This is a genomic window from Paraburkholderia sp. CNPSo 3272 (assembly GCF_024206495.1).
Lineage (GTDB): Bacteria > Pseudomonadota > Gammaproteobacteria > Burkholderiales > Burkholderiaceae > Paraburkholderia.
Map to the genome: position 1 here is coordinate 114,007 of NZ_JAMBPQ010000009.1, position 56,817 is coordinate 170,823.

At 63.6% G+C, this 56,817-nt stretch carries 56 protein-coding genes and 2 pseudogenes (2 of these 58 cut by a window edge); 32 read left to right on the forward strand and 26 right to left on the reverse strand.

The window, feature by feature from the left end; translation table 11 throughout:
* From M3I53_RS13990 to M3I53_RS14020, 7 genes are all read left to right on the forward strand, one after another.
* Positions 1-148 carry the final stretch of an SDR family oxidoreductase gene (locus M3I53_RS13990; protein WP_254316512.1) on the forward strand. Its footprint begins 554 nt before the window's first position, so only the last 148 of its 702 coding nucleotides appear in the window; its start codon lies beyond the left edge, outside the window; it ends in the stop codon at positions 146-148.
* 2 nt (positions 149-150) lie between these two features.
* Positions 151-1,131 (forward strand): 3-hydroxyacyl-CoA dehydrogenase, encoded by a 981-nt coding sequence (locus M3I53_RS13995; protein ID WP_254316513.1) that lies wholly within the window; start codon positions 151-153, stop codon positions 1,129-1,131.
* Positions 1,132-1,201: 70 nt separating this feature from the next.
* Positions 1,202-2,533, forward strand: coding sequence for a short-chain fatty acid transporter (locus M3I53_RS14000; RefSeq protein WP_254316514.1), 1,332 nt, complete (start codon positions 1,202-1,204; stop codon positions 2,531-2,533).
* 52 nt (positions 2,534-2,585) lie between these two features.
* The gene (gene catC, locus M3I53_RS14005; RefSeq protein ID WP_069266126.1) at positions 2,586-2,870 is read left to right on the forward strand and encodes a muconolactone Delta-isomerase; all 285 of its coding nucleotides are present in this window, start codon (positions 2,586-2,588) and stop codon (positions 2,868-2,870) included.
* A gap of 12 nt (positions 2,871-2,882) precedes the next feature.
* Positions 2,883-3,179, forward strand: a complete 297-nt coding sequence (locus M3I53_RS14010; RefSeq protein WP_254316515.1) for a YciI family protein — start codon at positions 2,883-2,885, stop codon at positions 3,177-3,179.
* Between the two features lie 236 nt (positions 3,180-3,415).
* Positions 3,416-3,592: a DUF1328 domain-containing protein gene (locus M3I53_RS14015; RefSeq protein ID WP_254316516.1), complete on the forward strand. Its 177-nt coding sequence runs from the start codon at positions 3,416-3,418 to the stop codon at positions 3,590-3,592.
* A 463-nt stretch (positions 3,593-4,055) separates the two neighbouring features.
* On the forward strand, positions 4,056-5,735 hold the full coding sequence (locus M3I53_RS14020) for a metallophosphoesterase family protein (RefSeq protein WP_254316517.1): 1,680 nt from the start codon (positions 4,056-4,058) through the stop codon (positions 5,733-5,735).
* Positions 5,736-5,771: 36 nt separating this feature from the next.
* Here the strand turns inward: M3I53_RS14020 and shc are convergent, their stop codons facing one another.
* Positions 5,772-7,808: a squalene--hopene cyclase gene (gene shc / locus M3I53_RS14025; protein WP_254316518.1), complete on the reverse strand. Its 2,037-nt coding sequence runs from the start codon at positions 7,806-7,808 to the stop codon at positions 5,772-5,774.
* A gap of 64 nt (positions 7,809-7,872) precedes the next feature.
* On the opposite strand from shc, the gene M3I53_RS14030 reads away from it, so the two are divergent.
* The 9 genes from M3I53_RS14030 to M3I53_RS14070 all read left to right on the forward strand — a co-directional run bounded on the left by M3I53_RS14030 (position 7,873) and on the right by M3I53_RS14070 (position 16,575).
* The gene (locus tag M3I53_RS14030; RefSeq protein ID WP_254316519.1) at positions 7,873-8,589 is read left to right on the forward strand and encodes a TetR/AcrR family transcriptional regulator; all 717 of its coding nucleotides are present in this window, start codon (positions 7,873-7,875) and stop codon (positions 8,587-8,589) included.
* A 117-nt stretch (positions 8,590-8,706) separates the two neighbouring features.
* Entirely contained in the window at positions 8,707-9,666 is a 960-nt protein-coding gene (locus M3I53_RS14035; protein WP_309249523.1) for a 4-hydroxyproline epimerase, read from the forward strand.
* Entirely contained in the window at positions 9,666-10,823 is a 1,158-nt protein-coding gene (locus M3I53_RS14040) for an FAD-binding oxidoreductase (RefSeq protein WP_254316613.1), read from the forward strand. The genes M3I53_RS14035 and M3I53_RS14040 overlap by 1 nt, the downstream gene beginning before the upstream one ends.
* Entirely contained in the window at positions 10,816-11,091 is a 276-nt protein-coding gene (locus tag M3I53_RS14045; protein ID WP_254316520.1) for a 2Fe-2S iron-sulfur cluster-binding protein, read from the forward strand. Before M3I53_RS14040 ends, M3I53_RS14045 begins: the two co-directional genes overlap by 8 nt.
* A complete protein-coding gene (locus M3I53_RS14050; protein WP_254316521.1) occupies positions 11,088-12,356 on the forward strand; it encodes an FAD-dependent oxidoreductase in 1,269 nt (422 codons plus the stop codon). Before M3I53_RS14045 ends, M3I53_RS14050 begins: the two co-directional genes overlap by 4 nt.
* A gap of 89 nt (positions 12,357-12,445) precedes the next feature.
* Positions 12,446-13,228 (forward strand): AraC family transcriptional regulator, encoded by a 783-nt coding sequence (locus tag M3I53_RS14055; RefSeq protein ID WP_254316522.1) that lies wholly within the window; start codon positions 12,446-12,448, stop codon positions 13,226-13,228.
* Positions 13,229-13,407: 179 nt separating this feature from the next.
* Positions 13,408-14,322 carry a dihydrodipicolinate synthase family protein gene (locus M3I53_RS14060; protein WP_254316523.1) on the forward strand — a complete coding sequence of 305 codons (915 nt, stop codon included), beginning with the start codon at positions 13,408-13,410 and terminating at the stop codon, positions 14,320-14,322.
* A 193-nt stretch (positions 14,323-14,515) separates the two neighbouring features.
* On the forward strand, positions 14,516-15,178 hold the full coding sequence (locus tag M3I53_RS14065; protein ID WP_254316524.1) for a response regulator: 663 nt from the start codon (positions 14,516-14,518) through the stop codon (positions 15,176-15,178).
* The gene (locus M3I53_RS14070) at positions 15,175-16,575 is read left to right on the forward strand and encodes an ATP-binding protein (protein WP_254316525.1); all 1,401 of its coding nucleotides are present in this window, start codon (positions 15,175-15,177) and stop codon (positions 16,573-16,575) included. The genes M3I53_RS14065 and M3I53_RS14070 overlap by 4 nt, the downstream gene beginning before the upstream one ends.
* On the opposite strand, the gene ampC is transcribed toward M3I53_RS14070, so the two are convergent.
* From ampC to M3I53_RS14095, 5 genes are all read right to left on the reverse strand, one after another.
* A complete protein-coding gene (gene ampC, locus M3I53_RS14075) occupies positions 16,572-17,744 on the reverse strand; it encodes a class C beta-lactamase (protein WP_254316526.1) in 1,173 nt (390 codons plus the stop codon). The genes M3I53_RS14070 and ampC overlap by 4 nt on opposite strands.
* An 88-nt stretch (positions 17,745-17,832) precedes the next feature.
* Positions 17,833-19,359 carry a cytosine permease gene (locus M3I53_RS14080; RefSeq protein WP_254316527.1) on the reverse strand — a complete coding sequence of 509 codons (1,527 nt, stop codon included), beginning with the start codon at positions 19,357-19,359 and terminating at the stop codon, positions 17,833-17,835.
* 160 nt (positions 19,360-19,519) lie between these two features.
* Positions 19,520-20,449, reverse strand: a complete 930-nt coding sequence (locus M3I53_RS14085) for a LysR family transcriptional regulator (RefSeq protein WP_254316528.1) — start codon at positions 20,447-20,449, stop codon at positions 19,520-19,522.
* A gap of 12 nt (positions 20,450-20,461) precedes the next feature.
* Complete coding sequence (locus tag M3I53_RS14090; RefSeq protein ID WP_254316529.1) at positions 20,462-21,898, reverse strand: FAD-binding oxidoreductase; 1,437 nt, start codon at positions 21,896-21,898, stop codon at positions 20,462-20,464.
* A gap of 65 nt (positions 21,899-21,963) precedes the next feature.
* Positions 21,964-22,308, reverse strand: a complete 345-nt coding sequence (locus M3I53_RS14095) for a cupin domain-containing protein (RefSeq protein ID WP_254316530.1) — start codon at positions 22,306-22,308, stop codon at positions 21,964-21,966.
* A 166-nt stretch (positions 22,309-22,474) separates the two neighbouring features.
* Here M3I53_RS14095 and M3I53_RS14100 point away from each other — a divergent pair, with 166 nt between their 5' ends.
* The 6 genes from M3I53_RS14100 to M3I53_RS14125 all read left to right on the forward strand — a co-directional run bounded on the left by M3I53_RS14100 (position 22,475) and on the right by M3I53_RS14125 (position 27,844).
* Positions 22,475-23,305, forward strand: coding sequence for a helix-turn-helix transcriptional regulator (locus tag M3I53_RS14100; RefSeq protein WP_254316531.1), 831 nt, complete (start codon positions 22,475-22,477; stop codon positions 23,303-23,305).
* 151 nt (positions 23,306-23,456) lie between these two features.
* A complete protein-coding gene (gene speB / locus M3I53_RS14105) occupies positions 23,457-24,407 on the forward strand; it encodes an agmatinase (protein ID WP_254316532.1) in 951 nt (316 codons plus the stop codon).
* Between the two features lie 18 nt (positions 24,408-24,425).
* The gene (locus tag M3I53_RS14110; protein WP_254316533.1) at positions 24,426-25,910 is read left to right on the forward strand and encodes an aldehyde dehydrogenase family protein; all 1,485 of its coding nucleotides are present in this window, start codon (positions 24,426-24,428) and stop codon (positions 25,908-25,910) included.
* 129 nt (positions 25,911-26,039) lie between these two features.
* Complete coding sequence (locus tag M3I53_RS14115; protein ID WP_309249521.1) at positions 26,040-26,438, forward strand: DUF2946 family protein; 399 nt, start codon at positions 26,040-26,042, stop codon at positions 26,436-26,438.
* Between the two features lie 133 nt (positions 26,439-26,571).
* The gene (locus tag M3I53_RS14120) at positions 26,572-27,453 is read left to right on the forward strand and encodes a hypothetical protein (RefSeq protein WP_254316614.1); all 882 of its coding nucleotides are present in this window, start codon (positions 26,572-26,574) and stop codon (positions 27,451-27,453) included.
* A gap of 28 nt (positions 27,454-27,481) precedes the next feature.
* Positions 27,482-27,844 (forward strand): copper resistance protein CopC, encoded by a 363-nt coding sequence (locus M3I53_RS14125; RefSeq protein ID WP_254316535.1) that lies wholly within the window; start codon positions 27,482-27,484, stop codon positions 27,842-27,844.
* Positions 27,845-27,930: 86 nt separating this feature from the next.
* Here the strand turns inward: M3I53_RS14125 and M3I53_RS14130 are convergent, their stop codons facing one another.
* The 4 genes from M3I53_RS14130 to M3I53_RS14145 all read right to left on the reverse strand — a co-directional run bounded on the left by M3I53_RS14130 (position 27,931) and on the right by M3I53_RS14145 (position 31,669).
* Positions 27,931-28,155, reverse strand: a complete 225-nt coding sequence (locus M3I53_RS14130) for a hypothetical protein (RefSeq protein ID WP_254316536.1) — start codon at positions 28,153-28,155, stop codon at positions 27,931-27,933.
* 219 nt (positions 28,156-28,374) lie between these two features.
* Positions 28,375-29,565 carry a porin gene (locus M3I53_RS14135; RefSeq protein ID WP_254316537.1) on the reverse strand — a complete coding sequence of 397 codons (1,191 nt, stop codon included), beginning with the start codon at positions 29,563-29,565 and terminating at the stop codon, positions 28,375-28,377.
* Positions 29,566-29,684: 119 nt separating this feature from the next.
* On the reverse strand, positions 29,685-30,479 hold the full coding sequence (locus tag M3I53_RS14140; RefSeq protein WP_254316538.1) for an ABC transporter substrate-binding protein: 795 nt from the start codon (positions 30,477-30,479) through the stop codon (positions 29,685-29,687).
* Positions 30,480-30,547: 68 nt separating this feature from the next.
* Positions 30,548-31,669 carry a M20 aminoacylase family protein gene (locus M3I53_RS14145; RefSeq protein ID WP_375542527.1) on the reverse strand — a complete coding sequence of 374 codons (1,122 nt, stop codon included), beginning with the start codon at positions 31,667-31,669 and terminating at the stop codon, positions 30,548-30,550.
* 176 nt (positions 31,670-31,845) lie between these two features.
* On the opposite strand from M3I53_RS14145, the gene M3I53_RS14150 reads away from it, so the two are divergent.
* Positions 31,846-32,799, forward strand: coding sequence for a LysR substrate-binding domain-containing protein (locus tag M3I53_RS14150; RefSeq protein WP_254316540.1), 954 nt, complete (start codon positions 31,846-31,848; stop codon positions 32,797-32,799).
* A 44-nt stretch (positions 32,800-32,843) separates the two neighbouring features.
* Here the strand turns inward: M3I53_RS14150 and M3I53_RS14155 are convergent, their stop codons facing one another.
* Positions 32,844-33,314: a ribonuclease gene (locus M3I53_RS14155; RefSeq protein ID WP_254316541.1), complete on the reverse strand. Its 471-nt coding sequence runs from the start codon at positions 33,312-33,314 to the stop codon at positions 32,844-32,846.
* 760 nt (positions 33,315-34,074) lie between these two features.
* A complete protein-coding gene (locus M3I53_RS14160) occupies positions 34,075-34,611 on the reverse strand; it encodes a Uma2 family endonuclease (RefSeq protein ID WP_254316542.1) in 537 nt (178 codons plus the stop codon).
* A 348-nt stretch (positions 34,612-34,959) separates the two neighbouring features.
* Between M3I53_RS14160 and M3I53_RS14165 the strand changes: the two genes are divergently transcribed.
* A complete protein-coding gene (locus M3I53_RS14165) occupies positions 34,960-35,172 on the forward strand; it encodes a hypothetical protein (protein WP_254316543.1) in 213 nt (70 codons plus the stop codon).
* 18 nt (positions 35,173-35,190) lie between these two features.
* On the opposite strand, the gene M3I53_RS38180 is transcribed toward M3I53_RS14165, so the two are convergent.
* On the reverse strand, positions 35,191-35,313 hold the full coding sequence (locus M3I53_RS38180) for a hypothetical protein (protein WP_302057673.1): 123 nt from the start codon (positions 35,311-35,313) through the stop codon (positions 35,191-35,193).
* 56 nt (positions 35,314-35,369) lie between these two features.
* Positions 35,370-35,546, reverse strand: a complete 177-nt coding sequence (locus M3I53_RS14170; RefSeq protein WP_254316544.1) for a hypothetical protein — start codon at positions 35,544-35,546, stop codon at positions 35,370-35,372.
* Between the two features lie 235 nt (positions 35,547-35,781).
* Here M3I53_RS14170 and M3I53_RS14175 point away from each other — a divergent pair, with 235 nt between their 5' ends.
* Entirely contained in the window at positions 35,782-36,000 is a 219-nt protein-coding gene (locus M3I53_RS14175) for a hypothetical protein (protein ID WP_254316545.1), read from the forward strand.
* Positions 36,001-36,299: 299 nt separating this feature from the next.
* Here M3I53_RS14175 and M3I53_RS14180 read toward each other — a convergent pair whose 3' ends face one another.
* From M3I53_RS14180 to M3I53_RS14210, 7 genes are all read right to left on the reverse strand, one after another.
* Complete coding sequence (locus tag M3I53_RS14180; RefSeq protein ID WP_375542523.1) at positions 36,300-36,476, reverse strand: L-rhamnose mutarotase; 177 nt, start codon at positions 36,474-36,476, stop codon at positions 36,300-36,302.
* Between the two features lie 97 nt (positions 36,477-36,573).
* Positions 36,574-36,771 (reverse strand): UxaA family hydrolase, encoded by a 198-nt coding sequence (locus M3I53_RS38185; RefSeq protein ID WP_375542524.1) that lies wholly within the window; start codon positions 36,769-36,771, stop codon positions 36,574-36,576.
* The gene (locus tag M3I53_RS14190; RefSeq protein ID WP_254316546.1) at positions 36,743-37,273 is read right to left on the reverse strand and encodes a prolyl-tRNA synthetase associated domain-containing protein; all 531 of its coding nucleotides are present in this window, start codon (positions 37,271-37,273) and stop codon (positions 36,743-36,745) included. The genes M3I53_RS38185 and M3I53_RS14190 overlap by 29 nt, the downstream gene beginning before the upstream one ends.
* A gap of 36 nt (positions 37,274-37,309) precedes the next feature.
* On the reverse strand, positions 37,310-38,725 hold the full coding sequence (locus M3I53_RS14195; RefSeq protein WP_254316547.1) for an aspartate ammonia-lyase: 1,416 nt from the start codon (positions 38,723-38,725) through the stop codon (positions 37,310-37,312).
* Positions 38,703-39,704, reverse strand: a complete 1,002-nt coding sequence (locus tag M3I53_RS14200; RefSeq protein ID WP_254316548.1) for a LysR family transcriptional regulator — start codon at positions 39,702-39,704, stop codon at positions 38,703-38,705. The genes M3I53_RS14195 and M3I53_RS14200 overlap by 23 nt, the downstream gene beginning before the upstream one ends.
* A gap of 76 nt (positions 39,705-39,780) precedes the next feature.
* Positions 39,781-41,160, reverse strand: coding sequence for an MFS transporter (locus tag M3I53_RS14205; RefSeq protein ID WP_254316549.1), 1,380 nt, complete (start codon positions 41,158-41,160; stop codon positions 39,781-39,783).
* Between the two features lie 268 nt (positions 41,161-41,428).
* A complete protein-coding gene (locus M3I53_RS14210) occupies positions 41,429-42,496 on the reverse strand; it encodes an asparaginase (protein ID WP_302057674.1) in 1,068 nt (355 codons plus the stop codon).
* A gap of 573 nt (positions 42,497-43,069) precedes the next feature.
* Here M3I53_RS14210 and M3I53_RS14215 point away from each other — a divergent pair.
* The 4 genes and pseudogenes from M3I53_RS14215 to M3I53_RS14230 form a co-directional block, all read left to right on the forward strand.
* A complete protein-coding gene (locus M3I53_RS14215; protein ID WP_254316550.1) occupies positions 43,070-43,678 on the forward strand; it encodes a TetR/AcrR family transcriptional regulator in 609 nt (202 codons plus the stop codon).
* A gap of 106 nt (positions 43,679-43,784) precedes the next feature.
* The gene (locus M3I53_RS14220; RefSeq protein WP_254316615.1) at positions 43,785-44,594 is read left to right on the forward strand and encodes an oxidoreductase; all 810 of its coding nucleotides are present in this window, start codon (positions 43,785-43,787) and stop codon (positions 44,592-44,594) included.
* Between the two features lie 49 nt (positions 44,595-44,643).
* Positions 44,644-45,645: an NADP-dependent oxidoreductase gene (locus tag M3I53_RS14225; RefSeq protein ID WP_254316616.1), complete on the forward strand. Its 1,002-nt coding sequence runs from the start codon at positions 44,644-44,646 to the stop codon at positions 45,643-45,645.
* Between the two features lie 220 nt (positions 45,646-45,865).
* Positions 45,866-46,106 (forward strand): annotated as a pseudogene (locus M3I53_RS14230) (tyrosine-type recombinase/integrase); the annotation flags it as partial.
* Between the two features lie 454 nt (positions 46,107-46,560).
* Here the strand turns inward: M3I53_RS14230 and M3I53_RS14235 are convergent.
* Positions 46,561-47,253 (reverse strand): alpha/beta family hydrolase, encoded by a 693-nt coding sequence (locus M3I53_RS14235; RefSeq protein ID WP_254316551.1) that lies wholly within the window; start codon positions 47,251-47,253, stop codon positions 46,561-46,563.
* A gap of 538 nt (positions 47,254-47,791) precedes the next feature.
* Between M3I53_RS14235 and M3I53_RS14240 the strand changes: the two genes are divergently transcribed.
* From M3I53_RS14240 to M3I53_RS14250, 3 genes are all read left to right on the forward strand, one after another.
* Positions 47,792-51,664, forward strand: a complete 3,873-nt coding sequence (locus tag M3I53_RS14240; RefSeq protein ID WP_254316552.1) for an autotransporter outer membrane beta-barrel domain-containing protein — start codon at positions 47,792-47,794, stop codon at positions 51,662-51,664.
* 369 nt (positions 51,665-52,033) lie between these two features.
* Positions 52,034-53,218: an endo-1,4-beta-xylanase gene (locus M3I53_RS14245; RefSeq protein WP_254316553.1), complete on the forward strand. Its 1,185-nt coding sequence runs from the start codon at positions 52,034-52,036 to the stop codon at positions 53,216-53,218.
* 892 nt (positions 53,219-54,110) lie between these two features.
* Entirely contained in the window at positions 54,111-54,509 is a 399-nt protein-coding gene (locus M3I53_RS14250) for a helix-turn-helix transcriptional regulator (protein WP_254316554.1), read from the forward strand.
* A 13-nt stretch (positions 54,510-54,522) separates the two neighbouring features.
* On the opposite strand, the pseudogene M3I53_RS14255 reads toward M3I53_RS14250, so the two are convergent.
* The 4 genes and pseudogenes from M3I53_RS14255 to M3I53_RS14270 all read right to left on the reverse strand — a co-directional run.
* A pseudogene (locus M3I53_RS14255) lies at positions 54,523-54,687 on the reverse strand (IS110 family transposase); the annotation flags it as partial.
* 60 nt (positions 54,688-54,747) lie between these two features.
* The gene (locus M3I53_RS14260; protein ID WP_254316555.1) at positions 54,748-55,152 is read right to left on the reverse strand and encodes an AraC family transcriptional regulator; all 405 of its coding nucleotides are present in this window, start codon (positions 55,150-55,152) and stop codon (positions 54,748-54,750) included.
* Complete coding sequence (locus tag M3I53_RS14265) at positions 55,152-55,463, reverse strand: hypothetical protein (protein ID WP_254316556.1); 312 nt, start codon at positions 55,461-55,463, stop codon at positions 55,152-55,154. Before M3I53_RS14265 ends, M3I53_RS14260 begins: the two co-directional genes overlap by 1 nt.
* A 24-nt stretch (positions 55,464-55,487) precedes the next feature.
* A protein-coding gene (locus M3I53_RS14270; protein ID WP_375542528.1) for an alginate export family protein crosses the window boundary here: on the reverse strand, positions 55,488-56,817 show its 3' portion. It continues 53 nt past the right edge of the window; the window shows 1,330 of its 1,383 coding nt (coding positions 54-1,383); its start codon lies off the right edge, out of view; it ends in the stop codon at positions 55,488-55,490.

Consider the following 56,817-nt stretch of genomic DNA (forward strand, 5'->3'; position numbering starts at 1 on the left):
CATCAACGCCGTGCCGGTCAAGCGCGTAGGCACGCCCGACGATGTCGCGCACGCGGCCTCGTATCTGCTCGACGCGCGCAGCGGTTTCGTGACCGGCCAGGTGCTCTACGTATGCGGCGGCATGACCGTTGGCGTCGCGGGAGTTTGACGATGGCGGCCCCCGAAACACCTGCGCAAGCATGCGAAACGCGCCGCGCCGGCATCGTCGGCGCGGGCAGCATCGGCGTGGCGTTCGCGATCTGTTTTGCGCGGGCCGGCTGGCGCGTGCGCCTCTACGATCCCGACGCGGCACGCCGCGCCGCCGCGCCTGAAGAGATTGCGCTGCGCCTCGACGCGCTCACGCAATACGCCCTGCTCGACGAAAGCGCGCAGTCAATCGCCGCGCGCGTCGCGATCGTCGACACGCTCGAAGCCGCGGTGGCGCAAGCCGATCTCGTGCAGGAATGCGCCCCCGAGCGCGCCGAACTCAAGCGCGAAATCTTCGCGCAGCTCGACCGCGCCTCGCCGCCCGAAGCGATCCTCGCAAGTGCTTCGTCGTTTCTCGCGGCTTCGAAGTTCGTCGACGCTGCGCTGCCGGGCCGCGCGCGCTGCCTCGTCGCCCATCCCGGCAACCCGCCCTACCTCGTGCCCCTGATCGAGGTCGTGCCCGCACCGTTCACGTCCGAAGCGGCGGCCGCGCGCGCGATCGCGCTCTACGCCGAAGCGGGCATGAAGCCCGTGCGGGTGAAGCACGAAGTGGAAGGCTTCATCTTCAACCGTCTGCAAGGCGCCGTGCTGCGCGAAGCGTATTGCCTCGTGCGCGACGGCGTGGCGTCGGTGGAAGACATCGACACCGTGATGCGCGAAGGCCTCGGCCCGCGCTGGTCGGTGATCGGCCCGTTCGAGACCGTCGATCTGAACACGCGCGGCGGCATCGCCTCGCATGCGCAGAAGATGGGCCCCTCGTACGCACGCATGGGCGCCGAACGCGGCCAGCACGACCCCTGGACGCCCGAACTCGTCGCCCAGGTCGAGGCGGCGAGACGCGCGGCGCTGCCGCTCGATCAATGGGACCAACGTGTGGGCTGGCGCGACCGCCGGCTCATGCATCTCGCCCGCCATCGCAAGACCCAAAGCCACGACGACTCGTGAGCGCGTCGAACGCGCGTGCCAAGAGCCGAAGAGACCCGACAACTATTACGATTCAGATAGAGACACTTCCATGCAGAAAGTCACCGCTTTCTTTACCGAGCTGATGCGCCGGTATTTACCCGATCCGTTCGTGTTCGCGATCGGCCTCACCTTGCTGACGATGGCCCTTGCCGTGATCGTGCAGGGACAAGCCGTCACGGCCCTCACCACGAGCTGGGGCAAGGGCTTCTGGGCGCTGCTCGCGTTCACCACCCAAATGGCGGTGATTCTCGCGATGGGCTACGTGCTCGCGACCGCTCCGCTGACCGACCGCTTTCTGAACCGCGTGGTGGCGCGCGTGAACGATCCACGCATGGCGATCATCGTCGCCACGCTGGTGGGCGGCATCGGCAGCTATCTGAACTGGGGCTTCGGCCTCGTGGTGGGCGGGATCGTCGCGCGCAAGCTCGCGCTGCGTGTGAAAGGCGTGCACTACCCGCTCATCATCGCTTCGGCGTATAGCGGCTTTACGCTCTATGGCCTCGGGCTTTCGGCCAGCATACCCGTGCTGATTTCCACGAAGGGACATCCGCTCGAAGCGCAGATGGGCGTCATTCCGCTTTCCGAAACGATTTTCTCGCCCACCATGCTCATCACGAGCCTCGTGACCATCATCACGCTGCCTCTCCTGAACGCATGGCTGCACCCCAGGCCCGGTCAGCCGATCAAGGAAATCGATCGCGACCAGGAGGAAAAGCAGCGGAAGGCCGCCGCGCTCGGCGTCGATCTCGACGAAGGCAACACGCTCGCCAACCGCCTGAACAACAGCCGCCTTCTGAGCTACGTGATCGGCCTGATCGGCATGGGCTATGTCGCGCTGCACTTCGTGCAGGGCGGCTCGATCGATCTGAACCTGATCAACTTCTTCATTCTGTTCCTCGGCATCCTGCTGCTCGGCACGCCGATCCGCTACGTCGAGAAACTCAACGAAGGCATTCGCACGATCAGCGGCATCATTCTGCAGTACCCGTTCTACGCCGGCATCATGGCGATCATGGCGTCTTCGGGTCTCGTCAATACGTTTTCCGAAGCGTTCGTGAAGGTCGCGACGCCGGGCACGCTGCCGTTCTGGGGCTTGATCAGTTCATTCGTCATCAACTTCTTCGCGCCTTCGGGCGGCGGCCACTGGGTGATCCAGGGACCGTTCATGATCGAAGCGGCGAAGACCATCGGCGCTTCCGTGGGCCATACCTCGACGGCCGTCATGCTCGGCAACGCATGGAACGACCTCGTGCAGCCGTTCTGGATCTTGCCCGCGCTCGCGCTTTCGAAGCTCAAGCTCAAGGACATCATGGGCTACACGGTCATCATGATGTTCTGGATCGGCATCGTGTATTCGGTTGCGATTCTCGCCTGGGGCTGATTGGCTCTTATCGGCGCCCCTTTCTGAACCCCACCCTCACCGGAGACTATTCATGCTGTTTCTCGTGCACATGCAGGTGCAGATTCCGCACGGCACCGACGCCGCCTTCGCCGACGCCCTGAAGGCCGAGGAGAAAGCGTTTTCGCAGAAGCTGCAACGAGAAGGCAAGTGGCGCCACCTGTGGCGCGTGGCCGGCGAATACGCGAACTACAGCGTGTTCGACGTCGAGTCGAACGACGAACTCCATACGCTGCTTACCGCGCTGCCGCTCTTCCCGTTCCTGAAGATCAGCGTGACGCCGCTCGCCCAGCATCCGTCGGCCATCGTGCCCAACTGAGAGGAACGCCCTATGCCTTTTCTTATCGAGACGTTCGACAAGCCCGGTCACGCCGAGGTGCGGGCACGCGAGCGCGATGCGCATCTGGCGTTTCTCGCGCAAAACAAGGCCCTGTTGCTGGCCTGCGGCGCGAAGCTCAATGACGACGGCAGCAGCGCAGGCGGTGGCATCTATATCGTCGACCTCGAAACCCGCGAGCAAGCCGAGCGCTTCATCGCACAGGATCCGTTCACGCATGTCGGCCTGTTCGAGAGCGCGAAGATCGTGCGCTGGCGCAAGGCCTATATCGACGGAACCTCCTACCTGTAAGCGCAAGGGGCCCGCAGTCCCGCGACCCTTCAGTCTGTTTTCGACCTCGACGGCGCCGTGCTCCCCTGTACGCCGCCGTTTCGGCCCGGCGTGTGCCTGCGCACGCCGGGCCGTTTTTCATTCCCGCGCTGTCAGGCGCCCGGGCTGGGCACATGGATTGCTTGGCAGGTGCGCTGTCAGTCCATCAAATAGCGCGGCCCATGTGGCGGCGCCTTCACGCGAGGAGGAAACCGGTCATGCTAAAAATGGCCCTGTTCTTTGCCGTGATCGCAGTGATCGCGGCCCTGTTCGGCTTCACGGGTATTGCGGCCGGCGCGGCCGCGATTGCGAAGATCCTGTTTTTTATCTTTGTGGTGCTGTGCGTGATATTCCTTGTGATCGCACTCGTGGTCACGAAGAAGATCGTCGATTGACCGAAGCGCGAAGAACGACCGGGGCGCGGCGCCGCCCCGAGCCCCACAAGGCCGCGCATGCGTGCTGAAAGTCGCGGGGATCCTGTGGTTGACTTGTCAACCACATATCACAACCCGATTTTCTCACGAACAGAACGTATCAATGACCTGAACGAAGTTTCATTTCAGGGCCACTTTCGACGCGTTTGGTAATCGCCCTCGCCTAAGTTTCCGGTTGTTGAACCTCCTCGCGCTCGCGGCGGCTGCCGGCTGCACGAGCGTTAACCCCATGCTTAACGGGTGAGAGCGGGCCGCGATGCAAGCGCGGCCCGTCGTGCTGCGTAAAATGAGCAGTGTCATCGCCAAGTCATGCAAGCGCGCCATCGTTGCGCAGACACTCACCCTGCGATGCTTGCGCCCGCGCGCGTCAGTCATGCAAGTCCGCCAGCGCAGGCTTCGCCTTCTGCTCCCGAGGCGAGACGACATGACGAATAAAGACATCCCCGAGAATGCATCCACCGAAAGCGGCGCCAGTGTCTCGCGCCGCGGCTTCCTCAAGCTTGCCGGCGCGTCCGGCTTCGCGAGCGCGGCCGGCGCTTTCGCGGGCAGCGCGAAAGCCGACGCCGCCACACCGGACGGCACGCCAGAGCAGATCCACCTCACCTGGGGCGAAGACCCGACGCGCGAAGTCGTCGTTTCGTGGGCGTCGCTCGCCTCCTCCACGAATCCGCGCGTGATCTACGGCGCCGATCGCGGCAAGCGCGAGACGGTGCACGCCCTTCAGCGCACCTATACCGACGGGCTCACCGGCGTCGTCGTCTTCACGTATCACGCGCGGCTGCGCGGGCTGGACCCGGCCACGACCTACCGCTACGAAGTCACCGCCGACAACGACAGCCACGCGAGCAGCCCGTTTTCGTCGAGCTTCACCACGGCGCCGCGCGGGCGCGCCAAGTTCCGCTTCACGAGCTACGGCGACCTCGCCACGCCGAACACGGGCTGGGTGCTGTCGTCGCCGCAAAGCCGCTTCGCCGTCGAAGCCGTGGAGCGCTTCCAGCCGCTCTTTCATCTGCTCAATGGCGACCTCTGCTATGCGAACCTGAATCCCGCACACCAGACCGACGTGTGGCGCGACTTCGGCAACAACAATCAGACGTCGTCGGCGAATCGTCCGTGGATGCCGTGCCCCGGCAATCACGAGATCGAGTTCTACAACGGCCCGCAGGGGCTGAATTCGTATCTCACGCGCTATACGCTGCCCCATAACGGAACACAGTTTTCGGGGCGCTGGTACAGCTTCCGCGTGAGCAACGTGCTGTTCGTCTCGCTCGACGCCGACGACGTGGTCTACCAGGACGCCGCCGCGTTCGTGGCCGGTCCCGCGCCGCTCGTGCCTGCCGCGAGCACGGGCAACGCGCCGGTTCAGCCGGGCACGTCGTTCTATGTGCGCGGCTACAGCAACGGCGTGCAAACGCGGTGGCTCGAGCAAACCCTGAAGCAGGCAAAAGACGACGACGATATCGACTGGATCGTGGTGCAGATGCACCAGGACGCGCTCAGCTCGTCGAAAACGGGCAACGGCTCGGACAAGGGCATACGCGAAGCATGGCTGCCCCTCTTCGACCGCTATGGCGTGGACCTGGTGGTGTGCGGCCACGATCACGACTACGAGCGCAGCTACCCGGTGCGCGGCTGCAATCATCACGCGGGCGTCGACGCGAAGACCGGCGCGAGCGTCGACACGCTTCAGCCGCGTCCCGTCACGCACGCCGAGGGCGCGGGCAACACCTTCGACACGAGCCACGGCACGATCCACCTGATCCTGGGCGGCGGCGGCACGAGCGCGCCGCTCGACGTGTATGGCGTGGACGCCGGCAACGGCAATCCGCAGGCCCAGGTGTTCACGAAGCCCAACCACCCGGTGGCGGGCACGACCGCGGGCACCTTCGCGCGCCCCACGGCGGATGCGCTCGAAGACGCGATCTGGTCGGCGCAGCGCGACACGGGTACGGGCTATGGCATTGCGGTGTTCGACGTCGATCCCGGCACGCACGGCGGCAAGACGACGATCACGATGAACTACTATCACGCGCCCGGCGCGGATCAAACGCCAACCGGCAATTATGAGTTGTTCGAAACGATTATGCTGGCCAAGTCGCGCTAAGCGAATCACGCGGGGCGCTTGCGCCCCGCTTCGAATTCAGTCTGCGAGCGCGGCTTCTTCCACTTCCCGCGCCACAACCGCACCGCCCGCCAGCCGCCGATAGCGCGACAGCGCCCACAGCGGGAAATAGGCCGTGTACCCGTGATACTTGAGGTAGTAAATACGCGGGAATCCCGGCGCATTATGCGAGCGATGCCACCAGAACCCGTCTTCCTGCTGCACGGCTAGCAGATACGCCACGCCGCGCCGCACCGATTCGGATTCCCAGTCACCGAAGGCCATTTGCGCGAGCAGCGCCCACGCGGTGAAGTTGGACGCGCTTTCGCCGCCATTGGTGCCCGCAAGACGCGGGTCGATATAGCTGTCGTTGGTCTCGCCCCAGCCGCCATCGGCATGCTGGCGTGCGCGCAGCCACGCGAGCGCGCGCGCGATGTACGGCTGCTTCGGGTCCTCGCCCGCGAGCGCAAGACCCGCCAGCACGCTCCACGTGCCGTAGATGTAGTTGGTGCCCCAGCGGCCCCACCAGCTGCCGTCGGCTCGCTGGGTCGCCTTCACGTACTCGATGGCGCGCGCGAGCGCGGCCTTGTCCTCCTCGCGGCCCGTCACGCCGAAGCACAGCAGCACGCGGCCCGAGACGTCCTCGGTAGGCGGGTCGAGCAAGGCGCCGTGATCCGCGAAGGGGATCGCATTCAGATAGAGGCGGTCGCAATCGGCGTCGAAGGCTCCGAAGCCGCCGTTGCGCGATTGCAGGCCGCGCATCCAGTCGAGCGCACGCGCGACACGCGCCGCATACGGGTCCACGCCCGTCTTGCGCGCCTGCCCGCGGCCGCGCCGATGGAGCATGGCCGCGACCACGGCCGTGTCGTCGATGTCGGGGTAGTACGGGTTCTCGTACTGAAACGCCCAGCCGCCAACCGGCGTGCCGGGCTGCGCGTTCTCGATCCAGTCGCCGCGCACGTCGTCCACTTGACGCTGGGCGAGCCAGTCGTACGCGCGCGCGATGCGCTGCTGCAGCTCCTGGTCGCTGATCGCGGCCGACGCCGGATCGGCGGGTGCGACCGTGCGAGCCTGCTCGAGCGCCATCGTGCTCCAGGCCGTGTCCCACACCGGCGAGAGACATGGCTGGCAATACATGCTGCCGTCCGGGCGCTCGACGAGCAGCTTTTCCAGCGCATTCTCGCAATCGCGGCGCAGCGGATGGTCTTCAGGATAACCAAGCACCTGCATCATCTGGTAGCTGTAGACGATAGGCGGAAAAATTCCGCCCATGCCGTCCTCGCCGTTCATGCGCTCGGCACACCAGGCCTCGGCGTGCTTCATGGCGCGCTGGCGCAGCGCGCGCGGCAGCAGCGGCTCGATATGGCGCAGCGCGCGGTCGGCCGCGAGAAAAAGCCGGCGAATGCCTTTGCCGCGCGCAAAGTATTCGCGCTCCTCGCCAGGCGGCGTGACGAACAGTTCGGCAATCGATACGCCATGCGGATTGGCCGCGCGCGCCTTCAGCGAACAGAGCGCGAGCAGCGGCACCATGGTCGTGCGCGCCCAGTAGGCGACCTTGTACATCGATATGGGCACCCACTTCGGGAACAGCACGAATTCGATCGGCATGAACGGCGTGGCGCGCCACGGCACCTGACCGAAGGTGGCGAGCAGAATGCGCGTGAACACGTTGGACTTCGCCGCGCCGCCAAGCTTCAGAATGGTCTCCCGCGCGCGCGCCATATGCGGCGCGTTCCCCGAATCCCCTGCCGCCTTCAGCGCGAAGTACGCCTTCACGCTGCACGAGACATCGGGCGCGCCATCCACGTAGAGGTCCCATGCGCCGTGCGTTTGCAAACGCTGAATGGCGCGCAGATAGCGCGCCATCTTCTCCTGACGCACCGTGTCGATTTTGCCCATGAAATGCATCATGAGGATGTATTCAGCGGTGATCGTGGCGTCCGATTCGAGCTCGAAGCACCAGCTTCCATCGGCGTCCTGCTCTCGCACGAGCGCCTCGCGGCCGCGAACGATCGAGGCGTCGAGCGCCGCGATGGCGGCTGCGGAGGCGGGAAAAGGCGGGTTCGAATTTTTCATCGGCGGATCATACCATCCGTATGGAATGTTTAGCAGCGACGCCTGCAATGGTATGATCGCCGCCATGAAAGACTCCTCCGTCAAGGCGCCCGCGCGCGCGACAAGGCGCAGCGCAAAGGCGGCTGACGCAGCGGGCCCCTCGGCTGCCCCGGCCTCCCCGGCCTCGAAGCCCCGTTCCCCACACAAGGACGCGGCGCCTGCCGCCGGCACGCGCCGCAAGAAAGCCCCTGCCCAGGTGCGCGCGCAGTTGCTGCAAGCGGCTTCCGATATCGCCACCGATCAAGGCGTGCCCGCTGTGACGCTCGACGCCGTCGCCGAACGCGCGGGCGTGACCAAGGGAGCGCTGCAGTACCACTTCGCCAACAAGCAGGGCTTGCTCGATGCCCTCTTCGAGCAGACGCTAACGCGCTTCGAGCAGCAGATGCACACGCGCATCGACGAAGGCGTGGCGCAAGGCGCGCCGAAACACGGCGCCGCCGCGCGCGCCTACCTGCACACCACGATCGACGAAACGAGCCCCGCCGCCAGCACCAACGTGCTGCGTGTGCTGGTGGCCGCGATGATGACCGATCCCGCGATTCGCGAGCGCTACGCCGCGCCCATGCGCAAGTGGACGCGCCCCGACCCGCTGCCGCTCGAAGCCGCCGCCCGCCTCATGATCTGCCGGCTCGCGGCGGACGGTCTGTGGATCTCCGACCTGCTCGGCTACCAGAACATGCCGCCCCGCCTGCGCGCCGAAGTGGTGCGCCAACTGGAGCAACTGGCGCTTGTGAAAGATTAAAGAAAGCACGCGCCAGGGATCCCCGGAGCGCCGCGCATTCATGCCCGGCGCACTATGCCGAAATCGTCACCGCGCATGGGTCGTTCGAGCAAGACGGCCAAAACGGCGCGACCTACGATTGTCGGCATGAAAACCCTGACCGTTATCGACTCCCACACGGGCGGCGAGCCCACGCGGCTCGTGGTCGCCGGCGGCCCCGAACTGGGCCACGGCCCGCTCGCCGAACGCCTCGCCGCTTTCCGTCGCGACTTCGACCGCGTGCGCGCGGGCGTCGTCAACGAGCCGCGCGGCTCGGACGTGATGGTCGGCGCGCTGCTATGCGAACCGCATGATCCGTCCTGCTCCGCCGGTGTGATCTTCTTCAACAACGTCGGCTTTCTCGGCATGTGCGGGCACGGCACCATTGGCCTCATCGCATCGCTCGCGCATCTCGGGCGCATCGCGCCCGGCGTGCATCGCATCGAAACGCCGGTCGGCAACGTCGAAGCCGAACTGCATGCCGACGGCAGCGTCACCGTGCGCAACGTGCCCGCGTATCGCTACCGCCAGGCCGTGCCGCTCGACGTGCCCGGCTATGGCCTCGTGCACGGCGACATCGCGTGGGGCGGCAACTGGTTCTTCCTCGTCGCCGATCACAACCTGACGCTCGAAGCGCGCAACGTCGAAGCGCTCACCGAAGCCACGTGGGCCATGCGCCAGGCGCTCGAGGCGAACGGCATTACCGGCGCGGACGGCGCGCTGATCGACCATATCGAACTGTTCGCGCACTCGGAGGTCGAGGGCATCGACAGCCGCAATTTCGTGCTGTGTCCCGGCAAGGCCTACGACCGTTCGCCGTGCGGCACCGGAACTAGCGCGAAAGTCGCGTGCCTCGCAGCGGACGGCACGCTTGCTCCCGGCGCGCGGTGGCGCCAGGAAAGCATCATCGGCAGCGTGTTCGAAGCCTGCTATGAAATCATGCCCGACCTCCCCGCAGGCCATGTGCGCCCGAGCATACGCGGCAGCGCGCATATTAGCGCGGAGTCCAAACTGATTTTTTCCGACGACGATCCGTTCGCTTGGGGCATTCCCGCGTGATGCAAGGTTTGAACGTTCGACACGATGTCGTCGTGATCGGCGCGGGCATCGTGGGCGCGGCATGCGCGAATGAGCTCGCGGCGCAAGGTCTGAACGTCCTCGTCATCGAGCGGGCCGGCATAGGCGGCGGCGTCACGGCCGCCGGCATGGGCCACCTCGTCGTGATGGACGACACCGCCGCCGAATTCGCGCTGAGCTCCTGGTCGCTGGGGCTGTGGCACGCGCTGGCGCCGTGTCTCGACGAGCGCCATGCGTTCCTGCGCTGCGGCACGCTCTGGGTCGCCGCCGACGAAGAAGAACTGGCGCTCGCGCAGACGCGTCGGCAGGCTCTGCAACGCCAGGGCGTGCCGTGCACGATGCTCGACGCCCGCCAGTTGCGCGAAGCGGAACCTGGACTGCGCAAGGGCCTCGTGGGCGGCATGATCGTCGACAACGACGCCGTGGTTTACGCGCCTGCCGTAGCCGCATGGCTGCTCGAGCAGCCCGTTAGCGGCCGCTTGACCTGCCGCACGCAGACGCAGGTCGCGCGTATCGACCGCGCGGGCGTGCATCTCGCCAATGGCGAGGTCATTGGCGCGGGCGCGATCCTGATCGCGAACGGCCTGGCAGCGCTCGATTTGCTGCCGCGCCTGCCGCTCCAGGCGAAGAAGGGACACCTGCTCATTACCGACCGCTATCCCGGCACGATTCGCCATCAGATTCTCGAACTCGGCTACATCAAGAGCGCGCACAACGCGAGCGGCACCTCGGTGGCGTTCAACGTGCAGCCGCGGCCGACCGGGCAATTGCTGATCGGCTCGTCGCGCCAGTTCGACAGCACGGACCCTGCCGTGGAGCCGGCGATTCTCGCTCGCATGCTGCGCCGCGCCGCCGAATACCTGCCGCAACTGCCCGCGCTCAATGCGATCCGCGCATGGACGGGCTTTCGCCCGGCATCGAGCGACGGCATGCCGCTGATCGGCCCCGCGGCCTCGTTCGCCGACGACGACAGCCATCCGTCCACGTGGCTCGCCACCGGACACGAGGGCCTCGGCGTCACCACTGCGCTCGGCACCGCGAAGCTGATTGCCGCGCAGATGCTCGGACGCGCCGCCGAGATCGACGCGACGCCCTATCTCCCGGCGCGCTTCGCTGCCCAGGGGGCCGTGCATGACTGAGGCCAATACGACGTTGACGATCGATGGGCGCAACGTGGGCGTCGCGCCGGGCAGTTCGGTTGCAGCCGCCATCGCCATTGCCGCGCATGCAGAACACGCGGCGCCCGTCACGCGGCGTTCGATGAGCGGCGCGCTGCGCGGGCCGTTGTGCGGCATGGGCATCTGCCAGGAATGCCGCGTCACCATCGACGGCGTGGCGCATCGGCTCGCTTGCCAGACGGTTTGCGTCGCGGGCATGAAGGTCGTCACCGGCAATGCAGCGCCATGAAGTTCGAGATCCTGATCATTGGCGCCGGACCGGCCGGATTGAATGCCGCGCGCATCGCCGCAGATGCGGGCGCAAGCGTCGGCATCGTCGACGACAATGCGCTGCCCGGCGGCCAGATCTGGCGTCAGGGTCCGGGGCATCGCGCCGCTGGCCCCGCACGCGTCGTGCTCGACGCACTCGCGGCGCGCACCAACGTCACGCTGCTAAGCGCGACCCGCATCGTGCAGGCACTTCCCGGCCGGCAGCTGCTCGCCGAGAGCCCCGACCGCGCGCTCACGCTCGCTTACGGCAAGCTCATCGTCGCCTCGGGCGCGCGTGAGCGCTTCCTGCCCTATCCCGGCTGGACCTTGCCGGGCATCACGGGCGCGGGCGGCTTGCAGGCGCTCATCAAGGGCGGGATGCCCGTGCGCGGCGAACGCATCGTCATCGCGGGCAGCGGGCCGCTGCTCTGGGCCGCCGCGATCACCGCGCGCCAGCATGGCGCAACGATCGCCGCGATCGTGGAGCAGGCGCCGCCGCAGGCGGTGCGCCGCTTCGCGGCAGGCCTCGTCCATACGCCCGCAAAGCTGGCACAGGCGCTGCGCATGCGCTTCGATCTGCGCGCGACGCCCTACTGGTGCGATGCGTACGTTGCCGAGGCCATTGGCACGACGCGCGTGACGCAGGCGCGTGTACGGCTCGGCAACGGCGAAGTGCTGGTCGATTGCGACCGGGTCGCTTGCGCCTATGGCCTCGTGCCGAATACGGGCCTGGGCGCGGCGCTGGGCTGCCGCCTCGAAACCCATGCGGGTTCTCCCGCCATCGCCGTGAACGAATGGCAGCAGACCTGCGCCGAAGCCATTTACGCGGCCGGCGAATGCACGGGCGTGGGCGGCATGGAACTCGCGACAGTGGAAGGACGCATTGCGGCCTACGCCGCGCTCGGCGACCACGCGAACGCCCGGCGCCTGTTCACCGAACGCGACCGTTACCGCCGTTTCGCCATGCGCCTGCACGCAGCGTTCGAACTCGCACCCGCGTTGCGGGCGCTCCCGCAGCCCGACACCGTGTTCTGCCGTTGCGAGGACGTCGCGTATCGCGACGTCGCGCGCCATGCGTCGTGGCGCGACGCCAAGCTGCAGACGCGCTGCGGCATGGGCCCGTGCCAGGGCAAGATTTGCGGCGAGGCGGCGGCGTTCTGCTTCGGCTGGCCGCAAATTGGCCAGCGCCCGCCGTTCTCGCCCGCGCGCATCGACACCTTGCTGCACGCAGAAACGGCGCAATAGCGCCAAAGCCGTTTTTTGTTGCAGATGCGCGCGCGTGCGCAAATCGGCACAATGATATTTTCCGCCGATCCCGCCCCAAGCGCCTCGCGATGCCCGAACTGGTCCTGCCCGCCGCCCTCGAAAACGCCACGTTTGCGCAGATGGTCGCGCATTTCACCATGCTCGAGCCGCTGTTCGACGCCATGCCCGACGTGGTGTTCTTCGTGAAGGATCACGACGCGCGCTACGTAATCGCCAACACCACGCTCGCCGCGCGCTGCGGCTTCAAGGAAAAACGCGCGCTGCTCGGCAAGACGGCCGAGCAGGTCTTTCCCTCGCGTTTCGGCCACAGCTATACCGCGCAGGACCAGGCCGTGGTGAGGCTCGACAGCAGTCTCATCGACCAGCTCGAACTGCATCTGTATCCGGGCCGGCAGCCGGGCTGGTGCCTCACCTCGAAAGTCCCGCTGCACGACGCGCGCGGCCGCGTGCTGGGCGTGGCGGGCATTTCGCGCGACCTGCAGGCCGCCGAAGGCACGCACCCCGCTTATCAGCGGCTCGCGGTCGCCGCGAAGTACATCCAGGACAACTATGCGCAACCGCTCAAGCTCGCGCACCTGGCGAAGCTCATCAACATGTCGGTGGCGCAGATCGAGCGGTACTTCCACAAAATCTTTCACCTCACGCCCCGCCAGATGCTGCTGAAAACGCGTCTGGATGCGGCCTCGGTGCTGCTCGCGAGTGACCAGAGCATCACCGACATCGCCGCGCAGTGCGGCTATAACGATCACAGCGCGTTCACGCGGCAATTCAAGGCCACGGTGGGCGTCACGCCAAGTCAGTATCGCGCGTTGCTGCAAACGCCCGAAAACGCGCAGAGGCCCGGCGCCTGAGCCTCGCGCCAGCGTGCCCAGGGTTGCCCCGGGACCGCTGAAGAAAGCGGCGGACTATGCAGATTTCGTCTTTTTGAGGCGCGAAAGGCCCCAAGCGTCAAACGATCTGGACAGCGATACTTCACTCATATTCAACAGGTACCGGCGTGAGCCGCTACGCATTCAAGGAGTGAGTCACAGTGAGCGCTATCCAGTGGAGCGGGGTGTTTCCCGCCGTCAGCACGCAGTTCAAGGCGGACTTCTCGGTCGATATCGACGCCACGCACCGGGTGGTCAGCAATCTCGTCAAGGACGGCGTGTCGGGCCTCGTGGTGTGCGGCACCGTCGGCGAGAACACCTCGCTCGCGACGAATGAAAAGATCGCGGTGATCGAGGCCGCGCGCGACGCGGCAGGCGGCAAGGTGCCGGTGATCGCGGGCATAGCCGAATTCACCACCGAGTTCGCGCGTCAGACCGTGAAAGAAGCGCAGCGCGTGGGCGTGGACGGCGTGATGGTCATGCCGGCGCTCGTGTATTCCTCGAAGCCGCACGAAACGGCCGCGCATTTCCGCGCCGTGGCGTCGAGCACCGACGTGCCGGTGATGGTCTACAACAATCCGCCGATCTACAAGAACGATGTCACGCCCGACATCCTGATCGCTCTTCAGGATTGCGAAAATATCGTCTGCTTCAAGGATTCGTCGGGCGACACGCGCCGCTTCATCGATCTGCGCAACGCCGTGGGCGACCGCTTCGTGCTGTTCGCGGGCCTCGACGACGTGCTGGTCGAAAGCGTGGCCGTGGGCGCGCAAGGCTGGGTCTCGGGCATGTCGAACGTGTTCCCGAAAGAAGGCGAAACGCTGTTCCGCCTCGCAAAGCAAAAGCGCTTTGACGAAGCGCTGTCGCTCTACCGCTGGTTCATGCCGCTGCTCCATCTCGACGCGCGCCCCGACCTCGTGCAATGCATCAAGCTGTGCGAGGAACTGGTGGGCCGCGGCAGCGCGATTACGCGCCCGCCGCGCCTGGCGCTCGAAGGCGCAGCGCTCGCGCATGTAAAGGCCGTGGTCGAGAAGGCGCTCGCCACGCGCCCCGCCCTGCCGGACGTCGGTCTTTAAACGTTACGGATTCAGCGCGCCTCTCTCCAATCTTCGTTCGAAACACCGAAACCGGGCCACGTTGGCCCGGTTTGTTTTTTTACACGGGCTGCCATGTCCGCCGCCAGCGTGCTGGCCGTGGGAGCGTGCCGCTTAAGCACCGGTTAAGGCGGGATGAGCGACAATGTAAGGCTGGAAATTGGGGGAGCGAGCGATGCGCCTGTTGCTGGTGGAAGACGACGAAATGATTGCCGAAACAGTGCTCGACTCGATGCGCCGCGAGGGTCATGCCGTCGACTGGGCGCGCGACGGGCGGGAAGCGGAGCTTTCGCTCGACAACGACGTGTACGACCTCGTGCTGCTCGACCTCGGGCTGCCGAAGAAGGACGGGATCGAAGTGCTCAACGGCTACCGCCGCAAGGGCGGCGAAGCGGCCGTGCTGATCCTGACCGCGCGCGACTCGGTGACGGATCGCATTGCCGGGCTCGATGCCGGCGCCGACGACTACCTGATCAAGCCCTTCGATCTCGACGAGCTGGCGGCCCGCACGCGCGCCATGCTCCGCCGCCGCACGGGCCAGAAACAGCCCGTCTACACGCACAGCGGCCTCGCGCTCGACCCCGCCGCGCACGAGGTGACGAAAGACGGCGAAAGCGTCCCGCTCGTGCCGCGCGAATTTGCGCTGCTGCGCGTGCTCATCGAGCAACCCGCGCGCGTGTTCACAAAGGCCGAACTCGAAGAGCGCATGTATGGCTGGGGCGAGGAAGTCGGCAGCAACGCGATCGAGGTGCATGTGCACAGCTTGCGCCGCAAGATCGGCACCGACCAGATCGTGACCGTGCGGGGCGTGGGTTACCGGCTCAAGAGATCGGAATGAACTCCATCCGCCGCCGCCTGCTGGGCTGGCTCATCTGCGGATTCGCGGCCGCTTCCGTGGTGGCCGGCTTCGGCATTTTTCACAGCGCGCGTGAAGAAGCGGGCGAGCTGTTCGATTACGAGCTGCATGCTGTAGCGCAATCCATGCCCGCGAACGCCGCGATGGCGCGCGAGGTCGAGCAGTCCGGCCCCGGCTTTGACGAGATCGCTGACGACCGTATTCTCATCCAGATCTGGGACCACGACGGCAAGCTGGTTTACCGCTCGCAGGAAACGCCCGTGCTGCCGCGCCAGGCCACGGGCTTTCGCACGATCGAGAACGACGAAGTGCATTGGCGCGTGTATGGCATCGCGCAAGCAGACCGCTTCGTTCAGGTCGCGCAGCCGATTTCCGTGCGCGACGGGCTGGCGCTGCACCTCGCCCTGCATACGCTGTGGCCGCTCGCACTGCTCGTGCCGGTGGCCATCGTGCTCCTGCTGTTCGTGGTGACGCGCGGGCTCGCGCCGGTGGGCGCGTTGTCGGCGCTGCTCGCTTCGCGCTCGGCGCATGAGCTGGAGCCGTTGCGCCTCGATGGCTCGGTGCCCCTCGAACTGCGCCCGCTCGTCGTCGCGCTCAACGATCTGCTGGACCGGCTCAATACGGCCTCGCAGGCGCAGCGCACCTTCATCGCCGACGCGGCGCACGAGCTACGCTCGCCGCTCGCCGCGCTCAAGCTGCAATGGCAGGCGGCGCTGCACGACGGCACGCTCAACGGCGAGCCGCGCACGCTCGAGCGCATGCAAACGCGCCTGAACCGCACTATTCGCCTCGTGCAGCAATTGCTCACGCTCGCGCGCGAAGATGCGCAAGCGAGCACGCCCGCCACTGTCGTGAGCCTGCGACGCCTGGGCGAGCAGGCCATCGGCGACTTCTCGCTGCTCGCGGAAGAGAAAGGCATCGACCTCGGCCTCGAGTCGCGGCCGCCCATCACGCCCGAGTGCATCTGCAACGTGAACGCCGACGCGCACGGCTTGAACACCTTGCTGAACAACCTGCTCGACAACGCGATCCGCTACACGCCGGCAGGCGGCAAGATCGATCTCGTGCTCACGCGTTCGCAGGACGCGCTCGGCTTCGAAGTCATCGATAACGGGCCCGGGATTCCCGAAGCCGATCTCGAGCGCGTGGTCGACCGCTTCTTTCGCGGCGATCATGCCCAGGGCACGGGCAGCGGGCTCGGTCTTTCGATCGTGGCGCGCATCGCGCAGCGTCATGGCCTGACGTTCACGCTGCGCAACAACCCGGGCGGACGCGGGCTCACGGCGGCGGTGAGCGGGCTGCCTATGCACGACAGCCCGGCGACCAACACGAATGCGCCCGCCAGCCGAACCGCGCGGGCGACGAGCGATTCCGCCTAGGGCGCCGACGCGCCCTGCACCAGTTCCAGCACCCGATACGCGAACCGCACGCGCGACTCGGTGGGGTGATGGCGGTTGGCGAGAATGACGATGGCCGTCTTGCGCGAAGGCTCGAACGCCAGATAGCCGCCAAAGCCATTGGTCGCGCCCGTCTTGTCGAGCAACACGTCGGGCTGCGGCGGCAGCGGCGGGGTCAAAGCCGTGGCCGGGTTGTCCTCCAGCGCCATCACGTTCGCGTTGCCTTTCACCAGATCGTTCAGGCCCACCGGCTGCGCGTACTGCTCCCATACGAGGTCCTGAATGAACGGACCCGTGCGGAAATAGCCCACATGCGTAGCCTCCAGCGCGCGCTGCAGCTCCGGCTCGGCTTCGACCACGCCCAGGTTCGCTTCGAGAAAGCGCAGCATGTCCCGCGTATCCGATTTAACGCCGTAGGCTTCGTCGGCAAGCACGCCGCGATTCAGGCGCACCGGCGCGTTCTTGCTGGTGTAGCCCTGCGCATAGGCCGCGCGCTCCGAGGCAGGCACGCGAATGAACGTGTGCGCGAGCCCCAATTTCGGAAAGAGCAGCGTCTCCGCCGCATCCGCGTAGCTCATGCCGAGCCGCTGCGCCGCGATGCGCGCGAACATGCCGATGCTCGGATTCGCATAGGTGCGCTGCGTGCCCGCCGGATAGCGCGGGCGCCACGCCTTGAGCCACGCCGTCAGCTGTGCATCGTCCGTGACCTCGTTGGGCACCTGCAGCGGGAAGCCGCCGCCCGTATGCGTGCCGAGATTGACGAGCGTAAGCGCGCCAAACGGCGTGCCGCGCATCTCGGGCAGATAACGGCTCACCGGCGCATCGAGCGAGAGCTTGCCGGTCACCTGCGCCAATCCGGCGAGGGTGGCGGCAAACGTCTTGCTCATCGAGCCGAGTTCGAACAGCGTTTCGTTCGTGACCGGCGCGCCCGTTTCCTTCGACGCAACGCCGAAGTTGTAGAAGCGCTCCGTGCCGTTCACGGCGACCCCGATCGCAAGACCCGGGATGCCGTTTTCGCGCATGAACGCGAGCGCGGCGTCGCGGATTTGTGCGTCGCTGCCGGTGGCGGGTCCGGCGGCAAAGGCGGGACTGCTGACGGCGATGGAGAACAGCAGGGCACCGGCAAAGCCCCTCACGAGTGAACGAAGCAAGACCGCCTCCTTACGCGCTGCGCAAAGCCGTGATCTTACCCGGTCTGTGCGCAGCGGCCTCTGGCGAAGCGACCTGGTGCTTGCCGACTTACTCGGCGTACTCCGGGCTGTGTTGCAGCTCAGCCGCCGCGCCAGCGGTTTCCCCGCGCGCACCGCCGCGCACGAAGCGGCGCCCTTCCCGGCCGTACACGGCATCCGGCTCGGGGAAGATCGTCAGCAGTACGACGTAGATCATGCTGCCCACCGCCAGCGAAACCGGCACGCTCAGATCGAGGCCGCCCGCCAGTGACCCAAGCGGGCCGACGAATTGCCCCGGCAGATTCACGAACGAAAGTCCGAGGAACGCCGCCGGCAGCCAGGCACCCATCGCGCGCAGATTCCAGCCGTGCGCGAACCAGTAGTGCCCGCCGCGGCCGCCGCGATTGAAGATCTGGAGGTCGTCGGTGAGATAGTGACCCCGGCGCGTAATGAAGCCGATCACCATGATCGCCATCCACGGGCAGCTGAACGTGCAGATCAGCGTCGAAAACGTCGAGACGCTTTCCACGAGATTGAATGCAAAGCGGCCGACGAAGATGAAGGCGATGGCCAGCGTGCCGATCAGCATCGTCGCACGCACACGGTTCAACAGCCGCGGAAACATGCTCGACATATCGAGGCCGGTGCCATAGAGCGCAGTCGTGCCCGTGGACATGCCGCCGATGATCGCAATGAGGCACGTAGGCAGCAGGAACCAGCGCGGCGACACGGCCAGCAGACCACCCACATAGTCGTTCGAAGCGATATAGCTCGGCGCCTTCGTTGCGATGAGCGTGGCCGTGACGAGGCCGAAGAAGAACGGCACGAAGGTGGCGATCTGCGCGGCGAATACGGCCCCCATCACCCGGCGGCGCGGTGTGTGCTGCGGGATGTAGCGCGCCCAGTCGCCGAGCGTCGAGGCGAACGACACCGGGTTGCTCAACGCGACGAGCACCGCGCTCACGAAGGCCACCCAGAATCCCGCGCCGCCCTCATGCAGCGTACCGGCGTAGCTGGGATCGAACGCGCCCGCGAACGCGAAGGCGCCCACCACGAACATCAGGCTCGCCGCCCACACGGCAATCTTGTTCACCCACAGCATGAAGCGAAAGCCGTAGATGCACACCACCACCACGAGCACGGCGAACACCATGTAGGCCGTGCCGAGCGTCCAGGTATTGACCGGTACGCCGACCATGTCGTGCGCGCCGCCCACGAGTGCATCGCCCGAACTCCAGACGGCAAGCGCGAAGAACGCAATCGACGTGAGCAGCGCGAGAAACGAGCCCACGATCCGCCCGTGAATGCCGAAGTGCGCCCCCGAAGAAACGGGATCGCTCGTGCCGTTGCGCGGCCCGAACAGGCTCATGGGCGCGAGAATGCAGGTACCGGCAAGCACGCCGAGCACGATGGACCACACGCCGGCCTTGAACGAAAGGCCGACCAGCACCGGAAAGCTGCCTAGCACCGAGGTGGAGAAGGTATTGCAGCCGCCGAACAGCAGCCGGAACAGATCGATGGGCCGCGCGTAGCGCGATGCATCGGGAATGCGTTCGAAACCGAATGTTTCGATCTGGGTAATGCTGTTATTGCTCATTGTCTCACTCCGTGCCGCGCTGATCTGGCTGCTTTTGCAACAACCGGCCAACGCACTATCAACGTCTCTCGCCCACTTTAATCGATCACAGTGGGCTAATTATTCTGCATTCCATACGTTTACATCTTGCGCGGCCAATGTATGTCGCGCAGCGCTTCTTTCATTCAACGAGCGCTTCGGGCACGGCGGCATGCTGCCCATAGACGCTGAGCAGATCGTCGCAGAACGCGCGCACGATGGGTTTTTCCGCAGCGCTGCGCTTGATGGCCAGATGCATCGGCACGTCGAAGCCGAACGTCGTGCGTCCGAGCGCCCGGATGAGACCGCGCTGCTCGAACGGCTCGGCGTGATGCGCGGGCAGATAGCCGATATGGCTGCCGGAGAGGATCAGGACCGTGGCGGCGTCGATGCCGTCGGCAATTGCCGTCACCTGACGGTCGCCGATACCGGCAAGCTCCTCCGGAATCGGATAGCTGCGCCAGACCCAGTCGTGCTCGCCCAGGTCATCGACGTTGATGTGCGGCGCACTGTGGAACAGCGCATGGCCGCGCCCGCAGCACAGCACCTGGCGCTCGCTGAACAACTCGGTGTAGTCGAGGCCCGCCACGCGATGCCAGAAGTAGCCGATCGCAATGTCGAGGTGGTTGTTGACGAGGCTTTCTTCGAGTTCCTGCGGCGCCGCGACCTTCATCGTGAAGCGCACAGCCTGATCGCGTTGGCGGAATGCGCCTATCGCCTCCGCGAGCCGCGCGTTCTCGGCGTGCGAAGCCTGGCCGATCAAGCCAATGCCGAGCGTGCCGACGAGTTTGCGGTCGATATCGCGCACGCGCGCAACGAACTCGGTGGTGGCCGCAACGAGCGCACGCGCCGAGGGCACGAAGCGTTCGCCCTTCGACGTGAGACGAAAGCCGCCGCGCCCGCGCTCGCAGAGCTTAAAGCCCACGCGCACCTCGAGCGCAGAGAGCTGCGTGCTGATGGTGGACTGCCGTACGCCTAGCGTCGCTTCGGCTGCCGTGATACCGCGCGCGTCCACCACGGCGAGAAACACGCGGATGAGCCGCAGGTCGAGATCGGAGGTATTGGAGAACATGCCGCTAGTCCCTCACATCGGAAAGCCCATCGCCTTGATACCCCTGATCCAGGCGCGCTTCCAGCCGCCTTCGGCGTCTGCGCCGTCGAACGCATGGAACGTGACCTTGGCGGCCAGCCAGCGCACCGGCTCCGGCGGGATATAAGTGGGGCTCTGGTTGGCGATATCGAGCGCGCGCTCGGGGCTGTTGCGGTCGAACAGGATATTCAGTCCCATGAACGCGCCGAAGCGACTCGCCGCCACGCCAAAGCCCGTGTAACCCGCCACGAAAACGGCCTTGTCGTTCAGATAGCGCTTCGCGAACACGGAGCCGCGCGAGCAATAGTCGATCGGGCCGCCCCATGCATGCGAGAAGCGCACATCGGCAAGCTGCGGGAAGGTGCGGTAAAACGCTTGCGCGAGCCGATAGTAGGTTTCGGCCTTCTGGTCCTGCGGGGGATTCGGATCGCCATCGAAGTGATAGCTCACGAGCCCGCCGAAGATGATGTTGTTGTTCTTCGTGAGGCGGAAGTAATTGAGCTGCGTGCGCGTGTCGTAGATGCCCTGGCGATTCTTCCAGCCGATACGCGCGAGCTGTTCTTCGGTGAGCGGTTCGGTGGCGAGCACGTGGTCGCGCACCTGCAGCACGCGCCGGTTGATATCGGGAATGCCGACCTTCGCCGTACCGCTGCCGAACACCACGCGCGGCGCGCGCACGCTGCCTTCGGGCGTCTTCACATAAACAGTTTGGCCTTCGTCGATGACATCGATGAGCGGCGTGTGCTCGTAGAGCTTCACGCCGAGCGAAAGCGCCGCGCGTTTCAGGCCCCACGCGAGCTTGGCCGGATGCACGATGCCGCTGCGATTGCGCGACCACAGCGCGCCGGCGAACAACGGCGAATCGAGTTGCTCGCGCGTCGCTTTGCTGTCGAGCAGCACGACATCGTGCCCGTAGCGTTTGTGCAGCTCGTAGTCGCCGCGCAAGTGCTCGATATGCTCGGGATCGACTGCCACGGTCATTTCGCCGTTCCATTCGATGTCGGCGTCGATGTTGTAGCGCTTGAGCGTTTCTTCGAAGCCGTCGAGATTGTGATGGCCGAATTCTTCGAGCTGCGCAATATCGTTGGGGAATACCCGTACAGCATTGGGCAATCCATGCATCACCGAAGTCGAGATGATGCCGCCCGCGCGGCCCGACGCGCCGTGCGCGACCTTGCCCGCCTCGATCAGCACGACGTTCAGATGCGGCATCTGCTCCCTGGCCTGCACGGCGGCCCAGAGCCCCGTGAAGCCGCCGCCGACGATCAGCAGGTCGGCCTCGATGTTGGCGGTGAGCTTGGGCTCGGTCGGCGGCTCGGCGGGGTTGTCGAGCCAGTACGGAAAGAACCGTGTGCGCGAAAGCGCCTCTTGCACGCTGGGCGTGACGCGCGGGCGCGATTCGACTTCGACTTCTGCAGGGGTACTCATCATTGGCTTCACTGCGTGGAACGGGAGAAACAGAGCCGCCTCCTGTGGAAGGTGCCTCGCCATAGTTCTTAGGCCTGTTCGAGCACGACGTAGAACTTCTTCGCGTCTTCGAGTGTTTCCCAGCGGCCTGCAAAGCCGGCGGGCAGGAGATAGCCCTGGCCGGCCGTAAATTCCTTGCGCGCGCCGTTCGCGTCGGTCAGCGCAATCTTGCCTTCCACGAGCCACACCGCTTCGTCGGCGGTCGTGGCCGGGAAATCCACCGCCCCGACCTTGCCTTCCCACCAGCCGATCACATAGTGATTGTTCTTGCCGACCGCGGCGCGCCAGTCGCTTTCGTCCATGCCGTATTCCAGCTTGGTGAATTCGCCGATGCCAGCGCCCAGCGGCTTGATGTCCTGAATCACTTTGCTCATTTGCGTCGCTTCCAGTTGATTGAATGACGCTAAAGTTACCGACCGGCGCGGTTGCGGTATGCCCCCCCTCAGGGGGGGCAAGCGATGTTTTGCTGCCCGATTTGGGCATTATTGGCGGCCAATTGCCTTCGGCTATAATCAATCAGCTATTACGAATGGGCGTGCCATGCTGCTCAACGTCCCCCCGCTGAACCGCGATCAACCGAACTTTCCGCTCTCGTTCAAGACCCTCGGCAACGTGATCGAGGCCGTCGGCACGCCCGATTTCGTGCCGCGTCTCACGCTGCTGCTCAACGAGGTCGTGCCGGTCAATGTGGTGCATATCGAACGTTCGCGCGCGGACAATACGATGCCCACGGGCTTTCGTTGCGAATGGATCGGCAGTGGCGGGGTCGGAATGGATTCGGGCGCGATCTCGGATGTGATGACGCTCTACTATGACCGCTTCTACGAAAGCGATCCGCTGTTCGCAGGCATTCGCGGCAAGCTCGGCACGATGCTGGTGGTGCGCGACATCGGCGCGATACCGCCGGGCGAATTCCGCCAGCGGCTCTTCGACGAGGCGCGCATCGCCCACGAATGCGTGCTCGCTCGCGGCACGCGCCACGCGCAAGACTCCATCGCGCTCGAACGCGGGCTGCGCGAACCGCCGTTTACGCTCGTGGAAATGAACCGTTTTCGCAGTGTGAGCGAGTTTCTGTTTCCGCTGCTCGAACTGCACGCCTCCACGAGCGCGGCTCGGCGCATCGCCCATGCGGCTCCGTTCATGCATCCGCTCGCGCAATTCGACGCGCGCATTGCGGCCGACAACGTGCGCCTGTCCAAACGCGAATACGAGACCTGTGCGCACCTCATCACCGGCAAGACCGTGCCCGAAGCCGCGCAAATCCTGGGCGTGCAGGTGGCCACCGCCGAGTCGTATGTGAAGCGCGCTTTCGCGAAGCTGGGCGTGCGCACCAAGCGCGAGCTGATCGCCTGGGGCCACGCCGCGGTTTAACCCGGCCGTTCAGGCACGCGCGCCGGTCTATTCAGGACCCGCATACATCGAATCCCATCGATGTAAACATCTCAACTTCAATATTTGGCCGCGCGGGATCTCCCCTACCATCGCCCGATCGATTTGCCTCTAACGATCGGAGACACACCAGATGGAGCGCCAGTTCAACCAGCCGCAAGGCGGCAACGAGATGCCGCGGTTCGGCGGCATCGCCACCATGATGCGCCTGCCGCAGGCCGAGACCACCGAGGGCCTCGACGTTTGCTTCGTGGGCGTGCCGCTCGATATCGGCACCTCGAACCGCTCCGGCGCGCGCTTCGGGCCGCGCCAGATCCGTTCGGAATCGGTGCTGCTGCGTCCGTACAACATGGCCACGCGCGCGGCGCCGTTCGATTCGCTGCAGGTCGCCGATATCGGGGACGTCGCAACGAATCCGTATGACCTGAAGGATTCGATTCGTCTGATCGAAGCGGCCTACGACCGCATCGTCGAGACGGGCTGCCGCCCGATCACGCTCGGCGGCGACCACACGATCGCATGGCCGATTCTGCGCGCGCTGCACAAGAAGTACGGCAAAGTCGCCGTCGTCCACATCGACGCTCACGCCGACGTGAACGACACCATGTTCGGCGAAAAGATCGCGCATGGCACGCCGTTTCGCCGCGCCGTCGAGGATGGCCTCCTGCAATGCGACAAGGTCACGCAAATCGGCCTGCGCGGCACCGGCTATCACGCCGAAGATTTCGACTGGTGCCGCAAGCAGGGTTTCACCGTCGTGCAAGCCGAGGCCTGCTGGAACCGCTCGCTCGCGCCGCTCATGGAAGAGGTGCGCGCACGCGTAGGCGACACGCCCGTCTACCTGAGCTTCGATATCGACGGGCTCGACCCCGCCTTCGCGCCCGGCACCGGCACACCCGAGGTAGGCGGACTCACCGTGCATCAGGGCCTCGAAATCGTGCGCGGCATGAAGGGGCTCAACGTGGTGGGCGCCGATCTCGTCGAAGTCTCGCCGCCGTATGACCAGGCCGGCACGACCGCGCTCGTGGGCGCGAATCTGGCCTTCGAAATGCTTTGCATCATGCCCGGCGTGGCTTACCGCTAGGGCGCGAGGAGACACATCATGGTTACGAATACCGAACGTCGGATCGACGGCGAAGCCTTCGTGCTGCCCGCCGCAACGATTGCGGGCGAAAGCTATAGCGCCGCGGACAGCGAAGTGTGCACGCGCATCTGCAACGCGGCCACGGGCGAAACGATCGGCTGGCAGGAGCACGCCACGGCCGGGATGGTCGATCGCGCCGTGCACGCCGCGCACGATGCGCTCATCGCGTGGCGGCACACGACGCCCGCCGCGCGCGGCAAGCTGCTGCGCAAGATCGCCGAACTGGTGGAAGCCGACCGCGCACGCCTCGCTGCCATGCAGATGCAGGTGAGCGGCAAGCCGCCGTTCGAAGCGGACCTCGACGTGAGCGACACTATCGCGACGTTCAACTACTACGCCAGCCTGTGCGAAGACGCCTCCGCGTTCGCCGCCGAGCCGGTCGCGGTGCCGGACGATGCGCTGCTGGCCGAGCGCGTGCACGAACCGGTGGGCGTCGCGGCGCTGATCGTGCCGTGGAATTTCCCGATGGTCACAACGGCCTGGAAACTCGCACCCGCACTGGCTGCGGGCTGCACGGTCGTCGTCAAACCCTCGGAACTCACCTCACCCACCGAGCACATGCTCGCCGCAATCGTGAGCGAAGCGGGCGTGCCCGATGGCGTCGTGAACGTGGTCAACGGCGGCGGCGACGTCGGCGCATGGCTTACCACGCACCCGCTCGTCGACAAGATCTCGTTCACCGGCAGCACGCCGTCGGGCCGCAAGGTCATGCAGGCCGCCGCGCAGGACATGAAGCGCCTCACGCTCGAACTGGGCGGCAAATCCGCGCTGATCGTACGCGAAGACGCCGACGTGGCGCAGGCCGTCTCGCTCGCGGTAGGCGGCGCGTTCACCAACGCCGGGCAGATGTGCTCGGCCACCGCGCGCATACTTGTACATGACAACGTGTATCGCAAGTTCATGGCCGCGTTCGAGACCGCGGTGCGAGCCGTAGTGGTCGCGCCGCCTCAGGGTGCCGACGCGTCGATGGGACCGCTGATCAGCGCGGCCCAACACGCGCGCGTGGCCGCGCACGTGGCGCAAGGCGTCGAAGCGGGCGCACAGATCGCGTTCGCGGGCCAGCTCGATCCCGCATGCGCCGATGGCTTCTTCATGGCGCCCGTCGTCATCGCGGAGCCCGCGGCGGACAACGTGCTGTGGACCGACGAGATCTTCGGACCCGTCGCGTGCGTGAAGTCTTTCCGTTCGGATGACGAAGCAATCGCACTCGCCAACGACACACGTTACGGACTGGTCGCCACGGTCGTGACGCGCGACGAAAAGGCCGCGCGACGCTACAAGGCGCAGCTGCGCGCCGGGCTCGTCTGGGTCAATACCCCGCAACTGATCTTCCCGCAAGTGTGCTGGGGCGGTTTCGGCCTGAGCGGCATCGGCCGCGAACTTGGCGTCGCGGGCTTGCGCAGCTACCAGGAATTGCGGCACACGGTCGGCCTGCGCGGCTGAGCGCTTCAAGGCAGTTTCATACCGGCTTCACGCGGGCGATGCTTTGAAGGGCGGCGCTGCCATAAACGGCGCGGCGGGAGTGGCGGCTCGCGTGGCATAATTCCCCCAATATTTCCGCCACTTCACGCCGTGCGCCAATTCCATCTCAGGCTGGGCAGTCTACTGGGGACGCTTGCGCTCCTCATGGCGACGCTCGCGCCCGTGGTTTCGCATCTGCTTGCCGCCCAGGCCATGCAGACGGCGCCCGGCACGGTGGAACGCGCGCCTTGCGGCATGCCTTCGATGGAGCGCCACGTTCACGGCACGACCGGCGCTACGGGAACGCACGCCACGAGCGCGACGCCCGGCGACATGCAGGACTGCGGCTATTGCAGCTTCTTCGCGCACCTGCCCGTCGTGTCCGGCGTACCCGTGGCGCTGTTTGTCGTCGGCCGGCTCGTGCAGGCGCGCATCGCGACGCAGTTCGAAAGCGTTCGCCTCGTCGCGCCCGCGGGCCACATCCACGCACGCGCCCCACCCCTGTCCTGACTGGATCGACCATGCCAATCCCGGCCGACGCGCCCAGCGTGTGGCCGGGCCTGCACGCGCGCCGCCCTGGCTCGCGCGCGTGCCTCGCTCCTCGACAGGACAACTCATGACTGACCAATTGTCGTCCGGCCGCATGGCGCCGGGCGTGCTTGCACCCGTTCGCGCGCTGACCCGGCTCATCGGCTGCGCGCTGCTGCTCGGACCGTGCGCGGCCCATGCTCACGCCATCGCGGGCGACCGCGTGTTCCCCTCCACGCTCTCCGTCGACGACCCCGGCGTAGGCGACGAAGCCAACCTCGAATTCGGGCACCAGCGCGTGCCGGGCGACGCAGGCGACCAAAGCATCAACACCTTCAGCTTCGAGTACGACAAGCTCATCACGCCGCGGCTCGCGTTCTCGGTGGACGGCGGCTACGTCATGCAGAACAACCCCACCGCGCGCGGCTTCGACAACTTTGGCGTGGGGCTGAAGTACCTGCTCTACGTGAACGACGCGCATGAATTCATGACCTCGGTCGGCGTGAACGCCGAACTCGGGGGCACGGGCAGCCGCGCGATCGCCAACAACTTCTCGACGATCTCGCCCACGGTCTTCGCCGGCAAGGGCATGGGCGATCTGCCCGACTCGCTCGCCTGGCTGCGGCCCATCGCCATCACGGGCGAAGCGGGACCGTCGTTCACGACCGGCGGCGGGCAGCCGAACTCATTCGACTATGGCTTCACGTTCCAGTACAGCCTGCCCTACCTGCAGCAGCACGTACACGACGTTGGCTTGCCGCAGCCGTTTTCCAACCTGATCCCGCTGGTCGAAGTGCCCCTCTCGCGCAGCCAGGGGCAAACGACCGGGACCGTCAACCCCGGCTTCATCTGGATGAACCGTTACGGCCAGCTCGGCATCGAAGCGCAGATCCCGATCAACCGGGCAAGCGGCTCGCACGTCGGCATCCTCGCGCAGGTGCATATCTTCTTCGACGATGTCGCACCGCGCACGATCGGCAAGCCGCTGTTCCAGTAAGCCCGCACATTCACAGAGGAATATCGCCATGAAACTCGCTACTTTGCGCACGGCCGTCGCCTCGATTGCGCTGCTCGCCGCCCACCTCGCGTGGGCGCACGCCTACCCGAAGCACCAGGAACCGCCCGCGGGATCGACCGCGCCGGCCACGCTCAACGCGGTCGTGATCGACTTCGACGATGGGCTCGAGCCCGCCTTCAGTTCCATCGACGTGACGGACGCGCAGGGCAAATCCGTCATTCGCGAGAAGGCCAAGGTCGATGCGGGCAACAACAAGCGCATGTCGGTCGCGCTCAACGCGCTGACGCCGGGAAAGTATTCGGTGGTCTGGGTCGCGGTCGCCGCCGATGGGCATCGTACGACCGGACATTACTCGTTCGACGTGAAGTGAACGGGTAACGACGAGATGAGGCCATGCTGCGATTTCTTGCGTTTTCGCAGCGTGGCCCGTTCGGGGTTATCCGGCGGGGCGCCGGCTCAGTGCGGCGTGGTTGCGGTAAAGGCTTCGGGCGAACCGTTCAAGGCGTCGTACAGCTCCCCAACGGGCACGTCGCCGATTTCGTTGTGGATATAGGCGTTAAACGTGCGATCGTACAGCGCACGCCCGGCGTCGGTTTCCATCGTCATGTCGAAGCCGTTGAGAACCAGGCCGGCGATTTCGTCGGCTTCCAGCAGGATGTGTTCAGCTTTCTTTCGTTCCATGGTAGTGCTCCGGTACTGCAGGATCATGCAATTTTAAGCGGAACGGGCCAGAAATGCTGGTGAAAAAAACGGGGGCGATTCGATTTCGTTCATGCAGTGCGGCATGCGCCGTTGGGTATGCTTAGTTGTCCGACTAATTCCGCAAACCTGCTTCCGTCGTAAAGTCACAAAGGGCGGCGGCGCTCAGACCGTGCAGAGCGCCGCGTGCAGGCCGCGAAGTCAGAAGCTGTGACGAATGGCGGCTCGCACCACGACCTGGCGGGAAGTAGACGAGAGATCCTGCGCGCCGGGCACATAAGCCTGGTCGAGCGATGAGCCGGTCTTGTCGCCAGCCACGAGCTGGAATGCACCCTGCAGATATACGTCCGTGCGCTTCGAGAGGTTGTAGTCGGCCATCAGGCCCACGGAGTGGATCGATGGCTTCACGCTGCCTGTCGTCGCGTCGTAGTGTTCGAGCGTGTAGACATAGTCCGCGCCGACGTAGAAAGCCGGCGTAAGCTGATACTTGCCGTTCACCTCGAAGTTCTGATACCTGAGCGACGTCACCCGGCCGCCGGCGAGCGGGCCAGTCACCGGCTGGATCGTCTCGTCCCCGCTGAGATACCCGACGTTCGCCACAGGCTGGCCGATGTAGGTATTGGTGTACGCGAAGCCGACCGTTGCCGATCCAGCCGTGTAGCTCACGCCAGCGCCGAAAATCTGCAAACGCGACGAAGCGAAATTGCCGTCCGCGCCGTTCGTACTGCTCGCGCCCGCAATCGCACCGCCCGAGGTCAGCGCGGGGTTGCTGGCGTTCAGGTAGGCCGCGGCGATGAGCCAGCCGCCCGCCGTGTATTGCGCTCCCACGCTCACCGCGCGGTTGTTCGCGAAGTTCGTGTCGTTGCTGAAGCTATACGTGCCGCCGAACGAGAAGCCGCCGAACGTCGGACTCGCGTATTTGATCGTGTTGTTCAGGCGAAAGGTATTGTCGGTATTGTCGTTGTCGTAGGGGTGCGAAAACAGGTAGCCGCCCCAGTTGCCGTTCGCCGTCGTCTGCGCGAGATAGTCCACCACGGAGTCGTACTGACGCCCGAACGTGAGCGTGCCGTAGCGTTCATTGGCGAGACCCACGTATGCCTGGCGTCCGAAAGCGCGGCCGCCTTCTGCCAGCGCCCCGTTGCTCGCATTGAAGCCACTTTCGATCTGAAAGACCGCGCTGTTGCCGCCGCCCAGGTCTTCGGTGCCCTTCAGGCCCCAGCGGCTGCCTTGGGCGTAGCCGCTCGTCATTTCGTAGACGGCGTGGCCGCCGACGTTGTTCGTATAGTCAATGCCCTCGTCGATCAAACCGTACAGGGTCACGCTGCTTTGCGCAAAGGCTGGCGCCGCCGCACCGCACAGTGCCATGACGCAAACGATCTTCCTCTTTCTCATATGCCTTCCATTTTTATACGTCATGCTAAGTATCGGGCCAATACACAGCCCTCTTATCCTCACCAGGGCGGATCGCATGCCTCGCGCCCGCCCTCGTCAATTGCGCGGCCCGTCGGGCGTTATTTCGAGCCGTAGATATCGAAGTCGAAGTACTTCTTGTTGATACGCGCGTAAGTGCCGTTAGCTAGAATGTCGGCCAGCGCGCCGTTGAAGGCTTCGCGCAGTTCGGTGTCCTGCTTGCGCAGGCCGAGACCGTCGCCCTGACCAAAGAATTTCGGGTCGTCGATGGCCTGGCCCGCGAACGTGAAGTCCTTGCCTTCAGGGCGCTTCAGAAAGCCGTCGCTTGCGGCGATCGACGCCTGAAAAGCGGCATCCAGGCGGCCCGACGTCAAATCGGCATAGACCTGGTCCTGGTTTTGATAGGGGACGATCTCCACGCCCGCGGGCTGCCACTTCGCGCGCGCGTAATCTTCCTGACTCGTGCCCTGCTCCACGCCCACGCGCTTGCCCTTGAGCGAAGCTGCATCGGGAAGGAGCGCCGAGCCGCGACGTACGACGAGCCGCGCGGGCGCATTCGAGATCTTGTTCGTGAAGGCGATCTGCTGCGCGCGCTTGGGCGTGATCGTCATCGACGAAGAGATGACGTCGAACTTGCGCGCAATCAGGCCTGGAATCATGCCGTCAAAGCTCGTCTCCACCCATACGCAATGCGCGTTCAGTTGCGCGCACAACGCATTGGCAATGTCCACGCCGAAGCCCGTAAGCTTGCCGTCCGGCGTTTTGTATTCGAGCGGCGGGTAAGTGGGATCGACCGCGAGCCGGATCTCCCGGCCCTTCAGGTCCACCGCGTGCGCCTGTCCCGCGGTTGCCGCCGCAGCGAGCGCCAGTGAAAGCGCCATCGTCCATTGCTTCATTTGCCTGTCTCCTTCGTGTCGTTTCGGGTGTTTCAACTGCTTCGGTGGTTTCTGCGACTTCTATGGTGCTATTGCAGAATGTGTTCTGCGAGCTTGACCCAGTAGCTCGCGCCAATGGCAAGGCTCGCGTCGTTGAAGTCGTAGCCGGGGCTGTGAAGCGAGCAGTGCTGCGCGCCGTCACCATTGCCGATCGAGAGGTAGCTGCCGGGGCAGCGCTCCAGCATGTACGCGAAGTCCTCGCTCGCCATGAGCGGGCGCAGGCCGTCGATCAGCATCTCCGGGCCGCCCCATTCGAGCGCGACGCGGCGCGCCACCTCCGTCTCGTCGCTGTGGTTGACGAGCACCGGGTAGTCATGGCGGTAGTCGATCTCCACGCGCGCGCCGTAACTCGCGGCCTGCCCCTGCGCCACTTCGCGGATGCGACGCTCCAGCAACTCGCGCACCGGCGACGAAAGCGCACGCACGCTCAGATGCAGATCGGCGTGCGCTGCAATGACATTCGAGGCGCTCCCCGCGTGCAGCGCGCCGACGGTGACGACGGCCTGATCGTGCGGCGCCACGTTGCGCGCCACCACGCTCTGAAGCGCCATGACGATCGAGGCGCCGACCACGACAGGATCGATCGTCTGCTGTGGGGCGGCCGCATGGCCGCCGCGGCCGATCACGCGGATCGTCACCTCGTCCGCGCTGGCCATGAAGGCGCCGCTGTGAAAGCCGATTCGTCCCGCCGGAAAGCCAGGTACGTTATGCATCGCGAACACGGCGTCGCAGGGAAAGCGCTCGAAGAGGCCGTCCTCGATCATCCTGCGCGCGCCGCCCAGGCCCTCTTCAGCCGGCTGAAAAATCAGGTGCAACGTGCCGCGCCACTGCGTGGTTTGCGCGAGGCATCGCGCGGCTGCCAGCAGTATCGCGGTGTGGCCATCATGGCCGCAGGCATGCATCACGCCTTCGTTGCCACTGGCGTAGGGAAGGCCCGTCGCCTCGCTTAGGGGCAGTGCGTCCATGTCGGCGCGCAGCCCGAGACTGAACCCGCTGCCGCGCACGAGCGTGGCGACCACGCCCGTGCCGCCCACGCCTCGCGTCACGCGATAGCCCCATGCTTCGAGCTTTTCGGCGACAAGCGCGCTCGTCACATGTTCTTCGAAGCCCAGTTCGGGCTGCGCGTGCAACTGGCGCCGCAACGCAACCATGTCGGCTTCGATTGCCGCCACCTCGGGCAAAACCCACTGTCTGCTCAATTCGCCTCCTCAGTCCATTCGTGCATCGTGGAGCGAATCGTATGCAGCACAAATTCCGGGGAACAGCCAGCGTTTTGTTATGATGACAACCCCTTGTTGTCACCCCGCCTCTCGGCACGCCCTCTGACATGAAACTGCACCAACTGGAAGCGCTGGTCGCCAGCGCGGACGCCGGCAGTATTCGCGGCGCGGCCCGTTCGCTCGGGCTGTCGCAGGCGGCTGTCACGCGCGCGCTGCGCGAACTGGAGGCAAACGAGCGCCTGCCGCTCCTGATCCGCGCGCCCGAAGGCATTACCTTTACCGAGCACGGCAAGGTGCTGCTAACGCACGCCCGCATCGTCCTCAATCAACTCGAACACGCGCACAGTGAACTGGAGCGACTGAGGGGCCGCGTGGAAGGCAGTCTCACGGTGGGCATCACGCCGTGGATTACGCTGACCTTTCTGGCCGAAGCCGTACGGCTGTTTCGCGAGCGCATGCCCGATATTCGTCTGGAACTGGTCGAAGGATTGACGGCCGTTGCCCAGCCGCTGCTGCGCGACGGCAGCATGGATTTCGCCGTCGGCCAGTTGCAGCCCGGCGCGAGTGAGCAGGAGTTCGCGTGCGAGGCGGTGCTCACTTACGAATCGTCGGTGATGGTGCGGGAAGGACACCGGAAAGTGCGGGCGCGCTCGATCCAGGAACTGCTCGATGAAGACTGGGTGCTGAACTTCGCGCCGGACGGCAAACGTGATCTGGTCGACTATCTGTTCACGCGCCACGGCGCGCAGATCGACGAACGCCGCATTGTGCGCGCGCAGTCGGTAGCGACGCTGCAAACCATGGTGGAGCAGGCCGACATGTGCACGTGGAGCCCGACGATCCTGAGCCACGTGCCGCCGTTCGGAGGCCGCCTGCGCTCGCTTGCGTTGCGCGAAGCGTTCGAACCCCGACAACTGGGCATCGTCACGCGCCGCAACAGCACGCTAAGTCGCGCGGCCGTTGCTTTCATCGAATGCTTGCTTCAGGTGATACGCCGACACGCCCGCTCGGCGAAGAAAGAAGACCTCGCATTGTTCAAAACCCTGGCGCTATTGATTTAGCGCCTGAGCGAGCGCTCAGGCGCGACGAGGATCTGGATCCGCCTCTACTCGGCGATGCGCTTGAAACTGACGTAGTAGTCGTCGGTGTAGTAGCAGTCGCTGGTCTGCTTGCGCGGCCCGCCACATACGACCCGGCGCTGCCCACGATCCGTCATGCCCGGAGTGCGAACCGTGTAAGTGTGATAGTAGCCGCGCGGATGCTTCGGCAGCAATTGCGCGGTGTTACGGAACAAGACACCGTCGTCCGCAAAAGGAAAGGGGCCGCCCGCCTTGATCAGCCGCAGTGTCTCGGCCGCTTCCCCAGGCAACTGCTTCATCGTGACGGTACCCAGCGCGCCCGCAACCTGCGCCCCTGATGCGGCAGGTGCGCCGCTTGCGCCCTGCGCTGGCTGCCCCGGCGCCTGGCTCGCGGATGCGCCCGACGCCTCGGTGACGTTTCGCGAACTGTCCTTGCCGCAGCCGCCAAGGATCGCGCTCAAGGCGACGACGCAAGGGAAAACCCACGCTCTCTTCACGAAACGATTCTCCCCTCGTTGACCAGCACTCGACGAACAGGACAAACGTAAAGGTAGCGCTAATAGCGGAGCGAATCAATGCTCGCCCGGGAACATGCGCCCGGCACACGTGACCCCGACTGACGAACGGCGGCCGCTCACACCCTTTCCGATGTAAGCGGCCTGGACCTGCAATCGCATAATGCCTGGATGACGCGGTACTTCAACTGCGTGTTGCTCCGCACTTCAACTGCGTGCTTCAACTGCGTGCTTCAACTGCGTGCTTTAACTGCGTGCTTCAACTGCGTGATGCCCTGCCCTTCAACTGCATGCCGACTTGCACTTCAACTACGAGTTGTCTTGCACTCCTCATTGATTCAACAGCGATCTGCTTCGACATCAACCGCTCAACTCTGCCACATACAACTACAACTGCCTGACTGCTGTTCTGCAACGGGTACACGGTATGGTCCAACTCGACCGCAGGAGGGGAATCCTGGGATGGGGCCAACGTCTCGCTCCATGAAAGACAGTGTAGGCGCAAAGGCGCCGCACCAATTGCCCGAAGCGAGCCCAATATTGCGCCGAGTTCGCGCAATTGGGCGGCCTCGCTGTTCAGAGTACCGCTTTCACCTCGGACTGCTAGAACGGATAGTCCGTATAACCGATGCGTGTGCCGCCAAAGAACAACGGGCGGTCGTGGGAGGCCCGGCGGATTTCGCGGTGGATTAGTCGGGACTGCTGGTGGAGTGGCAAGCGTCGGCCGACGCTCACCTTACGATCAGTGCGAAGACGGAGCGAACGATTCGAAGTACATCCGCTCGAGTGTGAGCGTGATGCCGAACTGCGAAGTCTGCCGCAGTCCATTGGCGCCGCAGAATTGCAGCTCTCCGCGCTGGCCGACAACGATGACCTCCAGGGCGCCGCCCTCGAGGTACGCCCTGACCCGCGCGCCGATGTCGTGCGCATAATTGCGGTCGAGCAGCACCTCGACGCACAGATCGGGCACAAACGGAACGGGATCGTCCCGGTCAAACCCTTCCCACTTTTCAGGCGGCATCCAGACGACGTCAGGTACGCGGATGCCAAATGACGGTGTCGCCACGGCAACCGACATCGCGGCCACGTGACCAATCTGCTCGGCGATCTGGCAGTACGCATCGGTGAGAACTATCTGCCGCCGTGCCGAGGGCTGAGGATGCGGCACGGCTGCACCCCGGCCATCGAGTTCACAGCATTCCCACGCCCCGGAATCGGCGCTGGGGTGCATCCGACGCCAAGTCGCTATCAGCCCGTCCTGCTCGAGAAGAGTCGACACAACCACAAGCCTCCGATAGGGGAATTCTCTAAGGGTATTCCCTTTGTCGGCACCTGAAAAGCCATTGTTCCTTTGCATTGCACCATAAACTACGGAGCGTGCATGGATTCAATTTTGCACCATTATCGGTGCCATATCTGGAGGTCGTGCGCCAGAGCCCCGGGATGACCTGGGGGCGGAATCTGACTGACAATCGTCTTTATTGTGCGACGCATCAACGCCATCGCAAAGGGTAATATCAGGGTTGGTATTTAGTTCTTCCCGAAGTCGCATTCTGCGCGCGCGTCGGTGAAGTGTTACCGTAAGGGTTTGTCGAGTGCGCCCAGGCGCTTGAACACGAGAAGTGCAATGGAAATCGATGCGGAGACTTTCCGGCGACTGCGCCGTCTCGCCCCCGTCGTTGACGACATACTCAACGCCGGGGAAGTTGAACATGCGGGCCAGGCAGTGAATCTCGCGGCACTCGCGCAACTATGCTCGACCCTCTTCGACGCTTACTGCTCGGAGCATCCCGAGGAGACCGCGCAAGCCAACCTCGATATGCTCGAGTCGCAAAAGTAGCGGCCGGCGCCGCCGGGGTCATTGCGCATCCGGATGCGCGAGGCCCGCTTCCTCGATAATCTGCTCGTATTTTTCCGCGCCGACCACCTCGCGGTACTCATGTTTCAGCCGGATGAGCGCCTGCGCTGTGCTGGAAATCACCCCGTGGCTCAGCGTGCACGAGGGCCTGCCCCAAAGTCATGGCCACGTTAAATTCCTTATTGCAGTTGAACAGCCATCAAGTCGTTGACGAACGTGGGCTGGGCCGAAGCAAACTCCATCAGGTTGATGAAGCCCTCGCTGAGCGCAAACGCTTCCAGCGCATCCTTGCCGCTGTCAGCCTTAATGCGGCCGTAGCTTTCGACCATCTTCAGGTCGGTAATCAGGTACACCATTTCAACCTCTGTGCGTCTATGGATGCCTCGAGTTTTTATCCGCTCAAGGATTCTTTCGAAGAGTACGTAGCGTCACTTAAATTGAGCTTAAACAGTGCCGACAGGGCGAAGGCCTGACTGGCCCGGCGATTCGCAGGCGTACGGCGCCACCACGGCGCCTGGCGGCACGCTCTTGTCTATGAGAGAAGTTAAGATGGGAGATAGGCAATTGCTCCCGTCTTCGGGCACCAGAAAGATGGAACGAGAGACATACAAAGGCTACGATTTGTGGGGTCACGCCATCGCGCAACAGGCAGAACTGCTGACGCCAGAGCGCTACGCGGGTGGCGGGACCATCATCCAGGGAAACAAGCTCATCTGCACTTCCGGAGTCCTGGACCTGTTCGATTCGGAGGAGAGAGCGCAGGACGCGGGAATCGCCTGGGCAAAGGCGTGGGTCGACACGCACGGTTAAGCGCGCACGCTCGAGCATGGCATCGCTGGCCTCAGGCGCAACAGGGGATTGTGTATCGCTTTCATACAATTTCGCGCAAAGCGTCATTGCCCAGCTTCGGCGCGATGGGACCTGCCGCACTCACGACGAGCAGAATCGCAAAACAACGCGGCAAACATAAGCGCAATGCTGAATCGAAAAGTCGAGCCCTTGAACGTACCGTTACCCCGTCGTACGCGGCTCATCGTTTGTCCCATGCATATTCACTATCTTCGATGAGCCTGATTCATTCCTTCGCTGAGCCGCAGTCGCCGGCAATTCTATTGCTGTGCCAGGTCGAATATCCGGCTCATCGCCATCCACTTCTGTCCTGACGGCGTCCACGGTGTGGGCGCCTGAAACTGCCACATCAACGTTTCCCACCGCTGGACCACGGGGTTATTTTGAGCAGCAGTCGCCATCCTGGCAGCGTCATATATTGTGTCGTCTGTTTCCATCAAGAACTTCACCGCCAGGTTTGGCCTGAAGTGATCCGGCACATACGAGACCAAGGCGTTCTGGACATGGAGATTTACCGTCTGGGAACCCGATTGCTCATGGTACCTCGCAACCCAGTCCGACAAACAGCACGGCCGCAAAATTGGGATTGCGCGCATAACCGGCCAGTGTCCGACGCAATAGCGCGAATTCCGTCCCGAATGGCAACCGTGACCCGAATTGCCCTTCCTCGACATCGCGAGCATTGCCAGCATGAGTTGCCGCTTCAAGCCGACCGTCTCTCTCCGAGGGCATGCCACGACGGCGCGTGACCAATGCGCTGCAGAAAGACTTCGAGATCTCGCCTCGACAACGCAACTGTCGCCGTGCTATCGAGCGGATGAAAGAGAAAGACCCGTTCGTGCCCAAGGTCACTATCGATAACAAGGCGAACGTGATGAGCACGGTCATTGACCAGGGCCAGCGGGCTCAACGACCCAGGCCGAACCCCAAGCAGATCGAAGAGACGATCGGCCGAGGCGAACGACAGACGCTTGCTGTTCAGCGTCTTTGCAACTGCCGACAGATCCAGCGATTTATGCGCGGTCGTGACCACGAGGTGCACACCGCCCTGCTTGTCCTGCAGCAGAAGATTCTTGCAGCGCGCGCCGTCAAGCGACAGCTTGAGCGCTCCGGAATCCGCCATGTTGAGCACCCGTTCGTGGAACTCGCATTCAAACGGCACGTCCTGCTGCTCGAGCAGTGCCAGCAATTCGTCCCTGTCTATCATTTCCCGTTCAATCCAGTATGTTGTCATGTCGGCCGCCGCCTCGCGCGGCCGGCCAGCAGCCGATTACCTCGGCTCAAATACCGGGTATGAGGCCGCATCGATCAGCGACAGAGTATCGTCGCGCGACAGCACCCCAGATTCGTCGAGAATCTCCACGAGTGGCCGACCTTCCGCAACCGACTGCCGCGCCAGTTTGCTGACACGCGCATATCCAAGCTTTGGCACGAGCGCTGTGGCCACAGCCATCGAATCCATCAGGTGTCGCTCATTGCTTGCAACGTCGGCGGTGATGCCGGCGACACACTTCTGCGCGAACCGCTCGATGCCGTTGGTCAGCAGCATGACGCTGTCGAACACACGGGAAGCCACGACGGGCTCGAAGTGATTGATTTCCAGTTCGCCATACTGGACGGCCTGAGCCACCGCGACATCATTGCCGATCACGGCAAAACTCAACTGGATCATGGCCATCGGCAACACAGGGTTCACCTTGCCCGGCATGATCGACGAGCCGGCCTGCGCCTCCGGCAGGCGCAGTTCCCCAATTCCCCCCACAGGGCCGGAGGAGAGAACCGTCAGGTCCGATGCAATTTTCGCCATGGACGCCGCACAGGTGCGAAGTTCGCCCGAAACGCGCGAGAACACGTCCATATTCTGCATCGCGTCGAACGAGTTTGCCGGCGCGACATAGTCGACGCCTGCGATATCCGCGAGGTGCCGGTAGACCGCAGTTCGATACCCAGCCGGCGCACCAAATCCCGTACCGATAGCCGTACCACCGAGCGGCAGCGTACGCAGCTTGTCGCGAACCGCCATCAGTTCTTCCGCGAGACGTCGTGCGAGCGACGCGTAACCGCCGAAAAGCTGACCGAGACGCATCGGCTGCGCATCCTGGAGACACGTACGGCCGAGATGAAGGACGTCGGCAAACTCGATCGTCTTGCGATCGAACTGCTCAGCCAGTTGCTCTACTTTCGCAATGAGCGGCCCGAGCATCGCATACGTCGCAATCTTCAGCGCGGCTGGATACACGTCGTTCGTGGACTGTGAGCGGTTGACATGGTCGTTCGGATGGATCACGTCGTACGAACCTGGCTCGTGACCCAAAAGCTGTTGCGCCCGATTGGCGATCACCTCGTTGAAGTTCATGTTCGTCGACGTGCCACCTGAGCCCTCGAGCAGATCGACGATCAGTGAGTCACGAAACTTGCCTTCGATGATTTCCTGACACGCACGGCTGATTGCATCGCATTGCTCGGGCGTGATGACATCGGTGTCCCGGTTCGCGAGCGCGGCCGCCCATTTGCACTGCGCGAAAGCCACTGCAAACGCCGGATAGTGGGCAATGCTGAGAGGAGAAACCGTCAGGTTGTCGACGCCCCTCACCGAGTTGACGCCATACAACTTCTCGACCGGAATATCGACTTCACCAACGTAGTCGCGCTCGATACGCGTTTCAGCTTTGGCTTGACTGTTCATTTGAGTTCCTGTTTCCAATATCAATCAGTTGTTCAATTTCCTGACCGAGAGCTTTTTTCACTCGCGGGAGAAACGATGTTTCGATCACTTTGGATGCCGTATCGCATGCATCTTCGAAGAAGGCGCTGTATTCGTCGCGCCTCGCAACCAGATACAGCGATCGTTCGAGGCCCAGCCTGTCGACGACGTGGCGAGTGACCCCGTCCGCGTAGGCTGCACCTTGAAGCAGACACATCGGCGAGGTCACGGCCCAGCCTATGCCTTCGGCCACCATTGAAGTCAGCGCGTCAGCGTTGTCGAGCTCCAGCCTGGTCGGCGTACGCACCTCAATTCGACGCAGATAGCGCTCGATCTGCATGCCGACCTGTGACTTCCGGTTAAAGCGCACGATAGGCAATGCGTCGGCCAGGGACCGGATGTCCTCCACGGTTCGAACCGACTTGCGGAAATCCCGGGGCGTGATGACAAGGTACTTCTCGGACAGGAGCCGGAACCGCACTACGTCATTGGCGTCGATCAGCGCGTCGCTCGTGACGATGAGGTCCAGATCGCGCCGCAGCAGCGCCTCGCCTTGCTGCGGGCTCAATCCCGTACGGATAGAAAGTTGCGATACCTTCTCCAACAGCCGCTTCGTAAAAGCTGAGCCACACGTGGCCGCGAACGAGTCAACAAATCCGATGCGAAGATCAGGCTTGATTCCGCGCCCCGCTTCGACGACCTGCGCCTTCAGATTGGCGATCTCCTCGCTGAGTACCGCTCCGCGGTTCCTCAATGCGATGCCGTATGGCGTCAACGCGAGGGGACGGGTCGTGCGATTGACCAGCACGACCCCCAGTTCGTCTTCCAGCTGGCGGACGATCTGCGAGACACCCGATTGCGAGATGCCCATGCGCGCGGCCGCCCCGGACATGCTGGCTTCCTCCGCCACGGCGACGAAGACCTGCACCGCATACATATCAATTGGCTTGTTGAGCGACACGATGGGCTCTCTCATGGTTACGATCAGCAGACATTGCCCTGAGTGCGCCAACGTGTGAGCGCCGGACGCAAGGGTTTCAGTGGCGATGTCCCACTGTGTGCAGGCTCACGTTCTGGGCACCGTCCACCGCCGGCTCGTTGCCGCCCTGGCCAGAACCCATATCCGAAAGACTCTCCCTGCCCGTTTCCGGTGCGAACAAATGACAGAACACGCCGCCGAACACCAATACGGCCACGCACACGCCGAGCGCAGCGTGAATGCCAACCTGTTGCACGGCCACGGGCAGGAGAAACGTGCTGATCGCGGAACCGAACCGGCTGGAGGCAACGGCCAGCCCGACGCCTGACGCGCGCAGGTGGGTCGGGAAAAGCTCGGGCGGATAGACGAACTCGAGGTTCGCCGCCGCCGAGAGAATGCAGGCGAAAATGCCGAACGCGAGTATCGTGCCGAGCGGCCCGAACCCGGCGTACGCGAGCACCGCCAGTCCGATAGCTGCGAGATAGAAGCTGCCAATGAGGAACGCGCGACGCGAGAGCCTGTCAACGATCAGCAGTCCAAAGATTGCTCCAGCGAACAGCAGTACGTTATAGACAAGTCCACCGACAAAGCCGTCCTTGACCTGCAAGGCTTGCAGTACCTTCGGAGAGAAGGTACCGAGCGCAAAGTATGGAATGACCTGGCACGTGTAGAACACGCAGCCCACCAGCGTATTTTTTCTCCAGCGGGCCGAGAACAGTTCTGACCAGGCACCACGACGTCGCTGGGGCGCGGCTGCCGGTGCAGGCAGGATGGTTTCCGGACCGAACTTTGCGCGGATGATTTCCAGTGCCTCGTCCTTCCGGCCGCGTTTCATCAGCCACATGGGCGACTCGGGTACGCCGAGACGGAACGGCAGGATCAGCAGTGCCGGCAGTCCACTGGCGGCCAGCATGATCCGCCATGCGTCGGGGCCGACATCGCGAAGGGCAAAGCCAGCCAGGTACGCGCAGACGTAACCCGCCGCCCAGGCTGCCGCGAGCACACTCAGGAGACGGCCACGATAGCGGCGTGGTGAGAACTCTGTGACGAGCGACTTGCTCACGACATAGTCGGCGCCGAGAATGAGACCAAGCAGCAGGCGCAACACCAGCAGCTGGGTCGGCGACGTCACAAAGAATTGCGCTGCGGAAATCGCCGCAAAGAGCAGCATGTCGAAGGCGAAAATGGTGCGCCGGCCGTATCTGTCCGCCACGGGCCCGGCAAACATGCTGCCAAAAAACAGACCGGCAAGGGACGCCGCACCGAGTGCTCCCATCCAGAGCGCGTTCAGGTGAAGAGCCCCTGCAGCCATGCTCACCGCGATGCCGATGATGCCCAGCACGAAACCGTCGCTGAACTGTCCGCCTGTACCGCTGAACGCCACGCGCAAGTGGAAACCGCGCAGCGGAACGTCCTCCAACAATATCTGCTTGCTCACTTTCGTCTCCTGGACTCTGGTCCTCAGCGAGGCGCCTGCCGGCGCCTTCTGAAACCAGTGTAGGGACTCGGATTCAAGAAAACAGCATGTCCGGTGCCAGTATCACCAATACTAATAGTATGTCACGCGGGGGTTGAAGTTCAGCACCTCGACGCACACCAATCGGGTCTAGGCCCGGAGAGGGAACGGCATGCGGCGCGGCGGTGCTTTGACAGCACCGTCGCGCCTGAAGGAATCATCTTCACCGGCGCTCGGCCGGCGGAGCGGCTCAGAACTCGTGAAGCATTGCCTGGATACTTGCCGGATCTTTGGTTGTCGTGAGCGCAAGCATGAGGAGAATGCGGGCCTTTTGAGGGTTCAAATCGTCGCCGAGAAGCCCCACATAGGCCGGATCTTCCGGTACGAATCCGCCCCCTGTACGAGAGGAGCGGACCACAACCACACCTTGTGCGATCGCCTTCTTGATAGATGGAAGGGTGAGAAGCGATTCGCTGCCTGCTCCAACGCCGGCGACCACAATGCCCTTTGCTCCATGTGCGACTGCGGCGTCGTACATGAAGCCGCCGTCATTCTGATAGCCGTAGACGATATCGACTTCCGGGAGAGAATCGAGCTTCGATACGTCAAACGGCGTTGAAGTGGTGTTGCGCTTCAACACGGACGTCTCGAAGTGAGGAACCTCATCAACCAGCGTGCCGAGGTAGCCGGAATCGTTTCCCTTGAACGTATCCAGCGACGTGCCGTTGGTCTTCGTGGTGTAGCGAGCCGAGCCGATCCGGTCGTTGAGCACGATCATGACGCCGTGGCCACGCGCCTCCGGCGAGGCCGCAACCGTGACTGCCTGCAGGAGATTGCTCGGACCATCGGCGCTGATGGCCGTCGACGGCCGCATCGATCCCGTGACCACCACGGGCTTGTCGCTCTTGACGACAAGATCCAGAAAATAGGCCGTTTCCTCGAGGGTATCGGTGCCGTGGGTCACCACGACACCTGCGATGTCCGGTTGAGCGAGAAGCTGATTCACGCGCTTCGCCAGTTTAAGGAGGATATCGTTGGTGATGTTCTCACTCCCGACATTCGAAATCTGTTCGCCGGACACCTGCGCAATCTTGCCCAGTGACGGCACCGATTTGAGAAGCGCGTCAGCCGTCAGGACGCCGGGCTTGTAGCCCGTCGTCTGCGTCTCACTTCCTGCGGTACCTGCGATCGTGCCGCCGGTTGCCAGCACCGCTACGTGGGGCAGCTTCTCGGGGGATGTGGATTGCGCCATGGCCGGGGTCACTGAGAACAGGCAGAGTGCAAGGCCGGCTAAAAGCCAGTCTAAGTAGTTGCTCATATGAGCGCGGTTGTGTCTCACGGGATGTCTCCAGATTGGAAGAGTGGAATCCTGGATAGCCATCAAGATTGGGCGTATCGCTGAAGACGAGTGTAGTGACACATTCAGGAAATCGAATCAGGCGCGGGTCCTCATTAGAAAAACTGATAATGCGCTGTACGGAAGATGAAGGTACCCATTCATAACGCTTGGTCAAACCGCCACGCATGCTCTTTTAGCGGGCTCTCAAACCAGTCAGAGCGGCTACAAGGCGATCGAGGCCAGCGCAGAGGTCCGGTCAATGTTGTCGCACAACTGCGATTACACCCTCACAACCTTAGAACCCGCGTGACCGCGGCGACCCCTCACCTGCCACCGATAGTTCGCCGGTTGCAAGGACGAACCGGCTCGTCAAACGTCTTCGGCCTCAATGGTGACGGCGGCGTAGTGCACCCGCGGTTCATTCCGGAGACCTTGCTTCGTCTAACGGCTTTCGCGAGCCGCCGTCTCAGAGCGGCCGCTACCCTTCTTGAGCGAGCGAGAAGGTGGACGCCTTGAAACCAATCGAGATTGCTTCGTGCAGTAAATTCGTATATGATGACCATCATGCAAAAATCATCATCCAATCGCAAACCCGCTAGCCGCAAGGAAATCACGCACGAGCGCATCGTCGAAGTTGCCGCCCGTGCGATTCGGCGCAGTGGCTACGACGGGACGGGGGTGGCCGACATCATGAAGGAGGCTGGCCTGACACATGGCGGCTTCTACGCACACTTTCCATCGCGGGAGGTGCTGCTTGCCGAAGCGGCCGACCGCGCTGGTGCTGAGGCCGTGGCGTTGTCGGAGCAAATCGCCGCTTCCGTGCCGCAGGAGCAGGCATTGTCGGCGATGGTGCGCGCCTATCTATCGCAAGAGCACCGTGACGCCGTAGCGACGGGCTGCCCGGTCTCTGCCCTTGGCTCGGAGATGCCGCGCCAGGCGCCGGTCGTGCGCCGTGCGGCCACCCGGCGCATCAAGGAAATGATAGATGTCGTCGCCCGGCAATTGCCAGATTGGGGGCAGCCGGGCGCACATGAACAGGCACTTCTGACCGTTGCCACAATGGTCGGCACCATGGTGCTGGCGCGCGCCGTCGACGACCCCAAACTGTCGGACAGTCTTCTCGAAGCCGCACTGAATAAATTCGCGCCCGCTGATGAGTAATCCGTTTGCCAAGCGGCCGCTTTCGTTGGATCAAAAATATGACGCTCATCATATTCAGGCGCTCGCCTAACCATGTAAACACACTTCTCGCTACCGGAAAGACATGATGAAACGCGAAATAGCCCTTGTTACGGGCGCCTCCTCTGGCATCGGTGAAGCCACGGCAAACCTCCTTTCCAAGGCCGGGTACAAGGTCTACGGCACTAGCCGACGTAGCGCACAAGCTGGCCAGCGGACATTCGAAATGCTGTGTCTGGACGTGACCAGCGATGCATCAGTCGAAGCAGCTGTCGAGGAAGTGCTGCGCCTGCACGGCCGCATCGACCTGCTGGTGAACAACGCTGGCTTCGGCGTCGCCCCGGCTGCTGCCGAAGAAAGTTCGCTTGACCAGGCGCGTACGATCTTCGATACGAACTTCTTCGGGATTATTCGCATGACGCGTGCCGTGCTGCCCCATATGCGGCAACAAGGTCGCGGGCGCATCATCAACATCGGCTCTGTGCTGGGTTTCCTGCCCATGCCCTATATGGCGCTGTATACCGCCACCAAGCACGCGGTAGCGGGTTATTCGGAGTCGCTCGACCACGAGTTGCGCACGATGGGCATTCGGGTGTCGGTGATCGAGCCTGCCTACATCAAGACGGCATTCGACACGAACTTCATGCCGCCCGACGCCCCCCTCGACGCGTACCGCGAGGTATGTGTAGCCCTGGATCAGCGAGTCAAGGAGGTAGTCGAAAGCGCTGACGGTCCTGAGGTTGTGGCCGAAACCGTTTTGCAGGCCGCTCTCGCGGCTCGCCCGAAACTCCGCTATGCAGCGGGAGGACTCGCCGGCCGTCTCCGATTGCTACGCAGATTTGCCCCTGTGGGCCTGGTGGACGCCAGCATTCGCAGAGATCTGCGGCTCACAACGTAGATGGCATGACTTCACGCAACGAGAAACTGGCAAGGAACAACGAACCATGATGAAGGCATTCGTCGTCGATCGATATGGGCGCAAGAATGGCATACGAGCCGGCAAAATGCCGGTTCCGGAACTGCGTGAGGACGACGTATTGATCCAGATTCACGCCGCTGGCGTGAACCCACTCGATTCAAAGATCAGGGACGGAGAATTCAAGCTGATTTTGCCCTACCGCTTGCCGTTGATACTGGGCAACGACCTGGCTGGGACCATTGTCCGCGTCGGATCACGCGTGCGGCGATTGAAGCCGGGCGATGAGGTGTATGCGCGACCGCCCAAAGACAGGATCGGCACTTTCGCGGAATTCATCGCGATCACGGAAGACGCCGTGGCAATCAAGCCCAACGTGCTCAGTATGGAAGAAGCGGCTTCAATCCCATTGGCGGGCCTGACTGCATGGCAGGCGCTGGTCGAACGAGCACAACTGAAGCCGGGGCAGAAGGTGCTCATACACGCCGGCTCGGGCGGCGTCGGCACGTTTGCCATTCAACTGGCGAAGCACCTGGGGGCAACCGTCGTCACGACAGCGAGCGCCGCGAATGCCGGATTGATGAAGCAGCTCGGTGCGGACATCGTCATCGATTACAGAAAGGACGACTTTGCCGCTGTATTGAAAGACTGTGACGTGGTGCTGGATACGCAGGGCGGAAAGACCCTCGAAAAATCACTGCAAGTGCTCAAGCCGGGTGGCAAGCTGATCGGAATCGCCGGTCCGCCCGATCCTGAATTTGGCAGACAGATTGGTGCCGCCTGGTTCCTGAGAGCGGCGATGCGCCTTCTAAGCTATCGCATCCGAAAGGCGGCAAGACGTCGGCATGTCGGCTATTCATTCCTCTTTATGCGTGCCGACGGAGACCAGCTAACCGAGATCACCAAGCTCGTCGACGCCGCTGCGATAAAGCCCGTCATCGACCGTATTTTCCCGTTCGAATCAACGCGAGAGGCATTGGCGTATGTCGAAACCGGGCGTGCAAAGGGTAAGGTCGTTATCAAGATCAAGTAGAAGGAGGAATCTCTGTTCGCTTCCACGCGGAGGCAACGGCACTTGCTGGACGGCGAATATCTCCTCGGAACGCAGGAGGTCACCGTCCGCTGTCAGTTGTGAAGCGGCCCTTCAAACGTCCGCAGAACAACGAAGAGGAACGGCGGCTCATGGCCGGTTGCAAGCATCCGGAAAATTGATCGTAAGCGGACGCCTGGCGAGGTAACAAAATCGAACTCCCATCTCGACCCGGCAATGCGCCCGGATGGTACATCAATGGGCAGCAGCAGCGGGGCTTGACCCAACCGCTTATGGCACCCATTCGATGCGACGCACCAAAGTGGACATTGAAATCTAAGCGCACAAAAAATCTCAGGGCAGTCCAACTGTTGCTTGGTCACAGCAGGCTGGAAAGTACAGTGCGCTACCTTGGGATCGAAGTTGACGATGCTCTGGAGATATCCGAACAGACTGAGATCTAACGGGATCGGCGCACGCCACACGGACTGGATTTGAGTCCGTGCGGCTGCTCTTTCGCGCTCCTCCGTCCGCGCGAAACCGGCCAGGAAGCGACGATAGAGCCAAAAACATAGTCGGCTGCTTCTCAAGCCTTAACGGACGTTCACGCCCTCCCAATCGGGCTCTACTCGATCTTCGGTTCAGTTGAAGTCTTTGTAGATTTATCGACTCGCGCCTGATTTCCTGGACTCATCCACCGACACGGTTCGACGCCACGAATTGCGTGAGATACGACTTAGGGTCTCTCCACCAACGAGCGCCAACTACAGCAGCGAAGTTGCCGACACCATCCCTCTGACGCGACAGGCGTCGCTTATGGTGGCTATGCGACAGACAATCTGCGCATAGCGAAGCGATTGAGCGTGCGAGTTCGCCGGCTCGCCGCCCCGACTCTGCTACCGGCATTCCTGCGCTTGCTCAGGTAACTGGCACGAACTCTCCTTCGGCGAAGAACCACGCCGACATCGTCCGTGCCAGTTCGAGCACGACCTGGGCGTCGGTCCGGCCGGAGGACGCGCGCACGTGGAACGAATGATCTGCGTCGTCCACCACATGCAGCGTGGCGCGTGGCCCCAGTGTCTCGACGACCGACCTCAGCAGGTGAAGCTCGGCCAGCTTGTCGCGCGTGCCCTGCAGGAAGAGAATCGGCACCGTGACGTCCGCCAGGTGCCGTGCCCGCTCCACGCCGGGCGCGCCCGCCGGGTGCAGCGGGAATGCGACGAAAGCGAGGCCACGCACGCCGTCGAGCGGTGCGATGGCTTGGGCCTGGGACGTCATGCGGCCGCCGAACGACCTGCCGCCCGCGAAGAGCGGCAGGTCTGGCAGCCGCCGGCGGCCCTCTGCGACTGCTGCCTGCACGGCAGCATGTGCCACGGCCGGCGAGTCCACCCGTTTGGAGCCCCGCTCCATGTACGGAAACTGGTAGCGCAGTGTGGCGACATTGGCCGACGCAAGCGCGTCGGCCAATGACGACATGCCGGCATGCTGCATGCCCGCCCCGGCACCGTGCGCGAAGACATACAGGGCTCGCGCGTCCTCCGGCACTCGCAGGAGCGCAGAGACCTTGGTGCCGTCGGGCAGTGCCAGGGAAAGCGATTCTGGGTCGTCCATGGTATTCAGGTCGTGTCGTTGTGGCCATTGCGCCGATTCTGCATCAAGCGGTGTAATTGCACGCCTGCATCATTGTCAGCGAACTGTTACGACACTGCAATCAGCGTCAAAGGAAGTTGTCGAAGGGCAGTTCATTTAAAGGGCGAAGCGGCCAATCGTCGCCACCGCTAATAATATTTAGGTATCCAATTTACTGAATGCAAACATATTGAATAACATGCATTTTGGTTGCGTTCACGTGTGTTTAGGAGATGGTAGATTCTCAATCGAATCCTTCCGGGTTTCTTCTTGACAATTCGATCTGCCTACCTATTATTAGCGAGGCTTAATTACAACTCAACCGACAGGGCACAACTAGTAGGGCATTGACTGTTCGGGGCCTCGCTGTCCAACATTTATCGTCGATGGGTCGGTCTCCCAAGGTCGAGTTAACTGACCTGGCAAGCTTCCACCGGCGGGTATTGGAGGGGCTGGCATGGCTGCAAGATCGATTCGTCGCGCATCGTTAAACACTTTTGCAGGCGTCGCGCGCAGTCAATTGGCGACATCGCTGACGACGCGGCATCAGCGGCTCAACTCCCTCAGCATCCTCCATGCCATCTGGCTCCTGGGCCAGTCACCCGTGCCGGCGCTGGCACAGCAGATACCCACTGAACTGCCCAATCTCTCCGGGAGCGGAACCATCGACACTCCCCCCAACCACGTCCTGATTGTCGGCACCGATGGCACCGACACCGCTTTCTCCGGCACGATCAACAACGCTGGCGTTGCGAGCGATCCCGTGTCGCTACAAGGCCAGTTTGTCAAAACCGGGGCCGGGACGATTACGATCAACGGCGCGACGATCCAGGGCGGCTCGGCTTTCGTGGTGGGCGGCGGACTGGCGCTCACCAACGGCAGCGCCGCGATCGACTATCTTTCGCTGGGCACCGGATCGACGTCGTCGGGCACGTTGAACGTGGGCGGCGGCACGCTTACGTTCCACTCAGCGCTTCAGGTCGGCGACTTCGGCGGCACAGGCACGGTGACGCAGACCGCGGGCAATGTCGTCTTCGGTACGCCGGGCACGCCGGTGTCGCTGAATATCGGCAATCAGGGCGGAACGGGCACCTACAACCTGTTGGGCGGAACGGTCACGTTCGGCAACAGCGTCACCGACTTCGTGACGCTCGGCCGCAATACGCAAGGCAACCCGAGCAGCGGCACGCTCGACCTGAGGGGCGGCACCTTCAACGTGGCCAACGGATCGCTGTTCCTCGGCTCGAACGTCGCGTCGACGGGTACCGAGGGCACCGGTACGATCGACCAGACCGGCGGCACCCTGGCAATCGGCAGCGGGTCGAGACTGTTCCTCGCGGCGGCCGGCAACGGCACGTACAACCTGGCGGGCGGCACACTGCAGATTGGCGGCAATTCGCTGTTCGGCGACTTCAACAATCTGGGCGGCACGTATGCATTCAACCTCCGCGGTGGAACGATCCAGGTGGTGGGTTCAGCGCTGAACGCAGGCGTCAACGCAACGCTGGTCGGCGGCACGACGTCGACCATCGACACCAACGGCCTCGGCGCGACATGGTCCGGCGTGCTCTCGGGAAGCGGCGCGCTGACCAAGGTCGGCAACGGCGTGCTCACGCTGACCAATGCGAACACCTATACCGGCATGACGACCATCTCGGCCGGCACGCTGGCGCTGACCGGCAACGGCAGCATCAATCTCACCAGCGGGATGTTGAACAACGGCACCTTCGATATTTCGGGCGTCACGACCACGCCGATACCGGGGATCCCGACCGGTGTCGTGCCGCTACCGAACCTGTCGGGCAGCGGCACCGTGATCGACGGCACGAACATCCTGGTGGTTGGCACCGATAACACGAACACCACCTTCTCCGGCACGATCGTCAATACCGGCACGGTGAACGACGCGCTGCACGGCATCTTGGTCAAGACTGGCACAGGGACGTTCACGATCAACGGCGCGCGGATTCAGGGCGGCTCGGCTTTTGTCGTGGGCGGCGGACTGGCGGTCAACAGCGGCAGCGCCGCGATCGACTATCTTTCGCTGGGCCTCGGCAATGCGCTGGCGACGCAGGTGCCCGGATCGACGTCGTCGGGCACGTTGAACGTGGGCGGCGGCACGCTCACGTTCAACTCAGCGCTTCAGGTCGGCGACTTCGGCGGCACAGGCACGGTGACGCAGACCGCGGGCAACGTCGTCTTCGGTACGCCGGGCACGCCGGTGTCGCTGAATATCGGCAATCAGGGCGGAACGGGCACCTACAACCTGTTGGGCGGAACGGTCACGTTCGGCAACAGCGTCACCGACTTCGTGACGCTCGGGCGCAATACGCAAGGCAACCCGAGCAGCGGCACGCTCGACCTGAGCGGCGGCACCTTCAACGTGGCTAACGGATCGCTGTTCCTCGGCTCGAACGTCGCGTCGACGGGTAGCGAGGGCACCGGCACGATCAACCAGACCGGCGGCACCCTGGTAATCGGCAGCGGGTCGAGACTGTTCCTCGCGGCGGCCGGCAACGGTACGTACAACCTGGCGGGCGGCACACTGCAGATTGGCGGCAATTCGCTGTTCGGCGACTTCAACAATCTGGGCGGCACGTATGCATTCAACCTCCGCGGTGGAACGATCCAGGTGGTGGGTTCGGCGCTGAGCGCAGGCGTCAACGCAACGCTGGTCGGCGGCACGACGTCGACCATCGACACCAACGGCCTCGGCGCGACATGGTCCGGCGTGCTTTCCGGAAGCGGCGCGCTGACCAAGGTCGGCAACGGCGTGCTCACATTGTCCGGCCAGAACACCTATACCGGTGTGACCAACGTTCGCGGTGGCGTGCTCAATCTGACCGGCTCGTTGCAGTCGCCGGTCAATGTGGAGGCGAACGGAACCCTGGGCGGTACAGGAACGGACTTGAATACCGTCACCAATGCCGGAACGGTTGAGCCGGGCTTCGGTCTCCCGGCGGGGCAATTCGGTGTGGTGACCGTCAAAAATTATGTGGGGGCCGGCGGCACGCTCGCGCTGCGCACGTTCCTCGGTCTGGACGGCTCGCCGTCGGACAAGCTCGTCATCAACGGCGGCCGCGCCGACCCTTCAGCCGCACGCATCACGAACGCCGGCGGCTCCGGTGGGTTGACAACGGGCAACGGCATTCTCGTCGTCGAGACAACCAACGGTGGGACCACGGCGCCGGATGCCTTTACGCTTGCTGGCGAGGCGCGCGGTGGCGCCGAAGACTATCGTTTGTTTCGCGGTGGCCTCAACAGCAGCAATCCCGAGGACTGGTTTCTGCGCTCCTCGTTCGTCGTGCCGCCTCCACCGGGGGGAGGCGAAGAGGAACTGGAACCGGGAACCGGCACCGGGCCCCCACCGGATCCGCTGCCGCCTGGCATCTACCCGATCATCGGGCCGGAACTCGCCACCTACGGCGTCGTGCAGCCGGTCGCCCGGCAGATGGGTGTCGAGATGCTCGGGACGCTGCATGAGCGCATCGGCGACACGCTCACGACGCAGAGCGGCGCAGCGGGCGGTTCGGGCTGGGCAAGCTCCGCCTGGGCACGCGTGTTCGGCGGCCAGATCGACAACCACTACGAGGCCTACGCCGATCCGCGCGCGAGCGGCGGAGTCGGAGGCTTGCAGACGGGTCTCGACGTATGGCGAGGAAGCTTCCTGCCCGGTCATCGCGATGCGGCAGGCGTCTACTTTGCATACGGCTACGGCAGTGCCGATGTCGATGGCCTCGTCACCAACGCCGCGACAACCGGATACGTGCTGGAGCACACCGGCTCGATGCATCTGAATGCCTACACAGGCGGTGGCTACTGGACGCACTACGGCCCCAGCGGCTGGTATCTCGATGCAGTCGTGCAGGGTACGCACTACGACGGCGCCGCGACCACGCAGTTCGCGAATCTGCCGGTCCAGGGTACGGGATTCGTGACATCCCTCGAGGGTGGCTATCCGATCCCGCTGCCGCTCGGCCCGGGTTTCGAGCTGGAGCCGCAGGCGCAAATCATCTGGCAGCATGTGTCGTTCTCCGACACGAACGACGGTCTGGGCGACGTGTCCCTCGGCTCCACGTCGGGCGCGACTGGCCGTCTCGGCGTGCGCGCGAAGTGGACCATCGAAGGCAGCCATGAAGCGGTGTGGCAGCCGTATGTGCGTGCCAACCTGTGGCGGGATTTCAATGCCCAGGCCACCACGACCTTCGGCAATGAACCGGTGCCGCTGAATGTGCAGGCCACGCGGCTGGAGTTCGCCGGCGGTGTCACCGCCAGGATCAAGGATCGGCTGAACCTTTACGGACAGTGCGGCTACCAGTTCGCGGTAAGTGGAAGTAGCAATGTCCGCCGCAGTGGCGTCGAGGGCGATCTCGGCGTGCGCTTTCTTTGGTAGGTAACGCTGTAGCCAGCGCTGCGACGTGTCGAGCGGTGCAGTCTATGTCGCGCGTACTCGACATCGATGCGCAGTTCTCACCACTTGCGTCTTAATGACTCGACTGCACCGACCAGCTCGAACGAACCGCGGCTCCGGTTTCGCCTCTCACAGCCGGGATGGGATGACTCTTTGGTCTCTCAGCCCGGCCTCTGCCCGCCTCCTCATACGTTCTCTCGTCAAAGCCCGCCGCTGCACCTCGCGTGTGTCAGGTAAACCCCGCATGGCAACCTTGAAGTCCGGTGTTTAATATCCCACGACGTTACCGGTAACGTTGCATGGTACGCAAACATGCTTTCTGGCCAGGCACATCACTATAAGGAGACGGGAATGCGTCCATCGGGGGTCGCCGTGCGTGCACTGTACGCAGGCGTCACATTGCTCACGATTGCGTCGATCTCAGGTTGCGCGCACAACCAAACGGCTGCCACCCGCGATGGATTGCCGCTCGCAGCTGCTCCCACACAGGCCGTGCCGCAACTGAAAAGCGTGATGGCCGCCCATTTCAAGGTAGGCGCGGCGATTGAACCCGATTCCATCGACAGTCCCGCCGACGCCGCGCTGCTGGCCGTCCAGTTCTCGAGCGTGACCGCCGAGAACAAAATGAAACCGGGCACGATAGGCGTGGCCGCAGGCGAGTACAACTTCGCGCCGGCCGACCAGATCGTGGCGTTCGCGCAGGCGCATGGCCTGGCCGTGCGTGGGCACACGCTGGTGTGGCATTACAGGAGCGGCGAATGGACCGAGGCGCCGGACTGGTTCTTTACAGGCGACGCCAAAGATCCGCGTTACCACGATATCGTCGCGGCACGGCTCCAACGCTATGTGACCGATGTCGTCACGCATTTTCGCGGCAAGGTTTATGCATGGGACGTCGTGAACGAAGTCATCAGCGACGACCCGCATCAGGTCTATCGCGAAGACAGCCCGTGGTATCGCGCGCTCGGCAAGGACTACATTGCAATTGCGTTCCGCGCCGCGCGTGCGGCCGACCCTGACGTCAAGCTCTATATCAACGAGTACAGCACGGACGACGCGGCCAAGCGCGCGAAGCTGCTCTCCGTGATACGCGATTTGCGTGCTCAGGGCGTGCCGATCGATGGCGTCGGGCATCAAATGCATATCAGCATCAACTGGCCGCCGCTCCAAAATATGAAGCAGGCTTTCGACGACGTCGCCGCCCTCGGACTCGAAAACCAGGTGACGGAACTCGATGTCAGTCTGTACAGCGACCCGGGCGCATGCTGGAGCCATCCGCCTGCGTGTTTGCCCGATGTCGGCCAGCCGGTGCCGAACGACGTGATGCGTGCGCAGGCGCAGCGGTATCGCGCGGTGTTCGATCTGTTCGAGCACGAGCCAAGCATCAAGGCCGTCACCTTCTGGGGCTATTCGGACAAGCACACGTGGCTGACCTCGATACCGGTGCCGCGTACCAATCTGCCGCTGCTATTCGACGCGAACCTGAAACCGAAAGCCGCGTTCTGGGCAATAGCCGATTCGTCGTGGCAACCGTAAGGCTATTCGCCACGCCTCGACGCGATCCGCTTGAGCCAGACGCCGCGCCGGAAGTCGGTCTGCTGGAGAAACACGGCGGCCCATATCCATCGTTGAGTCCGCTGTGGCGGTTCCATACATCCCGATCATCCGATGAACGTTGGCTCTCCAATTCCCTCATAGTAAGGATGGCGAAATTGATAGGCCACGATCTTTTCCGCCGACGTTCAGGCATCCGTCATATTGCGGCGAGAGAGCTTCGAACAGAACGCGGTCATCAGTGAGCCATCGGAAGAGAGATCGGAGCAGGCCGTAAGGCCCATGTGGCGGAAGGCAGCCGACTCCAACAGTTGGCCGGCGAAGCCGCGCCAGGTTTGACTCCCACCCGACCGCACTACCCCGTACCCATCATCCGGGCACCGCGCGAGACGATCGTGCGGCCAATACACACGCTCTACGCTAGCCGCCCCATAGAGCGCGTAAAAGCTGGGGAGATCGCTTACGTCAGACTAGTCGTCTGCGGCAAGGGCGAGCAGTTGGACGGGACTGTCCATCGGCGTTCGTTCGCTGGCTACGCTCCGGTGGACTCCTAGCGATTCCCGGCGACAATTTCCGGTTCCATGGTGCGCAGCGTAGAAAAACGGCGCCTCATGGACCACGAGTCCACCTGCGCCATCCCAGTTGCGAGTTCTTCATTGAGCGCATTCGTCGCTGCCTTCTGGAAGCCTGGCGTGTAGTTCAGACGCGCGTCAGGGAGAGGACATTACCCAACCTGACAAAGCGAAACGCAGTCGGCCGATTCTTGATTTTTTTTCAAGGATGTATTGATTTTACGTATATGCAAATTTCCTTTCCAATGAGGCACACTGCCGCTCGTGCCATCTGTGAAGGAAAACAATTCGAGGGGAACTCGATGAGCATTAAGCCGAAAAGAACCACACAAGATCCGACTGCGGCATTTCCGGAACCACCGCCTCCATGGCTTGACAGCGTTCTACAGGCTATGGAAGCCGATACGACTGCCGAGCTTTCAATGACAGATATTGCGGTTTCCGTGAACTTGTCGAAATCCTATTTTTTTCGCACTTTCAGGCGAAGCGTCGGATATACGCCTCATCAATGGAGGTTAAGACTTCGCATTGCCGCCGCGCAGATCGATTTAATTGAACTCCCTGACGGGATCGCGCAGATTGCGCAACGATATGGCTTCAGCGATCAAGCGCATTTCACGCGTGTCTTCAGAAGACTCGTCGGAAAAACACCTACCTCGTGGCTGGCCAACGAAGCGCCGGTCATGACCTTGACTACGTGACTAATGCTGCCCCTGACAACCTTTCCAGAATCTCGACTATTGCCTTGTCGAGCGCTGCCCTACCGCATCCCATCACTTCGCCATACTCGCTCAACAGCCCGCGAAGACTGTTGAACTGCATCGTGCGGAATTTCACGAGTTGCTGACGCATACGACGATGCAGCGCAAGAACGGCCTGCGGCACATCATACCGGACCGCGTTATTGCGACAGAGCCCCCAAGCGCCACCGTCCAGGACTCACGCCCGTGACCCGCGTAAAGTTCGCGTGAAATGGCTCTGATCCGCAAATCCACAAGCCTGCGAAATCGCGCTAAAAGGCGTCTGAGCATCGCGCAGATACTCTTTGGCCCGCTCGATGCGCTGACTGACGAGCCAGCGATAAGGCGGCAGTCCCGTCGTCTGGTGGAAAGCCTTAAGAAAATAGCCACGCGACAAGCCGCATGCGCGTGCCACGTCGGCAAGAGAGATCTGCCCTTCCAGGTGCGCCAGCAGCAGTTCCTTCGCGCGACGCTCCTGCCACGGCGCGAGCCGGCTAGCAGCTTCTCCCTGCGCGCGTTGACGCCGCCATACCGGTGTGCGACGTGAGCCTGGAATGCGAGCGCCACGTGATCGACGAATAGTGCCTATGGCTAACAGTTGCACTAGATGATCTGTGGAAAGAGCGCCACGCCTGGCTTCATCGCGCGCTTGCGACGGCGGCGCAGTGTGAGCGGCGCGCGCGGAATATCGAGCCACGTGCGCGCGGCAAGCCGCACCGCACGATCGAACGATTCGTCCTCCACGGTGCAGCGCCCATCGATGGTGATCTGCCAGCCGTCGCGTGTGCGCGTGCAACTCACACGCTCGTCCTCCATAAGATCCGCGTACCAGCGCCATACGCGCGCGTCGTCGAGATTCGCACGCACGGCGGCACGCAACCGCGCGAGTTCCAGTTCATGCAGATGCGTACTCATGGCGCCCCCTGTCGATACCCTTCATTACCAGCCGAACTTCGCTTCCACGCCGACATAATCCGCATTGCGCGCACCGAGCGCACGCAGCGAATCGCCCACTTCGAAATGCACCGCTTCAAGTGCGAGCGCCACGTTGTCGCTGACCAGCCAGTCCGCGCGCACCTGCGCATACATGCCCGTCCAGCGGTTACCCTTGCCCGCCGTACCCGGCACCACCGCCATGCCCTGCCCGTAGACCGCATCCGCCGTCGTGTCACGCCACTGGAAGCCCAGCGCCGTGAGCAGCGTCACCTTCGGTGTGACCTTGAACGTGAGCGAAGGCTTCACATGGATCAGGTTGCTGTAACCCGTGTAGCCTGCCAGCGTGAAGTAGTAGCCGTTCGGAAAAAGCGGATTGAACGTTTCCACACGGCCGTCGCCGGGATGCCGGTCGCCGGATGCGCCGTCAACCTGGAGCCCGAGACGCGGCGTGCCCGGCAGCGCGGCGAGCGTATAGCCGCCCAGCGCACCGAACGCCCACGCGCCCACCGTATCGGCACCCACGCGACCGGTCTGCACCATGCCTTCCACGTCCCAGTCGAACTGTGCCTGTTTGCCTGCGTAGCGCGCGTCGAACACGTCGCGCCGCTCCTTGCCGCTCGCATCGAGAAAGCGCGCGTTGTCGCGCTCGTAGCGCGACCAGTACGCCGAGAGATCGCCCGGCCCCGTGTTCGCGCGCTCCACGCGTATGCCGCTGAAGGTGAGGTGACCGTTCGAGACGTCGTCGAACACGGCGGTGTCGCGGTACTGGACGGGCTGCGTGAGGTAGCCGATGAAGCGCCACTTGCCGATCTCGTAGTCAGCCCACAGCGCGTCGAAGGCCTGGCGCACGTTCGGGCCGTCGCGCACGGAAACGAAGCGCTGCAAGTCGAACGCCATTTCCTGCCGGCCCACGCGCGCCTTGAACGTGCCGCCGCCCACGCCGTAGACGAACGCCACGAATGCCTGCTCGATATCGAGCGGGTTCTTGTCCACGGGGGTGACGGAGTCCTTACCGAATGGCCGCGCGTCTTCGAGCTGGAAAAATGCCTGCACGTGCTCGCCGAAGTGTGCGTCTGCGTGGACTTCGGCGCGCTGGATCACCCAGCTGTCGGGCCGCGCGCTGCCAAGACCGAAGAGCGGCGTGTTGTTGAGTTCGAAACGCTCGCGCAGGTTCGCACCCAGTGAGAGATACCAGGTGGGATCGCTCTTCGAAAGCGGGATGTACTTGAGCCCGTCGAAAGGCCTGCGCGGCAGGCACGGATTCGCGAGCACGCCCCAGTCTTCCTGCCAGCGGTTGAAGCCAGGCACGGGGCGCTTGACGTCGCACGTGGGC

Excerpts from the sequence above, each read along its gene's own strand:
- M3I53_RS14010 (WP_254316515.1), top strand. The coding sequence starts at position 2,883 with ATGCCTTTTCTTATCGAGACGTTCGACAAGCCCGGTCACGCCGAGGTG.
- M3I53_RS14195 (WP_254316547.1), bottom strand. The coding sequence starts at position 38,725 with ATGAACAGTCAAGCCAAAGCTGAAACGCGTATCGAGCGCGACTACGTT.
- M3I53_RS14065 (WP_254316524.1), top strand. The coding sequence starts at position 14,516 with ATGCGCCTGTTGCTGGTGGAAGACGACGAAATGATTGCCGAAACAGTG.
- M3I53_RS14125 (WP_254316535.1), top strand. The coding sequence starts at position 27,482 with ATGAAACTCGCTACTTTGCGCACGGCCGTCGCCTCGATTGCGCTGCTC.
- M3I53_RS14030 (WP_254316519.1), top strand. The coding sequence starts at position 7,873 with ATGAAAGACTCCTCCGTCAAGGCGCCCGCGCGCGCGACAAGGCGCAGC.
- M3I53_RS14050 (WP_254316521.1), top strand. The coding sequence starts at position 11,088 with ATGAAGTTCGAGATCCTGATCATTGGCGCCGGACCGGCCGGATTGAAT.
- M3I53_RS14175 (WP_254316545.1), top strand. The coding sequence starts at position 35,782 with ATGGAACGAGAGACATACAAAGGCTACGATTTGTGGGGTCACGCCATC.
- M3I53_RS14000 (WP_254316514.1), top strand. The coding sequence starts at position 1,202 with ATGCAGAAAGTCACCGCTTTCTTTACCGAGCTGATGCGCCGGTATTTA.
- M3I53_RS14150 (WP_254316540.1), top strand. The coding sequence starts at position 31,846 with ATGAAACTGCACCAACTGGAAGCGCTGGTCGCCAGCGCGGACGCCGGC.
- M3I53_RS14135 (WP_254316537.1), bottom strand. The coding sequence starts at position 29,565 with ATGAGAAAGAGGAAGATCGTTTGCGTCATGGCACTGTGCGGTGCGGCG.
- M3I53_RS14095 (WP_254316530.1), bottom strand. The coding sequence starts at position 22,308 with ATGAGCAAAGTGATTCAGGACATCAAGCCGCTGGGCGCTGGCATCGGC.
- M3I53_RS14245 (WP_254316553.1), top strand. The coding sequence starts at position 52,034 with ATGCGTCCATCGGGGGTCGCCGTGCGTGCACTGTACGCAGGCGTCACA.
- shc (WP_254316518.1), bottom strand. The coding sequence starts at position 7,808 with ATGAAAAATTCGAACCCGCCTTTTCCCGCCTCCGCAGCCGCCATCGCG.
- M3I53_RS14215 (WP_254316550.1), top strand. The coding sequence starts at position 43,070 with ATGATGACCATCATGCAAAAATCATCATCCAATCGCAAACCCGCTAGC.
- M3I53_RS14220 (WP_254316615.1), top strand. The coding sequence starts at position 43,785 with ATGAAACGCGAAATAGCCCTTGTTACGGGCGCCTCCTCTGGCATCGGT.
- M3I53_RS14165 (WP_254316543.1), top strand. The coding sequence starts at position 34,960 with ATGGAAATCGATGCGGAGACTTTCCGGCGACTGCGCCGTCTCGCCCCC.
- M3I53_RS14045 (WP_254316520.1), top strand. The coding sequence starts at position 10,816 with ATGACTGAGGCCAATACGACGTTGACGATCGATGGGCGCAACGTGGGC.
- M3I53_RS14265 (WP_254316556.1), bottom strand. The coding sequence starts at position 55,463 with ATGAGTACGCATCTGCATGAACTGGAACTCGCGCGGTTGCGTGCCGCC.
- speB (WP_254316532.1), top strand. The coding sequence starts at position 23,457 with ATGGAGCGCCAGTTCAACCAGCCGCAAGGCGGCAACGAGATGCCGCGG.
- M3I53_RS14080 (WP_254316527.1), bottom strand. The coding sequence starts at position 19,359 with ATGAGCAATAACAGCATTACCCAGATCGAAACATTCGGTTTCGAACGC.
- M3I53_RS14140 (WP_254316538.1), bottom strand. The coding sequence starts at position 30,479 with ATGAAGCAATGGACGATGGCGCTTTCACTGGCGCTCGCTGCGGCGGCA.
- M3I53_RS38185 (WP_375542524.1), bottom strand. The coding sequence starts at position 36,771 with ATGCCCTCGGAGAGAGACGGTCGGCTTGAAGCGGCAACTCATGCTGGC.
- M3I53_RS14170 (WP_254316544.1), bottom strand. The coding sequence starts at position 35,546 with ATGGTGTACCTGATTACCGACCTGAAGATGGTCGAAAGCTACGGCCGC.
- M3I53_RS14225 (WP_254316616.1), top strand. The coding sequence starts at position 44,644 with ATGAAGGCATTCGTCGTCGATCGATATGGGCGCAAGAATGGCATACGA.
- M3I53_RS14055 (WP_254316522.1), top strand. The coding sequence starts at position 12,446 with ATGCCCGAACTGGTCCTGCCCGCCGCCCTCGAAAACGCCACGTTTGCG.
- M3I53_RS14110 (WP_254316533.1), top strand. The coding sequence starts at position 24,426 with ATGGTTACGAATACCGAACGTCGGATCGACGGCGAAGCCTTCGTGCTG.
- M3I53_RS14090 (WP_254316529.1), bottom strand. The coding sequence starts at position 21,898 with ATGATGAGTACCCCTGCAGAAGTCGAAGTCGAATCGCGCCCGCGCGTC.
- M3I53_RS14020 (WP_254316517.1), top strand. The coding sequence starts at position 4,056 with ATGACGAATAAAGACATCCCCGAGAATGCATCCACCGAAAGCGGCGCC.
- M3I53_RS14145 (WP_375542527.1), bottom strand. The coding sequence starts at position 31,669 with ATGGTTGCGTTGCGGCGCCAGTTGCACGCGCAGCCCGAACTGGGCTTC.
- M3I53_RS14070 (WP_254316525.1), top strand. The coding sequence starts at position 15,175 with ATGAACTCCATCCGCCGCCGCCTGCTGGGCTGGCTCATCTGCGGATTC.
- M3I53_RS14040 (WP_254316613.1), top strand. The coding sequence starts at position 9,666 with ATGCAAGGTTTGAACGTTCGACACGATGTCGTCGTGATCGGCGCGGGC.
- M3I53_RS14085 (WP_254316528.1), bottom strand. The coding sequence starts at position 20,449 with ATGTTCTCCAATACCTCCGATCTCGACCTGCGGCTCATCCGCGTGTTT.
- M3I53_RS13995 (WP_254316513.1), top strand. The coding sequence starts at position 151 with ATGGCGGCCCCCGAAACACCTGCGCAAGCATGCGAAACGCGCCGCGCC.
- M3I53_RS14250 (WP_254316554.1), top strand. The coding sequence starts at position 54,111 with ATGAGCATTAAGCCGAAAAGAACCACACAAGATCCGACTGCGGCATTT.
- M3I53_RS14180 (WP_375542523.1), bottom strand. The coding sequence starts at position 36,476 with ATGGAAACAGACGACACAATATATGACGCTGCCAGGATGGCGACTGCT.
- M3I53_RS14015 (WP_254316516.1), top strand. The coding sequence starts at position 3,416 with ATGCTAAAAATGGCCCTGTTCTTTGCCGTGATCGCAGTGATCGCGGCC.
- catC (WP_069266126.1), top strand. The coding sequence starts at position 2,586 with ATGCTGTTTCTCGTGCACATGCAGGTGCAGATTCCGCACGGCACCGAC.
- M3I53_RS14130 (WP_254316536.1), bottom strand. The coding sequence starts at position 28,155 with ATGGAACGAAAGAAAGCTGAACACATCCTGCTGGAAGCCGACGAAATC.
- M3I53_RS14210 (WP_302057674.1), bottom strand. The coding sequence starts at position 42,496 with ATGAGCAACTACTTAGACTGGCTTTTAGCCGGCCTTGCACTCTGCCTG.
- M3I53_RS14120 (WP_254316614.1), top strand. The coding sequence starts at position 26,572 with ATGGCGCCGGGCGTGCTTGCACCCGTTCGCGCGCTGACCCGGCTCATC.
- M3I53_RS14235 (WP_254316551.1), bottom strand. The coding sequence starts at position 47,253 with ATGGACGACCCAGAATCGCTTTCCCTGGCACTGCCCGACGGCACCAAG.
- M3I53_RS14100 (WP_254316531.1), top strand. The coding sequence starts at position 22,475 with ATGCTGCTCAACGTCCCCCCGCTGAACCGCGATCAACCGAACTTTCCG.
- M3I53_RS14190 (WP_254316546.1), bottom strand. The coding sequence starts at position 37,273 with ATGACAACATACTGGATTGAACGGGAAATGATAGACAGGGACGAATTG.